The following is a 55,572-nucleotide window of genomic DNA, read 5'->3' as shown; positions in this document are numbered from 1 at the left end:
GCGCAGCAACTGGCAAGCGCATCTGATGCTGGTGGAAAAGCTCAAATCCGCTCTGCGGGCAGCAGGTTTTCCGGTCGTGCTGTCGCGAGCCTTTGACCGGCGCACGCCGTCGCATCAATGCGGGACGGTGCGCATCGGCAACGATCCGGCGACAGCGCCGCTTGATCCCTGGTGCCGTGCCTATGATCACCTTAATCTCCACGTGGTCGATGCATCGTTCCTGCCGACATCGGCGGCGGTCAATCCGGCGCTGACCATTGCCGCGCAGGCGTTGCGCGTGGCGGACCACTTGAACCGGGAGGTTCTGGCATGAACCGTCAAAGACCTGTGGCGCTGGTAACCGGCGGACGTCGCGGCATCGGGCTTGGCATTGCCCGCGCCCTGGCGGCAAAGGGTTTTGATCTGGTGATCACCGATATTGAGGACGACGAGGCCGTCATTCACGAATTGCGCGGCATGGGCGGCAGGGTGGCTTTCTTCAAAAGCGATCTGGCTGCCGTCGAGACGCATGAGGCGACCATTGCCGCTGTGCTGAAGGAGTTTGGCAGCATCGACTGTCTCGTCAACAATGCGGGCATGGGGTCGGTCGAGCGCGGCGATTTTCTTGGGCTGAAGCCTGAAAATTTCGACACCATCATGGGGGTCAATTTGCGCGGCACAGTGTTTTTCACGCAGGCGATAGTGAAAGCCATGCTGGCGGTAACCGATGTGCGTTTTCCACGCAGCATCGTGACGATCAGTTCGGTTTCATCGGTGATGAGTTCGCCGGAAAGGCTCGATTATTGCATCAGCAAGGCGGGGCTGACCGCCTTCGTGCAAGGGCTGGCGCTGCGTCTGGCCGAGGCGCCGATTGGTGTGTTCGAAGTGCGTCCCGGCATCATTCGTACCGATATGACGGCCAAAGTCTCCGAGCGTTACGACGCGCTGATCGAAGGCGGTCTGGTGCCGATGAAGCGCTGGGGCGAAGTGGGCGATGTTGGCGCCATCGTGGCCGGGCTTGCGGACGGAAATTTCATCTTCGCCACCGGATCGGTGATCAATGCCGATGGCGGCCTTTCGATAGCGAAGCTTTAAGGGAAGTGCGCGATGAACTACGATTATATCATCGTTGGCGGCGGGCCTGCCGGTTGTGTTCTCGCCAATCGCCTCAGCGAAGATGCGTCTGTAAAAGTGCTACTGCTAGAGGCGGGCGGAAGCGACTGGAATCCGCTGTTCCATATGCCTGCGGGCTTTGCCAAAATGACCAAGGGCGTGGCGAGCTGGGGTTTTGAAACCGTTCCGCAAAAGCATATGAAAAACCGCGTGCTGCGCTATACGCAGGCCAAGGTGATCGGCGGCGGTTCCAGCATCAATGCGCAGATTTATACGCGCGGTAATGCCGCTGATTACGATCTTTGGGCCAATGAAGATGGCTGCACCGGCTGGGATTATCGCAGTGTGCTGCCCTATTTCAAACGCGCCGAGGACAATCAGCGTTTTAACGACGATTATCATTCCTATGGCGGCCCACTGGGCGTTTCCATGCCGTCCGCACCGCTGCCGATCTGCGACGCTTATATCCGCGCCGGGCAGGAACTGGGGATACCCTACAACCCGGATTTCAACGGGCGCGAACAGGCGGGCGTCGGCTTCTATCAGCTGACGCAGCGCAACCGCCGGCGGTCGTCCGCCTCGCTTGCTTATCTCGCATCGATCAAGGGACGGCGAAACCTGACGGTCAGGATCAATGCGCCAGTCCGTAACATCGTGCTGGAAAAGACGCGCGCCACAGGCGTGGCCCTGATGAGTGGCGAGGTGTTGCGCGCATCGCGGGAGGTCATCATTTCATCGGGCGCTATCGGCTCTCCAAAACTTCTGCTGCAATCGGGCATCGGTCCCGCCGATCATCTGAAACAGGTTGGCGTTGCGGTGAAACACGATCTGCCCGGCGTTGGCGAAAATATGCAGGATCATCTCGATCTGTTCGTCATCGCTGAATGCACTGGCGATCACACTTATGACGGCGTGGCAAAGCTGCACCGTACGCTTGGCGCGGGGCTGCAATATATCTTTCTGCGTTCCGGCCCTGTAGCGTCCAGCCTCTTTGAAACCGGCGGCTTCTGGTATGCTGATCCGGATGCCCGCTCACCGGATATTCAGTTTCATCTGGGGCTTGGTTCGGGCATTGAAGCTGGCGTCGAGAAGCTCAAGAATGCAGGTGTGACGCTCAATTCCGCTTATCTGCATCCGCGCTCGCGTGGAACCGTGCGGCTGGCTTCCAGCGACCCGGCTGCTGCACCGCTGATCGACCCGAATTACTGGAGCGATCCGCACGATCTGAAAATGTCGCTGGAAGGGCTGAAGATCGCACGTGAAATCATGCAACAGGCCGCATTGAAACCCTATGTCATGGCCGAGCGGCTTCCGGGACCGAAAGTGGTCACCGACGATGATCTGTACGACTATGCCTGCGCCAATGCCAAGACCGATCACCATCCGGTCGGCACGTGCAGGATGGGCACCGACGCTTCAGCCGTGGTTGATCTGGAACTGCGGGTGCACGGTCTGGAGGGGTTGCGGGTGTGCGACAGCTCGATCATGCCGCACGTGCCGTCCTGCAACACCAATGCGCCAACGATCATGGTCGGCGAAAAGGGATCGGACATTATTCGTGGACGCGATCCGCTGCCGCCGACCGTCTTCTCCTGGGAGAAGAATGACCGGCGACGAATGGCTTGATTAAACGGCGGTGCTAGAGCGGTTCCGGTTAAAATGGAATCGGGGAACCGCTCTATCTATTTGTTTTTACGCATTATCCTACGCAAAACCGCTACGCACTTTTGCTGGAAATGCTCTACGGGCAATTCATGGAAGCCTGGATGCCACCAAACTCGTATACCGATACATCCGGCGCGGAAAAGCCGACATTGCCGGTTATTTCTTGTCCCGGCTTCAATATTCCGGTGTTGAGTTTTTCCTCAACGGTATCGACTTTGGATTTGTTGGTCGGGTCATCGGCGAGAAAAAAGCATACATTTTTCAGATCGACATCCGTTGTCCCAACATTTCTCAAAGAAATGAGGACCAGGTTTTTAAAGAAAATGACACCTCCCCGGTTTGCCGTGCTTCCCTTCGAAGACTTTTCCATGATCTGTAAATCTTTCGAAGGGGGGCTGCCTGTTTCAGAAGCAAAAGCGTGTGAAGCCATGAAAGCAAAAAGAAACTGAAGTAAATAATATTTTTTCATGAAATAACTCCATGGAAAATAATAAATACTTATAGTGTTGCTTTATGTCTTTTTATTGATCTGATTTGCTGTAATTATTGCTCACTATCACTTTGGTCTGCTTCAGTGTAGCGCAAATAACCCACAATACCCGATCCCTTGCGGTTCGGCGTGTCTGACGGGTGATTGACGCCGTCATTGACCGGAATGACTTTGAAATCGAAAGGTGAGACGCCTTCCAGACATGCCGCATTCACACCGAACTGGTGTGGATTGGAGCGGCGCTGGTGATGCGTATAAATTCCGCATTTGGAGCAGAAGTAGTGCTTCGCGGTGCCGGTATTGAAAGTGTAGAGCGTCAGCGCATCTTCACCTTGCAGAATTTCCAGTCCGCCCACTTCTGCTGTTACGGCAACCGCTCCACGCATCCGGCAATAGGAGCAGGTGCAACGTCGCGCACTGTGCAGGCCATTGGACAATTTTACGCGAAAACGCACCGTTCCGCAGTGACACGCGCCCTTGGCTTCCGTGATGTCCGGATTCATTTTTCCCTCCATTCTGCTTATGGGGACGATATTTTCTTTTCTGCCAGTTTACCACCGGCGAAAACCGATTAAGTTCGGTTTCGGAAATGCTTCAGGGAGGGAGCGGCATGAGCGAATTCGCAGTCATCACAGGCGGCAGCACGGGGATCGGCAGACATCTGGTTACGGCTTTTGCCGATGCGGGCTATGCGGTGGCTTTCAGCTTCAAGGATGACGACGACGCAGCCCAGTTTCTGGTCGAGGCGATTGAAGCGGGCGGCGGTCAGGCGCTTGGGCTTGCCTGTGATGTCGGCGTTGGAGCCGAGGTCGAAGCTTTCTTCGACGAGGCGTGCAGCTGGTTTGGCGATGCGCCGGACGTGCTCGTCAACAATGCCGGTATCCAGACATGGAAATCATTGCTGGAACTCGCCGAAGACGAGTGGGACGATGTCATCCGCACCAATCTGAAAGGGTGCTTCCTCAACACGCAGGCTGCGGCCAAGCGGATGGTGGATGCCGACAAGAGCGGCGCGATCATCAATATCGGTTCGGGCTGCAACAAGCTGGCTTTCCCGAAACTTGTTTCCTACACGGCCTCCAAGGGCGGCATTGAGCAGTTCACCAAGGTTTCGGCGGTGGAACTCGGGCCGCATGGCATTCGCGTGAATTGTGTCGCTCCCGGCGCGATCCTCAATGAGCGCACGGCGCTGGAACAGCCCGATTATGCGGGCACATGGGCCAAGGTGACGCCATTGCGCCGGGTCGGCAGCGCTGAGGATCTGTCCGGTCCGGTGCTGTTCTTTGCTTCCGAGGCGGCGCGTTTCGTGACGGGCCAGACATTATGGGTCGATGGTGGCGTCTTTTCGCAGGCCAACTGGCCTTATGATAGGTGATTTTTAAGTGGTGATCCCGACTGGATTCGAACCAGTGGCCTACAGATTAGGAATCTGTCGCTCTATCCTACTGAGCTACGGGACCGACCGTTAAACCATCCGCTGTTGCCAGTGATGCCAGCATGTTCGGATATTTTCGACACATACTGGGTTTCATGGCGGTAGCCAACCCCGCAAAAAGCGGGGTAGACGGATTTTCTCAAGTTTGGAGTGACGTCAGGCGGCAAGCGCCGTCTCGGCGACGGACACGAAATAGCTGACGCCATAGGGAATAGCGTCGTCGTTGAAATCGTAGGCCGGGTGATGCAGGCCCGGCGTATCGCCATTGCCGATGAAGATATAGGCGCCGGGGCGTGCTTCCAGCATGTAGGAAAAATCTTCCGCAGCCATCATCGGCTCGACATTGGCGTTGACCTTGCCTTCACCTGCAACGCCGGTGGCGATGCGCTCGGCAAATTCCGTCTGCGCATCGTGGTTGAAGGTGACCGGATAATTGTTCTTATAGCGCACGGTAATTTCTGCGCCCGTGGCGGCGGCGATCCCGGCAGCCACTTCGCGGATACGGCGTTCGGCGAAAGCGCGGGTTTCCTTTTGCAGCGTGCGCACAGTGCCCGACAATGTCGCCTTTTCCGGGATCACATTGTAGGCCTCGCCCGCGATGAATTTCGTGACCGAAATGACGAGTGAATCCAGCGGATCGGTATTGCGTGAGACGATGCCCTGCAAGGCGATCATCAGCTGCGAACCGGCGAGGATCGGATCAATCGTGCGGTGCGGCTGTGCCGCATGGCCGCCGCGACCGCTGACGAAGAGATCGAATTCGTCGGTTGCGGCCATGATCGGTCCCTTGCACATGGCAAACTGACCCACGGGCAAACCCGGCATATTATGCACGCCATAGACTTCCGAAATGCCGTAGCGATCCATGACGCCGTCCTGGACCATGGCGAGGCCGCCCGCGCCGCCTTCTTCGGCAGGCTGGAACAGCAACGCGACCGATCCGCGGAAATTGCGGGTCTCGCTCAGATATTGTGCAGCGCCCAGCAGCATGGAAGTGTGCCCGTCATGGCCGCAGGAATGCGCCTTGCCGGGAATTTTCGATGCCCATTCGACGCCGCTGGTTTCATTGATTGGCAAAGCGTCCATGTCGGCGCGCAGGCCGATGGCCGGGCCGTCGCCGTGGCGGCCCTTGATGATGCCGACCACGCCGGAGCGTCCGACGCCGGTTTCCACATGGTCGCAGCCGAAAGCTTTCAATTTTTCCGCGACGAATTTTGCAGTGTCGTGCACGTCGTAGAGCAGTTCGGGATTCTGGTGAAGCTGGCGACGCCAACCGGCGATTTCCGCCTGTGTTTCTACGGCACGATTAAGCACTGGCATTTCGGAGAGGCTCCCGTATTGGGTCTATATAGGCATGGGTATCAGGTGTGATTTGAAGGGTACAGGATATGACGTTTCGGTGAAATCCGGCAATCCCTGTTTGCCTTTTCCTCGCCACATGGCATAGATAAGAGCAACGCAAATCCTCCTTATATGACCGAACGTGTCGTGTGTCGTCCTGATGGCGATTTGGAACCATTGAATTGAGCCGTGCAAACGGAGACCCGCAGAAGTTGCGGGCCATTATTGATTGGAACTGCGCAATGTTGTCGAAGTCGTTGAAAATCCTGGTTGCTGCCGCAGCAATGGCTGGCACGGCGATGGGAGCGGCAGTTGCCAATCCATCAATCGCCGTCGATGTGGCGACCGGCAAGGTTTATGCCCAAAAGGATGCGTTCCAGCGCTGGTATCCGGCTTCGCTCACCAAGATGATGACCGCCTATGTGGCGTTTCGCGCGCTCCAGTCCGGTCGCATGACGCTTGAATCTCCGGTGCCGATGACGGTTCGTGCCGCCAAGGAGCCGCCGAGCAAGATGGGCTACAAGCCGGGCTCGGTCATGACGCTCGATACCGCGCTGAAGATCATGCTCGTCAAATCCGCCAATGACGTCGCCGTCGCCGTGGGCGAGGCAGTCGGTGGCAGTGAAGCTGGCTTCGTACAGCTCATGAATGCGGAAGCGCAGCGTCTCGGCATGGTCGGATCGCATTTCGCCAATCCTAATGGTCTGCACGATCCGAACAATTATACGACGGCGCGCGATCTTGCGGTGCTCGCTGTGCAGCTGCGCCGTGAATTCCCGCAATATGCGCATTATTTTGCCACCGAGGCCATCGATCCAGGTGCGGGGAAGAAAATTCAGGCCAATTACAACATTCTGCTTGGCCGTTATGACGGTGCGGACGGCATGAAGACCGGTTTCGTCTGTGCGTCGGGCTTCAATCTGGCCGGGTCCGCCACGCGCAACGGTCGCACGGTGCTTGCCATCGTACTCGGCGCGGATCGTCAGGAAGCGCGCGCCGTGCAGGCTGCGCAGCTGATGACCGATGCATTTCGCGCCAGTGCGTCCGGCGGCGCAACGCTTGCGACACTGCGACCAATCGCAGGCGGCAATCTCAATGAGGCTGTCGATATGCGTAAGGCGATTTGCAGCAAGGAAGCCATGGCCGATCGTTGGGATGGACGCGATGTCGAGGGCAAGCTGAAGATCAACTCGCCCTATATTCACGCCATGGATCACGATCCGGTTGCGGTGCAGGTCGGACTTGTTTCCGAACCCGGCCCGGTCACAAAGCCGAGCCAGTTGCATATTTCGCAGGTGCCTGTGCCGATGCCGCGTCCGCAGCGTGCGGTGGGTATAAAGACGACCGCGATCAACTGATCCACCATAATATTGGGTTGATAGGGTCAACTCTGTCAGTCGTGTTCCTGAAGTGTCGCGCCCTCAAAGTGTGAAGTGTTTGCCATGCCAAATCCTATTCCCGTCTCCGTGTTGACCGGCTTTCTGGGCTCCGGCAAGACAACGCTGCTCAACCGGCTTCTGAAAGACCCGGCCCTGAGCGACACCGCCGTCATCATCAACGAATTCGGTGAGGTGGGTATCGATCATCTGCTGGTCGAGCAGGCGAGCGAAGGCGTTATCGAGCTTTCCGACGGTTGCCTCTGCTGCACGGTGCGCGGCGAGCTGGTCGATACGCTGGCTGATCTGATCGACCGCTTGCAGACCGGGCGCATCAAGGCGCTGAAGCGGGTCATCATCGAAACCACCGGTCTTGCCGACCCGGCGCCGGTGCTGCATTCGATCATGGGGCATCCGGTGCTGATGCAGGCCTTCCGTCTTGATGGCGTGCTGACGACCGTTGACGCCGTGAACGGCATGGCGACACTCGACAACCACGAGGAAGCGGTCAAGCAGGCGGCGATGGCCGACCGCATCATCCTGACCAAATCGGATCTGCCGGAAGCACAGGCGGGTTTGCCAGCGTTGAAAACACGGTTGCGGGCGCTCAATCCGGGTGCGGAAATTCTGACGGCAGGCGATCAGCGTACCGGCTTTGCGGCCTTGTTCGAATGCGGATTATATAATCCCGAGACCAAAACGGCGGATGTGCAGCGCTGGCTCAAGGCGGAAGCCTATGAGCATGATGACCATCATCATCACGACCATACGCATCATCATGATCACGGGCACGATCATGACCATGTTTGCGGCCCGAATTGCGACCACGATCATCATCATGCGCATCACCACCATCATGACGATGCCATCCGCTCGTTTTCGCTGCGGCATGATGCGCCCATTCCGCTCTCGAGTTTCGATATGTTCCTCGATCTCTTGCGCTCGACGCATGGCGAGAAGCTGCTGCGTGTCAAAGGCATCGTCCAGATCGCCGAAGACCCGGAACGTCCGGTGGTGATTCATGGCGTCCAAAAAATCTTCCATCCGCCAGCGCGCCTGCCGCAATGGCCGCAAGGTGAGAAGCAGACGCTTCTGGTGATGATCGTCAAGGATCTGCCGGAAAGCTATGTGCGGGAGCTGTTCGACGCATTTCTGGGTCGTCCAAGCCTCGACCGGCCTGATCGCGCAGCGCTGATGGAAAACCCGCTGGCAATCCCGGGCTTTTCACCGAAGCACTGAATCTTATTTTTTCCGGATCAGGAAACGCTGCACGGTTTCGCTGCGCTCATGTTCAATGAGCGCATGGCCTTCCTGCGCGCAGAAATGCGGCAGGTCGATACCGGAAAGCGGGTCGGTCGCCTCCACCCAGAGATATGCGCCGCTTGGCATTTTCTCCAGACGATGACGGGTCTTCAAAACCGGGAGGGGGCATTTCAGCCCCCTCAGGTCATAAACGGGAATGTGCGCCTCGGTAGTGGTCAGTTGCCGATGATCTTCCACCATGGCTTTTTCGCTTCCGGTGCAGCCACAGGTGCGGGCTGATCGATATTCTGTGCAACCGTGCTGCCGGTCGTCACTGGCGAAACGTCGGCAGGCATTGCGGGGCTCTGGGCGGGGTTTTGCTGCGGTGTCGGCACAGAGGCGGTGACCGGAGCGGCTACCGGAGCTGCAACGGGAGCCGTTGCGGCAATTGCGCTCGCTGGCTGCGCAAGTGCAGGCGTAGCAGGACGAATATCCGGTGCGCCAGCCTTTTCAGCCGATGATGGCGTGAGCGACGGCGGTTCTCGCGTTACCTTTTCGCCGCGGGCGCGGGCAGCGCTCCAGGCCGAAACGAGCTTGGCTTCGGTCAGGCCCTGAATCGATGGAGCAGGCGCTTTCTGCGAAGCGCTGAAGGCGCTCTGGAAGGTCTTTTCATAAGATGCGTAGGCCGTCGACATCGCGTCGGTGTTGGCCGATGGCGGGCAGGCATCCGTTGCCGAGAGTGGCTTTCCGTCTGGCGAAGCGACGTTGAACACGTAGCGCTTCTCGCAAACATCAACCTTCGGTGGAACCTTGGTCACTTCGAAGGCGTCATAGCCCTGCTTCAGCATTTTCCAGAAGCCGTAATTCGGGTCGCTCTTGTAGCGCGCCATGTTGGCATTGGTCATGCGGAACGGGAAGGCCTGAATCTGGAAGTCGCGCTGGCCGCCCTTGAAGGCGTCGCGTCCGAAGGCGTAGATTTCAGAAACGCTTTCGTCGGTCATCGAATAGCAGCCCGACGAAGAGCATGCGCCGTGCACCATCAGGTTCTGGCCCGTGCGCCCGTTGGCGCGGTCATAGGCGTTGGGAAAACCGATGTTGAAGGCGAGATAATAATTGGATTTCGGGTTCATCTGCGTCGGGTGGACGGTGTAGAAACCTTCCGGAGCCTGACGGTCACCCTCGATATATTTCGGTCCGAGCTTGCCCGACCATTTGCAGATTTCATAAGAGGCAATCTGGTCGTATTTGCCGTTATTCTTCTGCTTCCAAACTTCGAGAACGCCTTCTTCCTTGAAGATTCTGACCAGAATCGGCGAGGTGCGGGTCATGCCCTTCGCCTTCATCTTGGTGACGATCTTCTCGGGAAGCGGCTTTTCAGCGCGCAAGCTCAGGTCGGATACGGACGAGCCCTGACACCCCGCGAGAAGCGCGGTTGCCATGACGGTTCCAAGTATTGCGGTTCTGATCTTCATATCGCATCGAGTCTGTTAGAACGGTGCAAGAGACGATTTCCTGCAAGGGTGATTTTGACAACCAAACCTTACGGTATCGTTTACAAATCCTTGCCTGGATATCTAAAAATTAACGCGACGGCAATATGGCGGAAATGACGTGAAGATGCAAATCCGGGATGCGAAGAACATCCCGGATGAGAAATGCCAAAACTGGCAGGGCTTTATTAGAGATTACGGCCGATCTGGAGGAATTTCTGACGGCGTTCCTGCTTCAGCGTTTCGCCGTCGACATCCTTCATCGACCGTAACGATGCCGTGATCATGTCGCCCGCCGCATCGATGACAGCTTCCTTGCCGCGATGCGCGCCGCCCAGCGGCTCAGGAATGATACCGTCGATGACCTTGAGATCGAACAGATCCTGCGCGGTGATGCGCATGTTGGACGCGGCATCCTTGGCGCGGGTGGAATCGTGCCACAGGATCGAGGCCGCGCCTTCCGGCGAGATGACCGAATAGATCGAATGTTCGAGCATATAGACGCGGTTGGCGACGGCAATCGCGATAGCACCGCCCGAACCGCCTTCGCCGATGATGATCGAGACCACCGGCACGCGCAGACGCAGGCATTCGGCGGTGGAACGCGCAATGGCTTCCGCCTGGCCGCGTTCCTCGGCGCTGACACCCGGATAGGCGCCTGCCGTATCAACCAGCGTGATCAGCGGCAGCTGAAAACGGTCGGCCATTTCCATGATGCGGACGGCCTTGCGATAGCCTTCCGGGCGGGCCGAGCCAAAATTGTGCTTGAGGCGCGTCTTGGTGTCCGAGCCCTTTTCCTGACCGAGAATGGCGACCGGCTGTCCGTTGAAACGGGCAAAGCCAGCCTGCAGCGCTTCGTCATTGGCGAACTGGCGATCACCGGCCAGAGGCGTGAATTCCGTAAACAGCCGGTCGATATATTCCAGGCAATGCGGACGATCCGGGTGGCGGGCGATCTGCGCCTTCTGCCACGGGGTCAGCTTGCGGTAGATATCTTTCAGCGCATCGGCCGAACGCTTCTCGAGGCGGCGAATCTCGTCGCTCATCTCAACGCTGCCTTGTTCCTGCGCGAGCTTCTTCAGCTCAAGAATCTGGCCTTCGAGATCGGCGACGGGTTTTTCAAAATCGAGATAGTTGTACATCGGGCCTGACTGTTCGTGCGTTTCCAACGAGATCGCCGCAATAGCGTGCCTGAAGAAGGCTGTTTTACGGCGCCTTACATATTCACTGCGGGCTCAACTTGCAAATTTTGCTTTTCTCATAACCGGAGCAGGCTCAATCGGCAAGCGGATGATGTTCACTGACGAGCTTATGCAGTCTTTCCTCAAGCACATGCGTATAAATCTGCGTGGTCGAAATATCGGCATGGCCGAGCAATTGCTGAACCGTGCGCAAGTCAGCGCCGTTCTGCAAAAGATGGCTGGCAAAGGCGTGGCGCAGAACATGGGGTGAAATGGCGGCGGCGGAAAGATTGGCGCGGGCGGCCAACCCCTTCAATTCGCGGGCAAAAACCTGTCGCGCCAGATGCCCGCTTTCGGAGAAGGCTGGAAACAGCCACGGGTTCTCTTCGCAGGCGGGCAGGGAATCGCGCAAGGCCAAAAAGGTCTGCAACGCATCCCGCGCCTTGGTCGACAGCGGCACCATACGATCTTTCGAGCCCTTACCCCGCACCAACAAAAAACGGTGATCGGTGCGCGCAACGCGGACCGGCAGGCCCACCAGCTCCGAAACACGCAAGCCCGTGGCATAAAGCGTTTCAATCAGCGCATGAAGCCGCAGTGCCTTGATGCGCTCGCCTTGTTCTTGCGCTTCGCCTGCTTCCAGCGCCGCCCGGTCGAGAAGGCGGGTGACCTGATCGACGCTCATGATTTTTGGCAGCGGCTTTTGCTTCTTCGGCGCATCGATGACGCTGGTGGGGTCGTCCTGCCGAAAGCCTTCCGCATAGAGAAAGCGGAAGAACTGGCGCAGCGCGGACAGCCGCCGCGCCTGCGATGTCGCGGCAAAGCCTTCTGTCGCCATGCCGTCAAGCACCGAGCGAATGTGATCGGCCTCAGCTTCCGCTAGATTGATGCCGCGCTCAGCCAGTGCTTCGGCGGTCATGGTGAGGTCGCGCGCATAGGATTCGAGCGTATTGCCTGCCGCGCCCCGTTCAGCGCTCATCATTTCAAGGAAATTTTCAATCGCCAGCGATGCGCGCATCATTATTCCTGTGAAGGCGTGGTTGTTTCAATAGCTGGCGTCTCGCTTGCGGCGGTTCCAGCATTTGAAGGTGGTGGCGCAATCGGCACTGGGTTTAGTTTGGAGGCTGGAATCTCCACCCGCATTTCCTGGGTCTGCGGCTCGACGAAATTCGCAAGCGCATACATCGCAGCATAGACAATGGCTGCGATCAGGACGACGAAAGCGATGAGGCGCGTCAGCGTAGGCATCTGTCGTTTATGATGCGGCATTGCGGTGAAAGCAAGAATGTCGGTGGCGTCGCTGCAAAAAGCCGCCATTCCTCCTTTCAGATTCCATGAAAGCAATTGACGCCGCCCGGTTTTTCATGTGGAACCATCCCAAATGGATGAGGTTGATGAGCAGTATAGAAAAACAAGCCAATTCACATGAAAAGGCCGGGCTGCATGAGAAGGCGGGGCTCCACGGGCGAGCCGACGCCATCCGTGGTCTGCTCGGTACGAAGGTTCTGGTGCTGGTCGGCCTGATGGGCGCTGGCAAGTCCACCATTGGCCGCAAAATGGCTTCGATGCTCGGCCTGCCTTTCCGCGATGCCGATACGGAGATCGAAGCTGTCTCGCGCATGACGATCCCCGAACTGTTCGAAGCCTATGGCGAGGTTGAATTCCGCGACCTTGAACGCCGGGTGATCCTGCGTCTTCTCGATGACGGCCCGATGGTGCTTGCCACGGGCGGCGGCGCTTACATGAATGCCGAAACGCGCACGGCCATAGGCGCTGCGGGTGTTTCCATCTGGCTCAATGCCGATATCGATGTGTTGATGGACAGGGTTTCCCGCCGCCAGAACCGGCCGCTTCTTCGCAACAGCGATCCGCGTGCCGTCATGCAGAAACTGATGAATGAGCGCTATCCGGTTTATGCGCTTGCCGATCTGCACATGATGACGCGCGAAGAGAAGAAAGAAATCATCGCCGACGAGCTGATCGAGGTTCTCGCCCAGCATCTGGAAAAACGGCATCTGGAAAAATCGACTGGAGAATAGAATGAATGCGCCTTCGTCCGCACATGACAGTGTTACCGTGCCGGTTTCGCTGGGAGAGCGCTCTTACGATATCCTGATCGGCAAGGGCCTCGTTGACCGTGCGGGCGCGGAAGTTGCCAAGCGCCTGAAGGGCGCGCGCGTTGCCATCGTCACCGATGAAAATGTCGCCAGAGCGCATCTTGAACGGCTGCGGACAAGCTTTGGCAATGCCGGTATCGAAGCCACGCCCGTTATTGTGGCACCGGGCGAAAAATCCAAATCCTTTGCGACGCTTGAAACCGTCACCAATGCCATTTTGGCGGCCCGGCTGGAGCGCGGCGATGCGCTGGTGGCTTTCGGCGGCGGCGTGGTGGGCGATCTGTCCGGCTTCGTGGCCGGGATTGTGCGGCGCGGCATGAATTTCGTGCAGATGCCGACCTCGCTTCTCGCGCAGGTGGATTCGTCAGTTGGCGGCAAGACGGGCATCAACACTGCCTATGGCAAGAATCTCGTCGGTGTTTTCTACCAGCCGCAGCTGGTGCTGGCCGACACGGATGTTCTGGACACGCTGAGCCCGCGTGAATTCCGCGCCGGTTATGCGGAAGTTGCCAAATATGGCCTCATCGACCGCCCGGAGTTCTTCGCCTGGCTGGAGAAAAACTGGCAGGAAGTCTTTGCCGGTGGTGCGGCGCGAGCGCAAGCGATTGCCGAATCCTGCCGTTCCAAGGCCGCCGTTGTGGCGCGCGACGAGCGTGAAACCGGTGATCGTGCGCTGCTTAATCTCGGCCATACATTCGGACACGCGCTGGAGACGGCGACGGGTTATGATTCGAGCCGTCTGGTGCATGGCGAGGGTGTCGCCATCGGCATGGCGCTGGCGCATCGTTTTTCGGTCAAGATGAATCTGGCCGGTGTGGAAGCAGCGGAACGGGTCGAGGCGCATCTGAAGGCCGTTGGCTTGCCGACGTCGCTTGGCGAGGTGCCGGGCGGCCTTCCGCCTGCGGAAAAGCTGATGGACTATATCGCGCAGGACAAGAAAGTGGCGCGCGGCGCGCTCACCTTCATCCTCACCCACGGGATCGGCCAGTCTTTCATCGCCAAGGATGTGCCGCCCGCCGCCGTGCTTGAGTTTTTGAAGGAACGTCTCGCGGACGCATAATTTTCATAGCGCAACCGGTCGGCGCGGACGGAAAAGGAGATCGACGGAATGGTTTTCGAACTCTGGATCATGTGCGGGATCATCCTGCTTTGTGTCATTCTATCCGCCTTTTTCTCCGGTTCCGAAACGGCGCTGACGGCTGCGTCCCGCGCGCGGATGCATTCGCTGGAAAACCAGGGCGACGAGCGTGCCGAGGTCGTGCAGCAATTGATCAGCCGGCGCGACCGGCTGATCGGCGCGCTGCTGATTGGCAATAATCTCGCAAATATCCTCGCATCCTCGATTGCCACCAGCATTTTCCTGACCTTCTTCGGTGACGCCGGTGTGGCCTATGCCACTATCGCCATGACGATCATTCTGGTGATCTTCGCGGAAGTGCTGCCAAAATCCTGGGCCATTTCCGCGCCCGACCGCTTTTCGCTGGCGGTGGCGCGCAGCGTATCCTTTGTGGTGACGGTCATCGGCCCGGTTTCATCGGTGGTGAACTGGATCGTGCGCGTCATCCTGCGGCTGTTCGGCATCAATCTGGCGGCAGGGCGTTCGATGCTCTCAGCGTCCGAGGAGATACGCGGCGCCGTCGCTGTGCTGCATCGTGACGGTTCGGTGATCAAGGAAGATCGCGACCAGTTGGGCGGTCTTCTCGATCTCAAGGAGCTGGAAGTCAGTGACATCATGGTGCATCGCACCGCGATGGGAACGATCAATGCCGACGCGCCCGCCGAGCAGATCGTCGGCGATATTCTGGCAAGCCCGCACACGCGCATGCCGGTCTGGCGCAACGATATCGACAATATTGTCGGCATCATTCACACCAAGGATCTGGTACGGGCGCTTTACGACGTCGATAATGATTTTACCCGCATCGACATCATGAAAGTGGCGAGCAAGCCGTGGTTCGTGCCGGATACCACGACCTTGCAGGATCAGCTGAATGCGTTTTTGCGCCGCAAGGCGCATATCGCGATCGTCGTGGACGAATATGGCGATGTGCAGGGTCTGGTGACGCTGGAAGATATTCTGGAGGAAATTGTCGGCGATATTGCCGATGAGCACGATATCGACATGCAGGGCGTGCGGCTGCAACCGGACGGTTCGGTCATTGTCGACGGATCACTGCCGATTCGCGATCTGAACCGCGCGCTCGACTGGTCGCTGCCCGACGAGGAAGCGACGACGATTGCGGGGCTGGTCATTCATGAAACCCAGTCAATCCCGGAAGTGAAACAGGCTTTCACCTTTCATGGCAAGCGGTTCTCCGTGTTGAAAAAGGAGAAGAACCGCCTGACTCGTCTGCGTATCGTGACGCTGGATGCCGATGGAAAGCCGGTCGTGGCCGTTGGCGTTCTGCCGCAGCGTACCTAAATAGGGGATCACCGGCGCGTCGGTTCGCCGGGGGCAGAAGGTTCAAGCGCCAGCGCATGAACACCGTTGTTCAGCTCGTCCTTGAGGACTTCGTTGATGGCGCGATGGCGCTGAACGCGACTCAGGCCCGTGAAGGCATCGGAGACGATCCGGACGCGAAAATGCGTCTCGCCGGAGCCGTCAAAAGCGGCATGGTGATCGCTGTCGTGATGATGATGGCCAGCGTGAAGGTGGCTTTCATTAATGATTTCAAGTCGTTCTGGCGCAAAAGCTGCCGTCAGCTTCGCTTCCATCACGTCTTGTTTGCTATTGTGAATGGACATTTGGGCTCGTTCTCCCCATATACACGCTGTGCTTCATATAGACTCAAGCCCCGACGGCCCAAGGTGGGGCAAATCCGCACAGGAACCAGATCCGCTTCAAAATTTCGCCCAGTTGAAATGGCCAAAAGCCCAACCGGACGAAATGTCAATTCTTGTTTAGCAACCCCTTAATCCGCATAATTGATTCGATGACCACGAACTCCAAACTTTTCGACAGTATCCGCATCCGCCCGAAAAAGACGCAGCAGGCCAAGTCCAGCGGCCCTTGCTGCCAGTGGGACGGTTGTGACAAGCCCGGCACGCATCGCGCGCCGGTCGGACGCATGCGCGAAGGGGAATATTTCCACTTCTGCATAGACCACGTGCGGGAATATAATAAGAATTTCAACTATTTCTCCGGTCTTGCCGATGGAGATATCGCCAAATTCCAGAAGGATGCGGTCACTGGCCATCGTCCAACCTGGTCCACGACGGCGAATTCGACGGCCAAGGCGCGCACTTCCCCCGACATGGCCAAGATGCGTTCCGGCTCGGCTTCCTATCACAATCGCATTCGCGATCCATTCAATTTCGTGAAAGAAGCAAAAGGGCAGGAGCCGGGGGCAACAGCTAAGCGCAAGCCGCGCACGCTGGAAATCAAAGCGCTCGCTACACTCGGACTTGAACCGAATTCGACTAGCGATAAAATCAAGGCGCGCTATAAAGAGCTGGTAAAACAGCACCATCCCGATGCGAATGGTGGTGACCGCGGTTCTGAAGAGAGATTCCGCGATGTCATTCAGGCTTATCAATTGCTCAAGCAGGCAGGTTTTTGCTAGAGCATGAAGGATTGGCCAGTCTTGAACTGGCCGGTTTTTGATTGATCAAGTCGAGCTGTGGCTCAAGCCGCATTTATGCGATGCCAGATGTTTTCATCTGGCTGCAAAATGCTTTGACGGACATTCTCCTGCCGTGCTGGAAGGCGCGGATTCAAGCATGGATGCCCGCAACGAACGACGGAAGGGGCATACCACCGGCTTGCCGGTCATCATGCCCCGGATGATACTTGGATGTCGCGGCCGGACAGTCCTGCCGCCCTGGAGGCATGATGAACAAGGTTGAGCGGGATATAGCCAATTTGCCGGATACGACGGTTTCGGTGCGCGATGTGTTCGGTATAGATTCCGACATGAAAGTACCGGCCTATGCGGCGGGCGACTCCTATGTGCCGGAGCGTGATCCGGATTATCTTTTCGACCGTCAGACGACGCTCGCGATCCTGGCCGGTTTTGCCTATAACCGCCGCGTGATGGTCTCCGGCTATCACGGCACGGGTAAATCGACCCATATCGAGCAGGTTGCGGCGCGCCTGAATTGGCCTTGTGTCCGCGTCAATCTCGACAGCCATGTCAGCCGTATCGATCTCGTCGGCAAGGACGCCATCGTCGTCAAGGACGGCGTGCAGGTCACCGAATTCAAGGATGGCATCCTGCCCTGGGCCTACCAGCACAATGTCGCGCTGGTCTTTGACGAATATGATGCCGGTCGCCCGGACGTGATGTTCGTAATCCAGCGCGTGCTGGAAACCTCCGGTCGCCTGACCTTGCTCGACCAGAGCCGCGTTATTCATCCGCACCCTGCTTTCCGCCTGTTCGCGACCGCCAACACGGTCGGTCTTGGCGACACGACCGGCCTTTATCATGGCACGCAGCAGATCAATCAGGCGCAGATGGACCGCTGGTCCATCGTGACGACGCTGAACTATCTGCCGCATGACAATGAAGTGGCAATCGTTCTGGCCAAGGCCAAGCATTTCCAGAATGCGGAAGGCCGCGAGATCGTCAACAAGATGGTTCGCGTCGCCGACATGACCCGTCAGGCTTTCATCAATGGTGATCTTTCAACCGTGATGAGCCCGCGTACCGTCATTACCTGGGCAGAAAACGCGGCGATCTTCGGCAATGATATCGGCTTTGCCTTCCGCCTGACCTTCCTCAACAAGTGCGATGAACTGGAACGCGCGACGGTGGCTGAGTTCTATCAGCGCGCCTTCGGTGCGGAACTGCCGGAATCGGCGGCCAATATCGTTCTGGCCTGATGCTGTCTCCCGAAGCGGAAACCGTTTCGGGGCAGACAAGCGTGAGCAAAATTGACGATGCCTGTCGCCGCCATGGCGGCAGGGCCTTGATTTGATGGGAAGCAGGATAGGCATATGTCAGGCCAGATGTCAGGAATGGGCGACAATTCGCGCGAGCGCAAGCCGGGGCCAGTGGACTCCGAGCCGTTCAAGCGCGCGATCACCGCTTGCATGCGCGCTATTTCCGGCGAGAACGAGCTGGAAGTGGCGTTCAGCAATGATCGCCCCGCTCTGACGGCCAACCGCGCCCGACTGCCCGATCTTCCGAAGCGCCCGACCGCGCACGACATTGCCGTGACCCGTGGCCTTGGCGACTCGATGGCGCTGCGTCAGGCGCGCCACAATCCCCGCATTCATGCGCAGCTCGCGCCGGAAGGCAAACAGGCCCGCGCCATTTATGATGCTGTCGAGCAGGCCCGTGTCGAGGCCATCGGCGCGCGTGCCATGGCAGGCGTTGCCGATAATCTGGCGACCATGCTGGCCGACAAATATGCCAAGGCGAATTTCTCCGCGGTTACGGACAAGGAAGACGCCCCGCTTGAAGAAGCGGTGTCGCTCTTATTGCGCGAAAAGCTGACCGGACGGGCCGCACCTGCGGAAGCGGGCGAAGTACTGGAGCTGTGGCGGGACTGGATCGAGCAGAAGGCTGGCGGCGATCTGGCGCGTCTTGGTGAAAATCTCGACGATCAGCAGGCTTTTGCGCGCACGGTGCGCGATATGCTCGCTTCCATGGACATGGCTGAAGAGCTGTCGCAGGAAGAGCCGAGCGACGATCAGGAACAGAACGAAGAACAGACGCCGGATTCTGACGAGAACGAAGAAGGCGGCGATGAAAGCCAGGAAGGTTCCGATTCCGCTGAAAGCGAAGAGTCGGATAGTTCCAGCGAAGAAGGCGAGCAGGGCGAGATGGATGCCGCCGATGCATCCGCCGACGATATGGACGACAGCGAGGATATCGACGCGGAAACGCCGGGCGATACGCGCCGTCCCAATCAGCCTTTCGCCAATTTCGCCGAGCAGATCGACTACAAGGTTTTCACGCGCGAATTCGACGAAGAGGTCGAGGCGACCGATCTGTGCGATGAGGCCGAGCTGGACCGTCTGCGCGGGTTTCTCGACAAGCAGCTGGCCAATCTGCAGGGCGTGGTGGGCCGTCTCGCCAATCGCCTCCAGCGCCGCCTGATGGCGCAGCAGAGCCGCTCCTGGGATTTCGATCTGGAAGAGGGCTATCTCGACTCGGCGCGCCTCGTGCGTATCGTGGTCGATCCGACCCAGCCGCTTTCCTACAAGATGGAGCGGGATACGGATTTCCGCGACACGGTGGTGACGCTGGTGCTGGACAATTCCGGCTCCATGCGCGGTCGCCCGATCACGGTTGCGGCCACCTGCGCCGATATTCTGGCCCGCACGCTGGAACGTTGCGGCGTCAAGGTTGAGATTCTTGGTTTCACCACCAAGGCTTGGAAGGGCGGTCAGTCGCGCGAGGCCTGGCTGTCGCGTGGCAAGCCTGCCAATCCGGGTCGCCTCAACGATCTGCGCCACATCGTCTATAAGAGCGCTGACGCGCCATGGCGTCGCGCACGGCGCAATCTGGGCCTGATGATGCGCGAAGGGCTCCTCAAGGAAAATATCGACGGTGAAGCGCTGATATGGGCGCATCAGCGCCTGTTGGGTCGCCCCGAGCAGCGCAAGATCCTGATGATGATCTCGGATGGTGCGCCGGTGGATGATTCCACGCTGTCGGTCAATCCAGGCAATTATCTGGAACGGCATCTGCGCGCGGTGATCGAAGAGATCGAAACGCGTTCGCCGGTCGAGCTGATCGCCATCGGTATCGGCCACGACGTGACACGCTATTATCGTCGCGCTGTAACGATTGTCGATGCGGAAGAGCTGGCAGGCGCAATGACCGAGCAGCTTGCATCCCTGTTCGAAGAGCAGGGCGCGGCATCCGCCGGAAAAGGCAAACGCCGGGCTGGCGGAAGAAGATAAAAAAGGGGCTTTAAAGCCCCTTTTTTTCTCGCCTTATTCTGCGGTCGCGCGACCGGCTGCATACAGAGCCGGGGCGAATATGGCGAGGATTGCGCCATAGGGAATCAGCATCAGCGTTCCCATGATGACCTTCACGAAGAAATCACCGAAGGCGAGCGACGCCCAGAGCGGGACGCCCAGGCCGAGGAACGAGGCTGGTTCCGTCAGTGACGAATCAGGCATGCCGGTCAGCCTGTCGATCCATGCAAAGCCCGCCGCAAAAGCGATCGAGAAGAACAGGATCGTGTCCAGCACCGAGCCGAACATGGCGGCTGCGAAGGGTGCTTTCCACCAGGTCTTGCGGCGCAGGCGGTCGAAAACGGTAATGTCCATCAGCTGGGCCAGCAGAAAGGCGGTCCCTGATGCGATGGCGATGCGGGGCGTGGCCAGCCAGATCGACATGACGACGCCGAGCACAAAACCGGCATAGACCACTTTGCGCGCCGCGGCGGGGCCGAAGCGGCGATTCGTCAGATCATTGACCAGAAATGCGACCGGATAGGTAAAGGCGCCATAGGTTAGCACTTCGCCGAGGCCGAAATGCTGGAAAGGATACTGGACCAGAATATTCGACGCGGCAACCGCCACGCACATAGCCAGTACAGCCGGCAAAAGCCGGGATAATGCAGGATTCTCAATAGGCATTTTTTTATCCTGGGTGATGGAACCAGCAAAAAAGGCCGACAAACTGTCAGCCTTTTTTGTCAAATCTTCAAGACTGCGTCTTCTGTCCGAAGCATAATCCTTTTTAGAAAAGCCCACAAACCATGCGGGTTTTCAGGATTATTGCTTAGGCAGCAACAGCTTCAGCCTGCTTCTTAGCGATCTGGCGCTTCAGAAGACGAGCGCGCTGCGACAGTTCCTTGTCGTCAGACTTGACGAGGAAAGCGTCGAGGCCGCCGCGATGTTCAACCGAACGCAGGGCGTTGGCAGAAACGCGCAGACGATAGCTCTGGCCGAGTGCTTCAGAGATCAGCGTAACATTGCAGAGGTTCGGCAGAAAGCGGCGACGCGTCTTGTTGTTCGCGTGGCTGACATTGTTGCCGTACTGGACCGACTTGCCGGTCAATTCACAAGCGCGGGACATTTTGGTCTCACCTTCAATTTTGTTTCCGGCCCTTTTCGTTTTCTTCGAAAAGCGAAAAGGTCCCTCGTTCCGTTTCCTCGCAATCCTTGAGCAAACTGCTTCGCATTTTTGCTGGAATTGCTCAGGCCCCGACCAGAATGTCCGAATTCAAGCATTCAAAGCAATTTAATGCTGCTGGCGCGCGGTTTCGGACAGGCGGCCTATTGGGAAAGTCGCGTTTCTATAGTGACAGGAGCGCTTGCAGTCAAGTGAGATTCCGCCGCGATGCCGTCACAGCGCGGTTTTACGGCATTCGCATCGCCTTCACGAAACGCTGCGATCATAACTTCGCCGGTTTTGCTTGGCTTACACAGATACTGTATCGAAGAATCTCTCGCAACTTTTTGACAGCTCAATGTGGTTGAAAACCATAGGTCCTCTTTCCGGGCCGGGACGCAGAAAGGAACGCCGAATATGATCGAGCCGCCATTCTTATCGAAACCCGTAGCGAACCGGCTGAAAGAGCTTGTTCTCTTGTCATGTGCAGGTTTCGCGCTGACCACGGGAGTAGCACAGGCGAACGATCTCTACAGAACCGAATATGCGATTTCGATTTTCGGCCTTTCCATTGCACGCGCCGCAACCGAAACGACGGTCAGTGGCTCCAGATATGATCTGAACGGCAATTTCAAAACGTCCGGCCTTGCGCGCGTTTTCGATGATACCAAAGGTACGGTGACCGTGACTGGCAATGCGGTCAACGGGCGGGTTGTTCCGAGCGGTTTCGATCTCAATTACAAGCACGGGCGGAAGAACAAGCGCACGACGATACGTTTTGCCAATGGCAATGTGGTGGCTTCGGAAAACCAGCCGCCGGTGAAGAAGCGCGATCCATGGGTGGAGACTACGCCGCAGGATCTGCTCAATGTCAGTGATCCGCTGAGCGCCCTGATGATCCCCGCCACCGATCCGCGTTCAGTCTGCAATCGCACACTGAGCGTGTTTGACGGGCAGACGCGCGCCGACATCAAGCTTTCCTTCAACGGCACCGAATCGTTCACCGCCGATGGCTTTACCGGCGAGTCGGTGATCTGCTCGGCCAAGTTCATTCCGATTTCCGGCTATCAGAAAGGCAAGAAGTCGATCGACTATCTGAGCAATAAAAGCCGGATCAGCGTGTCCTTCGCTTCGCTGGGCGATTCGGGCATTTATGCGCCGGTCGTCGCGCGGATAGGCACCCAGATCGGCACGCTGAAAATTACCGCCACGCGCTTCGAGAAGGTGAATTAAAACAACACCGCGCAATCAGTGCGCGGGGTGCAGGCATTCGTCGTGATTGCCCAGAATTTCGATCACCCGGCATTGGTCGATACGGCCATGGGCGGTGCATTCCAGCATGCGTTGCAGTTCCGTCTTCAGAGAGAGAAGCTTGGTGATGCGGTGTTCGATCTCAACAAGCCGGGCGCGGGCGATGGCATCGGCCATGGCGCATGACTGATCGGGATTATCCTGCAATTCGAGCAATGTGCGGATGGAATCCACCTCGAAACCCAGATCGCGCGCGTGGCGGATGAACAAAAGCCGCTGAACATCGCTCTTGTCATACAGGCGGCGATTTCCCTCCGTGCGCGGCGGCACCGGCAGCAAACCAATCTGCTCATAATAGCGGATGGTCGGCACTTTGACGCCGCTGGCTTTGGAGGCCTCACCAATGGGAAGATTGTTTGTCATTTTTCTCTTGCTCCTCTAGTCACTAGAGGATGTAGACCCTGTTCAGGACAATTCAAGAGTGCTCTGAAAGGGCAGGTCATGAATAAGGCAATAAACCAGATTCGCTTTCGTGTGGACGGCATGGATTGCGCGTCCTGCGCGACCAAGATTGATACCGCTGTCCGCCGCGTGTCGGGCGTGGAGGATGTCTCCGTTTCGGTCACCGCAGGCACGATGACCGTGCTACATGACGGCAGCAGCAAACCCGAAAATATAGAAAAGAAAGTGCGCAGCCTCGGCTATCGCACAGAACGGCTGGCCGCCGAAAAGCGCGCCGATGCGCCCAAGCCTAACGCGCATGCGCACGACCATGATCACGGAAGTTGCGCTGGTCACGACCATGATCATGACCACGGCGATGACCATTCGGGGCACACTCACGATCACGACCATGATCATTCTGGGCATGACCACGATCATGAGGATGAACCGGCAGCCATACCGGCATCGGCCAACAGCTTCCGTTTCCAGGTGTCGGGCATGGATTGTGCATCCTGCGCCGCGAAGATCGACACGGCGGTGCGCCGCGTTGCAGGCGTCAGCGATGTGTCGGTTTCCGTGACCAACGGAACTATGACTGTCAATCATGATGGCTCTGCAAACAGTGACGAGATTGCCGGAAAGGTGACGGGGCTTGGTTATAAAACCGCCCTCGCCACACCGCCATCCGCAGCGACGCCCGAGGCCAGCGCACCGTCTAAGCCCCTGTCATGGTGGCGGACGGACAAAGGCCGCACGATGCTCATCAGCGGTGGCGGACTGGTGGTGGCCTATGTGATCGGTCATCTTTATCCGCCGATCTCGCTCTGGGCCTTTACAGCGGCGATGCTGATCGGTCTCGTGCCGATTGCGAGACGCGCTTATATGGCTGCGATCAATGGCACGCCGTTCTCCATCGAAATGCTGATGACGATTGCCGCGATTGGCGCGGTGTTCATCGGCGCGACAGAGGAAGCGGCGGCAGTCGTGTTCCTGTTCCTCGTCGGCGAATTGCTGGAAGGTGTTGCGGCGGGCAAGGCCCGCGCCAGCATCCAGTCACTGACCGCCCTTGTGCCGAAGACGGCCTTTCTGGAGCGCAATGGCGCGACCACGGAAGTTGCTGCCGACAGTCTTGCCGTGGGCGATGTCATTTCCGTGCGCCCGGGCGACCGTATGCCAGCAGATGGTGAAATCCTGTCCGGTGAAAGCGCTATCGATGAAGCGCCAGTCACCGGCGAAAGCACGCCGGTCGGCAAGACCGCAGGCGACACTGTCTTTGCCGGAACGATCAATGGCGATGGTCTGCTGCGTGTGAAGGTGACGGCTGCCGCACAGGACAACACCATCGCGCGCGTCGTGCGGCTGGTGGAGGAAGCGCAGGAGGCCAAGGCTCCGACCGAGCGTTTCATCAATCGCTTCTCGACCTGGTACACGCCCGGCGTGGTGGTCGTTGCCGCACTCGTGGCCATTCTCCCGCCGCTGGTCGCGGGGGGCGCATGGGACGAGTGGATCTATAAGGGCCTTGCGATCCTGCTGATCGGCTGCCCTTGCGCGCTGGTCATTTCCACACCGGCTGCAATCGCTGCGGCCCTGTCGTCGGGCGCCCGGCGCGGCCTTCTCATGAAGGGCGGCGCCGTGCTTGAAACCATCGGCAAGATCACGACCGCCTGTTTCGACAAGACCGGCACGCTGACCGAAGGCAAACCGAAGGTTACGGACGTGCTTGCCGGTGCTCTGCCGGAGGATGAGGTGCTGCGCCTTGCTGCATCGCTCGATGCAGGTTCAAGCCATCCGCTGGCGCTGGCCATCGTGTCGGCGGCGGAAGAGCGCGGGCTGAAGCTTTCTGCGGTCGCGAAAGGCAAAGCTCATGGTGGCAAGGGCGTGTCCGGTACTGCGGACGGCACCGAACTGTTCCTCGGGTCTCGCAAGGCGGCAAACGATGTGTCGGCTATCCCCGAGGCACTGGCTACCCGGATCGCTGCCTGCAACGATGCAGGCAAGACGGTTTCGGTGCTGGTCGCCGGTGGCAGGATTGCCGGTGCAATCGCCATGCGTGACGAACCGCGCGCAGACGCTGTTGCCGGGCTCAAGGCACTGAAAGATGCCGGTATCCGCACGGTGATGCTGACGGGCGATAACCGCCGCACGGCAGAAGCTATTGGGCGCGACCTCGGTATTGAAGTGCGCGCCGAACTGCTGCCCGAGGACAAGCAGCGCATTGTCGGCGAATTGCGGGGTGAGGGGCAGATCGTCGCCAAGGTTGGCGACGGTATCAACGATGCGCCAGCCCTTGCTGCCGCGGATGTCGGCATCGCCATGGGTGGCGGCACGGACGTGGCGCTTGAAACCGCTGATGCAGCGGTGCTGCATGGCCGGGTCGGTGATGTTGTGGCGATGGTCGATCTGTCGAAGCGAACCATGCGCAATATTCATCAGAATATCGCCATTTCGCTTGGGCTGAAGGCTGTCTTCCTCGTGACGACCGTGCTGGGCATTACCGGGCTGTGGCCCGCCATTCTGGCCGATACCGGCGCGACCGTGCTGGTGACGATGAATGCGCTGCGGCTGTTGAGGCAAAAAGCCTGACGGCCTCTCCGGCCCCCTCATCCTGAGGAGGTGCGCAGCACCGTCTCGAAGGGCGAGGGGGAATAGCTCGGTGCCTGATCCTTCGAGACGCCGTCTTCGACGGCTCCTCAGGATGAGGGGCGGAGGTGCTGGGTGAGAATGATGAGACGCTGGGGGAGGGACGAGACTATTCCCCGATCAGTTCGCGGATGCGGTCGCCATATTGCTTGCCGAAGGCGACGTGTTCGGGATTGATCCCCTTCACCTCGTCGACGAGCTGGTCTTCTTCTTCCGCATCGACGGCGGCAAGGGCGCTCATCATGGCGAAATAGGCGAGCAGATAATCGCGCGGCGCGATGTTCTGCGCCTTCATCAGTTCCACGACCTGCGGGCGCGATTCGATGCTTTTCACCATGGAATCCATCGAAGGCCGGGCGTCCTGACCTTCTTCCGCGGTTGGGGAAAGCTGCATTCTCTCAAGCTCGGCATGGACCTTTTCCATGCGCGTCAGAAGATCTTCGCTCAGCTTGAAATTGTTGATTTCGGCTGGCGTTTCCGGCGGCGTGGCGATCGACAGGATGTCTTCCGCATAAGCCATTCCGGCAGAAGCAGGCAGGACAACAAGCGACAGGCCAATAAGAGCGGCGCGGTTCAGGCTTTTGAAGCGGGAAAGGGTCATCGTCGTCTTATCCTAAAAGCATAATCCCGAAAAGTTGCAGACTTTTCGGACAAGATTATGCGTGAAACAATTATATAGAGCAGTCGCCATAGGCGACGGCTCTAAAACAGGTCTTTACGCTTGCGGATCTCTGCAAACACGGCTTCGTCGGGCGCATCCTGCATGTCAAGGCGGGCACGAATGCGGCTGTCATGCCAGCGCAGGAACGGATTGGTGGCCATTTCGAGGCTGATGCTCGACGGCAAGGTCATCTTGTCGGCAGTGCGCAGCCGACCGATCTCCAGCGCCCGTTCTTTCAGCGCGGAATTATCCGGGTCGATGCTCAGCGCAAAGCGCGCATTGCTTTCGGTATATTCGTGGCCGCAATAGATGGCGGTATCGCCGGGCAAAGCAACGAGCTTTTGCAGTGAGCGGAACATTGTCGCTGGCGTTCCCTCGAAAAGCCGCCCGCAGCCAAGCGCAAACAGTGTATCTCCGGTGAAGACCACTTTGGCGTCGGGGATGTAATAGGAAATCTCGCCAGCCGTATGGCCGGGCGTGGATATGACCCTGACCTTGAAAAGCCCGAAGGTGAATTCTTCGCCGTCGTGGACCGTGCGGTCGATGCCGGGGATTTTGCTCTCTTCATCCTTGGGGCCGATGATGCTGAGGCCAAACTTCTTTTTCAGTGCGGCATTGCCTTCGACATGGTCGAGGTGATGATGCGTCGTGAAAATGAAATCAAGCGTCCAGCCGCGCCGTTCAAGCGCTGCTTCGATGGCATAGGCGTCGGGCGCATCGATGGCCGCCGTCAGCGCGCTGACAGGATCGTGGATCAACACGCCATAATTGTCGCTGCGGCAGATGAACTGTTCGATCTCAAGCTTGTGTGCGATTTCGACCATGCCGCGATTCCCTCAATTCCCGCTGTTCATATGACTATGATGCGGGCTTATTGTCCTCTGTCAATGAATGCTTCTGGATAAGCGGCATTTGTAAAAGTGTGAAGATGATGGTGATGGGCATGATGCCCCAGACCTTGAACGAAACCCACGCATCGGTGGAAAAATTGCGCCACACGACTTCATTGGCTACCGCCAGAAAGATGAAGAACAGGCCCCAGCGGAAGGTGAGCTTTTTCCAGCCCTCGGCATCGAGCCGGAAGGCCGAATCGAACACATAGCCCAGAAGCGACTTGCCGAAGAACAACCCGCCCAGAAGGATCGCGCCGAACAGCGTGTTCACGATAGTTGGCTTCATCTTGATGAAGGTGTCGTTGTGCAGCCAGAGCGTCAGCGCGCCAAACACCAAAACCACAATACCGGAAATGAGCGGCATGATGGGCAGGGTGCGCGTCATGGCCCATGAAATGGTGAGCGCGATCACCGTCGCGACCATGAACAGGGCGGTGGCCAGAAAGATCGGCTCGCCGATGGAAGCGAGCACGGGAAAACGTTCGATCAGCGTTTCGCCGCGCGCATTGGCGAAGAAGAATACCAGAAGCGGCCCCAACTCCAGCACCAGTTTGAGCAGTGGTGGCACTTCCTTGCGCTCGGCTTCGCTCTTCTGCGACGGATCGCGTTCGAAGACGGGGTGCTCCATCAGGCAACTCCTGCAATGGCGCGGGCAAATTCATTGGCCGCAAATGGTTCGAGGTCATCGACGCCTTCGCCGACACCGATGAAATAGACCGGCAGCTTGTGCTTGGCCGAAATGGCGACAAGAATGCCGCCCCGCGCCGTGCCGTCAAGCTTGGTCATGACCAGCCCGTTCACACCGGCGATATTTTTGAAGATTTCCACCTGATTGAGCGCGTTCTGGCCTGTCGTGGCGTCGAGCGTCTGCAACACCGTATGCGGCGCTTCCGGGTCGTGCTTGCCGAGCACGCGCACGATCTTGGCCAGTTCGTCCATCAGTTCGGCCTTGTTCTGCAAGCGCCCGGCTGTATCGATGATCAGCACGTCGCTGCCCGCGTCCCGGGCTTTTTCCCAGGCGTCATAGGCGAGGCCCGCCGCATCAGCGCCCAACTTGGACGAGACGACCGGTGCGCCGGTGCGCTCGCCCCAGATATGCAGCTGTTCGATGGCTGCGGCGCGGAACGTATCACCGGCCGCCAGCATGACCTTCAGGCCACCTGCCGTCAGCTTTGCCGCGAGCTTGCCGATGGTCGTGGTCTTGCCGGTGCCGTTGACGCCGACCACCAGAATGACATGCGGCTTATGCGAAAGGTCGAGTTCCAGCGGCTTGGCGACGGGACCCAGCACTTTCTCGATTTCCGTGCTCATGATCGAGCGCACTTCATCGCTCGAAACATCCTTGCCATAGCGCCCGGAGGCCAGCGCATCGGTGACGCGCATCGCGGTCTCAAGGCCGAGATCGGCCTGGATCAGCACGTCTTCCAAATCCTGAAGCGTGTCCTCATCCAGCTTGCGCTTGGTGAAAATGCCGCCGATGGATTCGCTGAGCGATGAGGACGAACGCGACAGGCCGCGCCGCAAGCGCTCGAACCACGACAGTTTCGGCTCGGCGATAGGGGCGGCAGGCGCTTCTTCCGCCTGTTCCTCGACGGCCTTGGAAACCTTGACCTTCTTCGGCTTGGCGGGCGCTGGCGCTGGCGCTGGTTCAGGCGCAGATGCAATTTCCCCCACCGGCTCCGCTTCGACGGGAGCAGGTGTTTCGACAGGCTCCGGCTCTTCGGGCTTTTCCGGTTCAGGAGCCCGTTCTGGCTCGGCTTCGGGTTCCGGTTCGGCCTCTGGCTCAATAAACGGCGGTTCGATCACCGCCGGTTCCATGACCGGCGGCTGCTCGATTGGAATTTCGATTTCCGCGACCGGATGTTCCGGTTCGCGCTGTTCTTCGGCAGTTTCCTCGACCGCAGCAGGCTCTTGCGGCTTTTCAGGCTGCGCTTCGACAGGTTCGGCAACCGGCGCTTCCAGCTCGGCATGAACCGTCGGTTCTTCGGCTATCGGTGCTTCCGGCGCTTCAGGTTCTGGCGCGGGTGTGACTTCGGTTACGGTCTCGGGCGCCGGTTGATCGACCGGCCTTTCCTCGACCTCCTTCTTGCCGAAGGAGAACATTCTCTTGATGAAACCGATAGCCATGGATTCCGATGCCTTAGTTTATGCAGCTGATGGTCAGGCGGCGCGGGTGAGAAGTTTCTCACCGTCGTGGCCCGTCACCACACGTTCGATGATTTCACCCGGTGCGCCATTATCAATGGCTGCGAGCGTAAAGCCTTCCGTGCGGGCGATGCCTTCCTTCTCGATCAGCAGACGCTGGGTCGTGCCGGTGAGCGAGGCAAGATGTTTCTCATAAGCCCTGTCGCCCTCGGCGCGCAGCCGGGCGGCGCGTTCCTTGACGATTTCGCGCCGCACCTGCGGCATACGCGCGGCAGGCGTGCCTTCGCGTGCGCTATAGGGGAAGACGTGCAGATGGGTCAGCCCGCATTCCTCGACGATTTTCATCGAGTTCTGGAACATGTCCTCGGTTTCGGTCGGAAAGCCGGTGATGATGTCGGCACCGAACACGATATCTGGCCGCAGTGAACGCACGGTTTCGCAGAAGCGGATGGAATCGTCGCGCAGATGGCGGCGTTTCATCCGCTTCAGGATCATGTCGTCACCCGCCTGCAAGGACAGGTGCAGATGTGGCATTAGCCGCTTTTCATTGGCAATGGCGTCCATCAGATCGTCATCCGCCTCGATGGAATCGATCGATGAGAGGCGAAGGCGCTGAAGGTCCGGCACCTGATTGAGAACCGTCTTGACCAGTTTGCCAAGACGCAGGCTTCCCGGCAAGTCCGGCCCATAGGAGGTCATGTCCACGCCGGTCAGCACCACTTCGGCATAACCATTGCCGACAAGGCGCTTCACCTGTTCCACCACAGCACCCATCGGCACCGAGCGGGAATTGCCGCGGCCATAGGGGATGATGCAGAAGGTGCAGCGATGGTCGCAGCCATTCTGGACCTGCACGAAAGCGCGCGCCCGGCCTTCTATGGCATCGACCATGTGGCTTGCGGTTTCGCGTACTTCCATAATGTCGTTGACGCGCACCTTCTCGAACTGGTTCACACCGAAATCGGGCAGCATCCGATAAGAGTTGGATTTCAGCTTTTCCTCATTGCCAAGCACGAGGTCCACTTCATCCATGGAGGCGAAATTGTCGGCTTCGGTCTGCGCCGCGCAGCCGGTCACGATAATGCGGGCTTCCGGATTTTCGCGCCGCGCCTTGCGGATGGCCTGACGGGCCTGACGCACGGCTTCCGATGTCACGGCGCAGGTGTTGAAGATGATCGCGCCATCCTTCAACTGTCCAAGACCGGCAGCGTCGGCTTCGCGCTTCATCACCTCGGATTCATAGGTGTTGAGACGGCATCCGAATGTTACGACTTCCACACTCATCAGGCCGCACCCTTATCCCCAGTCTTGTCGGTTGCCGGGCCGCCTTCAAAATCGCGGCTCCAGTCGCCGCTTGCCGGGTCGAATGTGCCGGAAAATTCCCATTCCGCCGGACCGGTCATCATGACGTGATCGTCGTCGCGCCATTCGATCTTGAGCGGGCCGCCCGGAACATTGACCGTGACGTTGCGGCCAGTGCGGCGCGTGCGTGCGCCGGAAACGGCGGCGGCGCAGGCGGCGGAACCGCAGGCGCGGGTCAGCCCCGCGCCACGTTCCCAGGTGCGCAGGTCCATTGTTTCCGGCGACGTGACGCGGGCAATCGAGATATTGGCGCGTTCCGGGAAAATCGGATGGTTTTCCAGAAGCGGGCCGAACTTTTCCAATTCAAAGGACCATACGTCGCGGTCCACCCAGAAGATCGCATGCGGATTGCCCATGGAGGCGACCGAAGGCGAATGCAGCACGGGCGCATCGATGGGCCCGACCTGAAGCTCGATCATGCGCGTGTCGTGGAATGCTTCGGCAAGCGGGATTTGCTGCCATTCGAAATGCGGCTTGCCCATATCGACGGTGATCAGCCCGTCATCATGTTCCGTTGCGGTCAGAATTCCGGCGCGGGTTTCAAAGGTGAAGGCGCGCTTGCCGGTCTCGGCTGCCAGCGCCTGCACCACGCAGCGCGTGCCGTTGCCGCAAGCTTGCGCTTCCGTGCCGTCGCAATTGATAATGGAGATATAATTGTCGGTGCCCGGCGTGCGTGGATCATGAATGGCCATGATCTGGTCGAAGGCCGTTTCACGCGCACTGGCAAGATGAATGGCGGCGTCGGGCGTGATGCGGTCTGCGCGACCGCGCATATCGGCAACGATGATCTGATTGCCGAGCCCGTTCATCTTGGCGAAGGCTGCCCTGGTGGCCATGGTTTTTGTAGTTCCGTTCTGCCTGCGGTTGCATTGAAGCAGCCGACACGGTTCATTGAATGAGTTATCTGGCGTCTATATGGCGGAAAACCCGGCAAATTGCCAGTGCCAGCAATGAAGCTAACCTTGCTGGGGGCTTATAGGGCTGATTGTGCCGTTCCGTTTCGATCTGCGCAGATACTAAACTGTGGCCTTCCTGTCCCAGTCACCAAATATATGAGCAATTTCAAACCCGGAATGGTCTCTCCTGCTCAAATTGCCGGGCGGCAGTGTTGATTTTTTAACCATATAGCCATTTTATCGCGGCAATATTGTCGTGATGTTTGGTTTCGCAGACGCGTGGTTCGCGCCTCTTTCCCCGAGACCTCGACCGAAATGGAGAACCTGATGGGAATTTCGAAAGCAAGTTTGCTGAGCCTGGCGGCGGCTGGCATCGTACTGGCCGGCTGCCAGAGCTCCCGGATGAACAATGATCTCGGCCCGGTTTCGCCGCCCCCTCCGCCAGCGCCCTTGCAGGCCGCGCCGCAGGGAGCCGTTCAGAAGGGCAATCTCAATTCACCGGATGCTTCGCAATTCCCGACCGCGCCCACGTCCAATCCCGGCATGCAGCCGGGCAACACGCAGGTTGCAAGCCTGCCGCCCGCATCCGCGCCTGATCTGACGCCGGGCACGGTCGCAGGCGTCTGGAACGCTTCGCTTGGCGGCCAGAGCTGTAAGGTTGCTACGCCTCAGACCAAATATGGTCAGGGTTTCCGCGCAGGCCCGCTGCGCTGCCCGGGCGAACTGGCAAACCTCGCTTCCTGGGCCGTCAACGGCAAGCAGCTTGTGCTTTACGATGGATCGGGCGGCACGGTCGCTTCGCTCTATTCGTCGGGTCCGGGCCGTTTCGACGGCCAGACCACCGGCGGTCAGGCTCTGTCGCTTTCTCGCTGATATAAAGCCGAAACAATCGATCACGGCGGGGCGTCTCCGGACTGCTCCGCCGATGTTTAATTAGAGGTTCACGGAACCTGTCATGTCCTTTGATGGTAATCTGAAAGCGTTTCCCTCCGTCCGCGAGCATTATGATGCGATGGTAGCATCCGGCGATGTGGAGGCCGATCCCGCCCAGTTGCAACTCACCGACCGCTACGACCGGCTGATCGAGGAAATCTGCACCAAGCGGCTTTCCCGCAAATCCAGCGCGCTGGGCTGGCTGTTCGGCAAGCGCAAGCAGGCGCAGGAGATCGTCAAGGGGCTTTATGTCCATGGCGAGGTCGGGCGCGGCAAGACCATGCTGATGGATATGTTCTTCCAGCTTCTGCCCGTCGAACGCAAACGCCGTGCGCATTTCAACGATTTCATGGCCGATGTGCATGACCGTATCAATGCGCATCGTCAGGCTTTGAAGCGCGGAGAAACCAAGCAGGACGATCCGATCCCGCCGGTCGCCGATGCGCTGAGCGCACAGGCCTGGGTGCTGTGCTTCGACGAATTCACCGTCACAGACATTGCCGATGCGATGATCCTGTCGCGCCTCTTCAGCGCGCTTTTCGCGCGCGGGGTCGTGCTGATCGCTACGTCGAATGTCGCGCCGGACAATCTCTATCGCGACGGCCTCAACCGTCAGCTGTTCCTGCCTTTCGTCGATATTCTCAAGAAGCATGTCGATGTGATCAATCTCGATTCGCGCACCGACTACCGGCTGGAAAAGCTCGATTTGCAGCCGGTTTATCTCGCTCCGCTCGGCGGCGAGACGGCAAAGCGGATGGATGCCGCCTGGGCCGCGCAGAAGGACGGCATGGAAGAAAGGCCGGACGCGATCCGCATTAAGGGGCGTGACGTCGAGGTGCCGCGTGCCGTTCCGGGTGCTGCGCGTTTCAGTTTCGAGGAACTGTGCAGCCGTCCGCTCGGCGCTACGGACTATCTGGCCATTGTCGGTCGCTATTCGACCTTGTTCATCGACAATGTGCCGATGCTCGACCTGTCGCGACGCAATGAAGCCAAGCGTTTCATACTGCTGGTGGACGTTCTTTACGATCACCACGCCCGCGTGTTCATCACGGCGGAAGCGCAGCCGGAGAAGCTCTACGTCGCAAAAAGCGGCACCGAAGCGTTCGAATTCGACCGCACCGCGTCGCGTCTTTTTGAAATGCAGAGCGCCGAATATCTGTCGCAGATACCGGAGAATGCCGGGTGAGACCTGTGCGTTTCGCGCATCGGTTTGGTGGAAAGTACGGCTCGCCGATTCTGCGGGCTCTCTCTGGCGAGCAATCTCCTGATCCTATCATCTGATTGCCACAGACTGGACTTATATCCTCAATCGGCTATCGTGCCCGCGCAAATTCAGCGCATTTGCCCCGGAACGCGCAGGCGATTTTGGAGGTGAGGGCGTGCAGGTTCAGATAGTTGGAGCAACCTTGGTGCACCCGGAAGGATGTATCTGCTCCAGCATTGTTGCACCGTGCATATGGATGCGGGCTGCGGCAATGACCGATCGGATTGGCGGCTTGCCTATCGCACCATCGGCATGGTGGTGGCGGGCGAGAAGGAGGGCAATTGCCATTATTTCGCCCAATTATCTTACGTTTACGTAAGAACATATAATTCTAACCGATTGAAAACATTGGTCGCAAAATAATGAGTTGTGTTTTTTTGCAAAGAGTCATATCGAACCCTCGCAGCGCTTAAGCGTTTCCGGGAGGACACCGGATGGCTTCATGCGTTTCTGGATCAAACTTGAGGAAAGAAACAATCATGGCACGCAACAAGATTGCCCTCATCGGCTCCGGTATGATTGGCGGCACGCTCGCTCATCTCGCCGGTCTGAAGGAACTGGGCGACGTCGTCCTTTTCGACATTGCGGAAGGTACTCCGCAGGGCAAGGGACTGGATATCGCCGAATCTTCTCCGGTTGACGGTTTTGATGCGAAGTTTACCGGCGCCAACGATTACGCAGCCATCGAAGGCGCGGACGTTGTCATCGTTACCGCCGGTGTGCCGCGCAAGCCTGGCATGAGCCGCGACGATCTTCTGGGCATCAACCTGAAGGTGATGGAACAGGTCGGCGCAGGCATCAAGAAATATGCGCCTGAAGCCTTCGTCATCTGCATCACCAACCCGCTCGACGCGATGGTCTGGGCTCTGCAGAAGTTCTCGGGCCTTCCGGCTCACAAGGTCGTCGGCATGGCTGGCGTTCTCGACAGCGCCCGCTTCCGTTATTTCCTCTCGGAAGAATTCAACGTTTCGGTTGAAGATGTCACCGCATTCGTACTCGGCGGCCACGGCGACAGCATGGTTCCGCTGGCGCGCTACTCGACCGTTGCAGGCATCCCGTTGCCGGATCTGGTCAAGATGGGCTGGACCAGCCAGGAAAAGCTCGACAAGATCATCCAGCGCACCCGTGATGGCGGTGCGGAAATCGTCGGCCTGCTCAAGACCGGTTCGGCTTTCTACGCTCCGGCTTCTTCGGCCATTCAGATGGCTGAATCCTATCTCAAGGACAAGAAGCGCGTTCTGCCTGTCGCTGCCCAGCTGAGCGGTCAGTATGGCGTGAAGGACATGTATGTCGGCGTGCCGACCGTGATCGGCGCCAATGGCGTTGAACGCATCATCGAAATCGATCTCGACGGTCAGGAAAAGGCCGAGTTCGAAAAGTCGGTGGCTTCGGTTGCCGGTCTTTGCGAGGCTTGCATCGCTATCGCTCCGTCGCTCAAGTAATATCCAGACAAGGCCGGATGCCCTGTTTTTGATGGGGCTCCGGCCTTTTCCGGCTGTCAATATTGGTCGAAGATTTGGGCCGTACCGGTTCGCCAGACGAACCGGGAATCCGTAGAGGACAACCAGATGAATATTCACGAATATCAGGCCAAGCGCCTGCTTCACACCTACGGCGCGCCGATCGCCAATGGTGTGGCTGTCTATTCCGTCGAACAGGCGGAAGAATGGGCAAAGACGCTTCCTGGCCCGCTTTACGTCGTCAAGAGCCAGATCCACGCTGGCGGTCGCGGCAAGGGCAAGTTCAAGGAACTCGGCCCGGACGCCAAGGGCGGCGTGCGCCTCGCCAAGTCGGTTGAGGAAGTGGTTGCCAATGCGAAGGAAATGCTGGGCAACACGCTCGTCACCAAGCAGACCGGCCCTGCTGGCAAGCAGGTCAACCGCCTTTACATCGAAGACGGCGCCGACATTGATCGCGAGCTTTATCTCTCGATCCTGATCGACCGCACCGTCGGCCGTCCGGCTTTCGTCGTTTCGACCGAAGGCGGCATGGACATCGAAGCCGTTGCCGAAGAAACCCCTGAAAAGATCGTGACTGTCGCCATCGATCCGGCCAAGGGCGTAACGGATGAAGACGCCAACAAGCTCGCCGACGCGTTGAAGCTTGAAGGTCAGGCTCGCGAAGACGGCCTCAAGCTGTTCCCGATCCTCTACAAAGCCTTCACCGAAAAGGACATGAGCCTTCTCGAAATCAACCCGCTGATCGTCATGACCGATGGCCGCGTGCGCGTTCTCGACGCCAAGGTATCGTTCGACGGCAATGCGCTGTTCCGTCATCCTGACATTCAGGAACTGCGCGATTTATCGGAAGAAGACGAAAAAGAAATCGAAGCTTCCAAATACGATCTCGCTTACGTCGCTCTCGATGGCAATATCGGCTGCATGGTCAACGGTGCAGGCCTTGCCATGGCAACGATGGACATCATCAAGCTCTACGGTGCAGAACCTGCCAACTTCCTCGACGTTGGTGGCGGCGCTTCCAAGGAGAAGGTGACGGCTGCGTTCAAGATCATCACCGCTGATCCGGCTGTCCAGGGCATTCTGGTCAACATCTTCGGTGGCATCATGAAGTGCGACGTGATCGCCGAAGGCGTGATCGCTGCGGTCAAGGAAGTCGGCCTGAAGGTTCCGCTGGTTGTCCGTCTTGAAGGCACCAATGTGGAACTCGGCAAGAAGATCATCAACGAGAGCGGCCTGAACGTTATTTCGGCTGACGATCTCGACGATGCGGCGCAGAAGATCGTCGCTGCTGTGAAGGGGAATTAAGGCATGTCCATTCTCGTCAACAAGGACACCAAGGTTCTCGTACAGGGCCTGACCGGCAAGACCGGTACTTTCCACACCGAACAGGCGCTTGCCTATTACGGCACGCAGATGGTCGGCGGTATCCATCCGAAGAAGGGTGGCGAAACCTGGGAAGGCTCGAAGGGCGAAAAGCTCCCGATCTTCGCAACCGTTGCCGAAGCCAAGGAACGCACGGGCGCCGACGCTTCCGTGATCTATGTTCCGCCAGCAGGTGCTGCCGATGCGATCATCGAAGCCATCGAAGCTGAGATTCCGTTCATCGTCTGCATCACCGAAGGCATTCCGGTCATGGACATGGTTCGCGTCAAGGAGCGTCTGGAACGCTCGAAGTCGCGCCTGCTCGGACCGAACTGCCCGGGCATCCTGACCCCTGAAGAATGCAAGATCGGCATCATGCCGGGTAATATCTTCAAGAAGGGTTCGGTGGGTGTTGTATCGCGCTCCGGCACGCTTACCTATGAAGCTGTGTTCCAGACCTCGAACGAGGGCCTCGGCCAGACCACCGCTGTCGGTATCGGCGGCGATCCGGTCAAGGGCACCGAGTTCATCGACGTCTTGGAAATGTTCCTGGCCGACGACGAAACCAAGTCGATCGTCATGATCGGTGAAATCGGCGGTTCGGCTGAAGAAGACGCGGCTCAGTTCCTCAAGGACGAAGCCAAGCGCGGTCGCAAGAAGCCGATGGTCGGCTTCATCGCTGGCCGCACCGCGCCTGCAGGACGCACCATGGGCCATGCCGGCGCCGTGATCTCCGGCGGCAAGGGCGGAGCGGAAGACAAGATTGCAGCCATGGAATCGGCTGGCATCCGCGTCTCCCCGTCGCCTGCGCAGCTCGGCAAGACGCTGGTTGAAGTCCTCAAGGGCTGAGACCGACTGAGTTTGAATATCCCGGCGGCGGCGAAAGCCGCTGCCGGGTTTGGCATAACAAAAACATACTGAAGCCGGATACCGGGCTTTAAGGGAATGGCAGGCATTCGCGGTCATTCTTCGGTGTCGAACAAATAGACCGGGTGGTTTTGACAATTGCGTCGGAACAGATCGCTCGGGTCGCGTAGAAACGAGTTTTGCCGGGGTCTGTTGTGGTTCCTCCCCGGCGGCGTGAGGGATGAAGGTTTCGGTATCTTCCGGCCCGCGCAGATGAGCTACTGACAAGGAGACGGAGCAAAGCTCCGGATTAGGTTATGGCAAGGCAAGAACAGGCCAACGACGTTTTCGCCCTTACCTCGTTCCTCTATGGCGGCAACGCCGACTATATCGAGGAGCTGTACGCCAAGTATGAGGATGATCCGAATTCGGTTGATCCGCAGTGGCGCGATTTCTTCGCGAAGCTGGGCGATAGTGCCGAAGATGTGAAGAAGAATGCGCAAGGCGCAAGCTGGACCAGAAAAAACTGGCCGATTGCCGCCAATGGCGAACTCGTCTCCGCTCTCGACGGTAATTGGGCCGAAGTCGAAAAGCACGTCACCGACAAGCTGAAGGGCAAGGCTGCCAAAGGCGACAGCAAGGCCGCCGCAGCGCTTTCCGCTGAAGAGATTGCACAGGCTGCACGCGACAGCGTTCGCGCCATCATGATGATCCGCGCCTATCGCATGCGCGGCCATCTGCATGCCAATCTCGATCCGCTCGGTCTCGCTGAAAAGCCGAACGACTATAACGAGCTGGAGCCGGAAGCTTACGGCTTCACGCCTGCAGACTACAATCGCAAGATTTTCATCGATAATGTGCTCGGCCTCGAATATGCGACCGTGCCGGAAATGCTCGACATTCTGAAGCGCACCTATTGCGGCACGATCGGCGTCGAGTTCATGCATATTTCCGATCCGGCTGAAAAGGCATGGATTCAGGAACGCATCGAAGGTCCGGATAAAAAGGTCGCTTTCACGCCGGAAGGCAAGAAGGCTATCCTGTCGAAGCTCATCGAAGCGGAAGGTTTCGAGCAGTTCATCGACGTCAAGTACAAGGGCACCAAGCGTTTCGGCCTCGATGGCGGTGAATCGCTGATCCCGGCGCTGGAACAGATCGTCAAGCGCGGCGGCCAGATGGGCCTTAAGGAAGTCGTGCTCGGCATGGCGCACCGTGGCCGCCTGAACGTGCTGTCCCAGGTCATGGGCAAGCCGCACCGCGCCATCTTCCACGAGTTCAAGGGCGGCTCCTACGCGCCGGACGATGTGGAAGGTTCGGGCGACGTGAAGTACCATCTTGGCGCTTCGTCGGACCGCGAGTTTGACGGCAACAAGGTTCACCTGTCGCTGACCGCCAACCCGTCGCATCTTGAAATCGTCAACCCGGTTGTCATGGGCAAGGCCCGCGCCAAGCAGGATCTGCTTGTCGGCCGCACCCGCGACGACATGGTGCCGTTGACCGAACGCGCCAAGGTTCTGCCGCTGCTGCTGCACGGCGATGCCGCTTTCGCAGGTCAGGGTGTGGTTGCCGAGTGCCTCGGCCTGTCGGGCCTCAAGGGTCACCGCGTCGGCGGCACGCTGCATTTCATCATCAACAACCAGATCGGTTTCACCACCAATCCGGCCTTCTCGCGTTCTTCGCCTTATCCGTCGGATGTGGCGAAGATGGTCGAAGCGCCGGTCTTCCACGTCAATGGCGACGATCCGGAAGCTGTGGTGTTCGCGGCCAAGGTTGCGATGGAATTCCGCATGACCTTCCACAAGCCGGTGGTCGTGGACATGTTCTGCTACCGTCGCTTCGGCCACAATGAAGGCGACGAACCGTCCTTCACCCAGCCGTTGATGTACAAGGAAATCCGCGCGCACAAGACGACGGTTCAGCTCTATAGCGATAAGCTGATTGCCGAAGGTCTGCTGACCCAGGCCGACGTCGACAAGATGCGCGCCGACTGGCGCGAAAAGCTCGAAATCGAGTTCGAAGCCGGACAGAGCTACAAGCCGAACAAGGCCGACTGGCTGGACGGCGCCTGGGCTGGTCTGCGCACGGCGGACAATGCCGATGAGCAGCGCCGCGGTAAGACCGGCGTTCCGATCAAGACACTCAAGGAAATCGGCAAGAAGCTGGTTGAAGTGCCGCAGGACTTCCATGTCCACCGCACCATCCAGCGCTTCCTCGATAACCGCGCCAAGATGATGGAAACCGGCGAAGGCATCGATTGGGCAACCGCTGAATCGCTGGCATTCGGCACGCTGGTTGCGGAAGGCCATCCGATCCGCCTGTCCGGTCAGGACGTGGAACGCGGCACCTTCTCGCAGCGTCACACGGTTCTCTACGATCAGGAAAACCAGAACCGCTATATCCCGCTGAACAATATCCAGAAGGGGCAGGCGATCTACGAAGCCATCAACTCGATGCTTTCGGAAGAAGCGGTACTCGGCTACGAATACGGTTATTCGCTGTCCGATCCGCGTGCGCTGGTTCTCTGGGAAGCCCAGTTCGGCGATTTCGCCAATGGTGCGCAGGTCGTGTTCGACCAGTTCATCTCGTCGGGCGAGCGCAAGTGGCTGCGTATGTCCGGTCTCGTCTGCCTTCTGCCACATGGCTATGAAGGTCAGGGTCCGGAACATTCGTCGGCCCGTCTGGAACGCTATCTCCAGCTTTGCGCTGAAGACAATATGCAGGTTGCCAACGTTACGACGCCGGCTAACTACTACCATATTCTGCGCCGCCAGATGAAGCGCGACTTCCGCAAGCCGCTCATCATGATGACGCCGAAGTCGCTGCTGCGCCACAAGCGCGCCGTGTCCAGCCTTAGCGAACTGTCGGGCGATTCCTCGTTCCACCGTCTGCTGTGGGACGACGCGCAGTACAACAAGGGCGAAGAAGGCATCAAGCTTCAGAAAGACGCCAAGATCCGCCGTGTCGTGCTCTGCTCGGGCAAGGTCTATTACGATCTCTACGAAGAGCGTGAAAAGCGCGGCATCGACGATGTCTACCTGCTGCGCGTGGAACAGCTTTACCCGTTCCCGGCCAAGGCGCTCATCAACGAGCTGTCGCGTTTCCGTCATGCGGAAATCGTCTGGTGTCAGGAAGAGCCGAAGAACATGGGTGCGTGGTCGTTCATCGATCCGTATCTGGAATGGGTGCTGGCGCATATCGATGCCAAGCATCAGCGCGTCCGCTACACGGGCCGCCCGGCTGCCGCTTCTCCGGCAACCGGCCTGATGTCGAAGCATCTTGCGCAGCTTGAAGCTTTCCTTGAGGATGCGCTCGGTAACTGATCCGGGTTATAGTTCTGGAGCGGTTTTTCGAAACTGCTCCAGCCTGAATTGAACATAAAATCCAAAGTTTGAAGATCAACGGAAGAAGAAACCATGGCCACCGAAATTCGCGTTCCCACGCTTGGGGAGTCCGTTACTGAGGCAACCATCGGAAAATGGTTCAAGAAGGTTGGCGATGCCGTCGCCATCGACGAACCGCTGGTGGAACTGGAAACCGACAAGGTGACAGTGGAAGTTCCGGCTGCTGCTGCTGGCGTGCTGGCTGAAATCGTGGCCAAGGAAGGCGACACGGTTGAAGTGAACGCTCTGCTCGGCCAGATTTCGGGTGAGGGCGCTGCTGCCGCTCCGGCTCCGAAGAAGGAAGAAGCCAAGCCTGCCGCCGCCGCTGCTCCGGCTGCCGCTGCACCGGTTGCTTCCGCATCGTCCGGTCCGGCCATGCAGCCAGCTCCTGCCGCTTCGAAGCTTCTGGCTGAAAGCGGTCTTTCCGCCGATCAGGTCGATGGTTCGGGCAAGCGCGGTCAGGTCCTCAAGGGCGACGTTCTCGACGCTATTGCAAAGGGCGTGTCGGCTGCTCCGGCTGCTGCCCCAGTTGCTGCACGTCCGGCTTCGTCGGCTGACGACGCATCGCGTGAAGAACGCGTGAAGATGACCCGTCTGCGTCAGACCATCGCCAAGCGTCTGAAGGATGCGCAGAACACTGCCGCCATGCTGACGACCTATAACGAAGTCGACATGTCCGCAGTCATGGAACTGCGCACCAAGTACAAAGACGTCTTCGAAAAGAAGCACGGCGTGAAGCTTGGCTTCATGGGCTTCTTCACGAAGGCCGTCACCCATGCGCTGAAGGAAATCCCGGCTGTAAACGCCGAGATCGACGGCACCGACATCATCTACAAGAACTTTGCGCATGTCGGCATGGCTGTCGGCACCGACAAGGGTCTTGTGGTTCCGGTCATCCGCGACGCCGATCAGCTTTCGATCGCGGGCGTGGAAAAGGAACTGGGCCGTCTGGCCAAGGCCGCGCGCGATGGCACGCTTTCGATGGCTGACATGCAGGGCGGCACCTTCACCATCACCAATGGTGGCGTTTATGGCTCGCTGATGTCTTCGCCGATCCTCAATTCGCCGCAGTCGGGCATTCTCGGCATGCACAAGATCCAGGATCGTCCGGTTGTCGTCGGCGGTCAGATCGTCATCCGTCCGATGATGTATCTGGCTCTCAGCTACGATCATCGCATCGTGGACGGCAAGGAAGCCGTGACCTTCCTCGTTCGCGTCAAGGAAAGCCTGGAAGATCCGGAACGTCTGGTTCTCGATCTCTAAGCTGGAATTCAAAAAAAGCCGCCCGAACATGATCGGGCGGCTTTTCGGTCGGGTTTGCGAGAAACGGGATTTGCACGATGGAGTCGGGTCTTTTCTCCTCTTCGCCTTATCTGCCGCCCTACCTGCCACTTGTCGGCTGGAGCGTGGTTTTGCTGGTGGCGCATGTGCTGCTTCAGGCCATGACGGCGACGCGAGAACTCGGCACAGACTGGAATGCCGGTCCCCGCGATGAAGGACTGAAGCCTTCCGGCGCGATTGCCGGTCGTGCGGAACGGGCATCCGCCAATTTCCGCGAAACCTATCCGGCTTTTATCGCGCTGGCGCTGGCTTTGACGCTGAAAAGCGATGCAGCGCAATGGGGCGTTTACGGGGCCTGGCTCTGGTTTGCCTGCCGTATTGTCTATATTCCGCTCTATCTGGCGGGCATTCCCTATATCCGGTCGCTGATCTGGGTCGGCTCGATGGTCGGACTGGGTGTCATGTTTCTGGCTTTGATTTTTTGATGGTTGCCTGCGCGGGTCTTCGCGCATAGTGCAGCAAAGGAAAAGCGATGCATCCCTATCTCTTCGAACTGGCCTCTCTGATGGCGATCTTCTTCTTTGCGATTGTTTCGCCGGGGGCTGATCTTGCCATGGTCATGCGTCAGTCACTGATGCATGGCCGCCGTGAGGCGATCATCACCAGTTTCGGCATCGGTAGCGCGCTGATGATGCATGTGACCTATACGGTTCTGGGTCTCGGCCTCATCATTTCTCAGTCGATCTATCTGTTCAACATCGTCAAATGGTGCGGTGTGGCCTATCTCGTCTATATCGGTATCAAGGCGCTGCGCGCTGGCGCGACGAAGATCGATGTCGAAAACGATGCGAAGGAGCCACGCAAGCAGCAGAGCTTTGCCAAGGCCTTCGGTCTCGGCTTTGCCGCCAACGCGCTCAATCCGAAAGCCGTGTTCTTCTTCCTGTCGATCTTCTCAACGGTCGTGCACGCGCATACGCCGACCGAAGTGAAGCTCGGTTACGGTGTTGTGATGGCAACCGCGCTGATCAGCTGGTTTATTGGCGTCAGCATTTTCATGACCACGCCGAAGATGCGCGCGGCCTTCTCGCGCGCTTCGAAATGGATTGATCGTACCAGCGGTGTTGTCTTCATCGCGCTGGGGCTTAAACTTGCGACCGAAAAGGCTATGTAAGAAGCAATTGATTTGCTGCCGGAAAAACTCAAGGAGAACCGACAGATGCATGTTGCAGTTAAGCTTCTCAGAATAACGGCCGCTTCGGTCGTTGCCGCATCGGTGTTCTCGACTGCGGTGCAGGCGGCCTGCACACAGAATCGCGGCATCTATCAGGATCGTGACGGCGCCTATACGCTGACGTTCCAGCCCTTGCAGTCGAACGATCTCAAGATGACGCCAGCGCCGACAAATGAATTCACCATCACGGCCAATGACAAGCCGGAATTCAAGCTGAGCGGCATGGTGATCTGGCCGGAAGAAGGTGTGGCGCGGCCTTATGCGCTCATCACCTATAATTGCAAGGGCGACGGCTCCAATGCGGAAGACCTCGATGATTGCAGCATCTGGCAGAGCGTCATCTATGCGCTGATGGAAAGCGCGGAAGCTGATGTTCTGCCGAAGGCGGACGAACCAGCTGCGCAGGCCGTGCTGTTCCCCGATCTGGTGACGGCGCTCGACGGCTATGATTTTGGAGCGGCCAAACCGGAAAAGCCGCTTCAGTGGGAAGTGTTCCGCTTTCAGGGATGCACCCCGGATGAAAACTGACCGGCTGTTCTCACGAATGCCGGTCTCAAACTAAAAACGTTCAGGAAAGACTGAAAAGGGTAATTCAATGTCTTATGATGTGGTTGTCATCGGTACGGGCCCCGGCGGTTATGTCGCCGCAATCAAGGCCGCGCAGCTCGGTCTCTCGGTTGCCGTGGTGGAAAAGCGCAAGACCTTCGGCGGCACCTGCCTCAATGTCGGCTGCATTCCGTCCAAGGCGCTTTTGCATGCGTCGGAAGTGTTTGCCGAAGCTGGCCATTCCTTCGACACGCTGGGCGTGGAAGTCGGCAAGCCGAAGCTCAATCTGGAAAAGATGTTGGCCCACAAGGACGCGACCGTGAAGTCGAACACGTCGGGCGTGGAATTCCTGTTCAAGAAGAACAAGATCACCCCTTACATCGGCACCGGCAAGATCGTCGCCAAGGGCAAGGTTTCCGTGACCGCCGAAGACGGCAAGGTTGAGGAAATCGAAGCCAAGAACATCATCATCGCCACGGGTTCCGACGTCGCCGGTATTCCGGGCGTCAAGGTCGATATCGACGAGAAGACCATCGTGTCCTCGACCGGCGCTCTGTCCTTCGACAAGGTTCCGGGTCATCTGGTCGTTGTCGGCGGCGGTGTGATCGGTCTGGAGCTGGGTTCGGTCTGGGCGCGTCTCGGTGCGAAGGTGACGGTTGTCGAATATCTCGACAAGGTGCTGGGTGCGATGGACGGCGAAGTTTCCAAGCAGTTCCAGCGTCTGCTCGAAAAGCAGGGCATTGCCTTCAAGCTCAGCGCGAAAGTCACGGGCGTCGAAAAGTCCGGTAAAGGTGCAAAGGTCACTTTCGAGCCGGTCAAGGGTGGCGATGCGGAAGTGCTCGAAGCCGATGCCGTTCTGATCTCTACGGGCCGCCGTCCTTACACGGATGGTCTCGGCCTTCAGGAAGCAGGCGTCACTGTCGATGAACGCGGTCGCGTTGCGATTGACGACCATTGGCGCACCAATGTCGAAGGCATCTATGCTATCGGCGACGTGGTACAGGGCCCGATGCTGGCGCACAAGGCCGAGGATGAAGGCATTGCCGTTGCCGAAATCATCGCCGGTCAGGCCGGTCATGTGAATTTCGACGTCATTCCAAGCGTCGTCTACACCCAGCCGGAAGTGGCTTCCGTGGGCAAGACCGAAGAAGAACTGAAAGCTGCCGGCGTTGAATACAAGGTCGGCAAGTTCCCGTTCACCGCCAATGGTCGTGCACGCGCCATGCTGCACACCGATGGTTTCGTGAAAATCCTCGCCGACAAGGCAACGGATCGCGTTCTGGGCGCACATATCCTCGGTTACAATGCCGGTGAAATGATCCACGAACTGGCCGTACTGATGGAATTCGGCGGTTCTTCGGAAGATCTGGCCCGCACCTGCCATGCGCATCCGACCATGTCGGAAGCCGTGCGCGAATCCGCTCTGGCGACCTTCGCCAAGCCGATCCATATGTAATCTCTTCGAGAGAGCATGCAGAAAGGCCCGCGTAAGCGGGCCTTTTTTTTGGAAATCAGTTCTGGGCTGGCGGATTGGCAGGGGTTGCCGGGGCCGGTGTGGCCGGTTCGCTCTGCGTCGCGGGCGGTGGTGCCGCCATGTCGGTTCTCGTGCCGTTATTGTAGAAGAAATAGCCGAGAATGATGATTGCAACGAGCAGAACAGCACCCAGAAGATAGCCGCTGCCGCCCCGTTGTGGCGGTGGCATGCCGGAAGGGTCCGACAGTCTCGGATCAGTATTCACCGGGTTTGTTCTGGGGTCGTTTCGCGGATCGAGGGGATCAACCATTGCGCGCTCCTCCAGTTTTCGCATGGGGCTTGCGCGGTATCCAGCCGTCACAAACCTTGTGTGGAGAGTGAACGCAGTCAAAAGCCGATTGTTCCGCAGCCACGCCGGAGCTAGAGCGCCGTCAGGCGATAGCCCTTGGCCCGCAGCAGTTCCACCACGCCTTCCTGACCCGGCAGATGCAGCGCGCCGATTGCAATGAAGACATTGCCTTTTTCCAGAAGCGGAACGGCGCGATCCGCCATGGTGTGGTTGCGGTCGGTGATCAGATATTTCTGGAACAGGTCGTAATCCTGATCGGACAATGCATCCGGCACGATCTGTCGCAGCGCGGGCATGATCATGCCCAGTTCACCGTTCAGATAAAGCGCGGTCGTCGTCTCCATCGCGTCTTCGGACTTGTCGCCGTAATCGACCGTGGCGATCAGATTGCGAATGTGAAAATCGAGCGGAAGCTTTTCAGTCGCTTCGAACTGTTCGGCAGCCGTTTCCAGCCCCGCTATTTCGCGCCCTTCCGCATTTGCATTGACGGCCAAAAATTCGTCAAGCGACTTTTCACCTTCGCTTTTGCGTTCGCGCTCGCATTCGGGCAGGGATAACAGCGTGGTCAGAACCCACGGCTTCATCTTGGCGACCGCATCGAGAATAATGCCGCGCTCGGCCAGTTTCTTTTCAATATCGTCGCGCCTGTCGGCAGGCAGATGCGATTTAAGCGTGCTGCCATCGGTGAAAAGCAGCAGTTCCGGGCGCTCCAGCTTCAGGCGCAGAAAGTTCTTCTGATCGAGAACATCGGTGGTTTCGATCACGACGGTGCCGGTCGAACGATAGGCGTCTTCGACAGGCTTCGGCAGGTCCAGCACGCGCGGATCGCTGAGATGAATCGTGCCGAACAGATAGGACGGCGCTACGCCGTCCTTTTCGATCTTCCAGAGGCGGCCCTGATGGTTGGGCGTTGCTTCGGCTTCCGCCTGCAATTTTTTCCAGAGGGCGGGATCGCTTTTCTCCACGCCATCGACGAGATTTTCGCCGCGAACGGAGCAGGCGGTGGCCTTTTCGTCAGCGCGGGCGGTGACGGACCCGGCGAAGACGGCGCATAGAAGAACAAGAAGCAGCTTTTTCATAAAGTGAATATAGGCGATCTTCCGCGATGTGAAAGGTGCCCGGGTCAGGCTCTCGGATGCGCCTTGTCATAGACTTCCAGCAAACGCTCCGTATCCACGCCGGTATAAATCTGCGTGGTGGACAGGCTGGCATGGCCCAGCAATTCCTGAATGGTACGCAAGTCGCCGCCGCGACCCAGCAGATGCGTCGCGAAGGAATGGCGCAGTGCATGTGGCGTGGCGCTGTCGGGAAGGCCCAGCCCAGCGCGCAGCTTCTGCATTTCGCGCTGGATGATCGCGGCATGAAGCTCGCCGCCCTTCGCGCCGCGAAATAGCGGCTTGTCGGCAGAGAGATCATAGGGGCAAAGCGCGCGATATTGCGCGACGGCGCGGTGTATGATCGGCAGCAGAGGAACAAGGCGGGACTTATTGCCCTTGCCGGTTATGGTGATCGAAAGCGCGGAACTGTCGGCTAGCGCGTCGCCTTTCAGGCCAAGCGCTTCGGAAATGCGCAAGCCGCAGCCATAGAGAAGGGTCAGCACGGCGGCGTTACGGGCGGCGATCCACGGCTCCTCGGCCATCTGGCCATCGGCTGCGACCACACGGCGGGCGTCGTCTGCGGTCAGCGGTTTTGGCAGCGATTTCGGCTGGCGGGGCGCGCGTATGGCACCGGCGCCAGCGGCATTGGCCAGTCCGCGTTTTTCCAGATGCCGCAGCAGCGAGCGCACACCAGCCAGACCGCGCCCAAGGGTTCGTGCGCCTGCGCCGTCATTGCGGCGGCTGGCGAGGAACGAGCGCAGATCGGCAACGCGCAAGGCGCTCACATCCTTCAGCGAGGGCGCTTCGCCCAGATGGCCGGTGAGAAAATTCAGAAACTGCCGCGAGTCGCGCTCATAGGCTTCGATGGTATTCTCGGAAAGACGGCGCGTATCTTTCAATGTCTTCAGCCATTCCTCACGCGCAGCCGCGAGGTCTGCACGGGCGGGAATCAGGAATTCGCCATTCATTGCCATCTTGAAATCTACCGGTTGAAGTTTCGGCAGACAGTTTGTCAGGCAGAGGTTACCGGCTGGTTGCCTTTGATGCTTCCATCGGCGACTTTGCTGAAACCGTGCATTTTTCTTGGCGTTTCGGTCTGAATTCGCTAAGCGATAGGCTAATCAGCAGCGCATATCGGTCCGACTGTCGGGACGATGCGCCCGAATCCAGATCAGGGGCAACCATGCCACGTCCAGAAAATCCGATCCAGCTTGCCATCGTCGGTGCCGCCCATGGCATTCGCGGCGAAGTCCGGATCAAGACATTCACCGAAGACCCGCTGTCCATCGGCGATTATGGCCTGCTCTATGATGAGCAGGGCAAGGGCTACGAAATTCTTGAAGCGCGGGCCGCCAAGACGGTGGTGATCGTGCGCCTCAAGGGCGTCAATGACCGCAATGCCGCCGAGGCGCTCAACGGCACGGCGCTCTACATCGACCGTTCGCAATTGCCGGACGACGATCTGGACGATGACGAGTTCTTCCAGACCGACCTGATCGGCCTCGCGGCCATCGATGCCGACGGCAAAAGCTATGGCATTGTCAGCGCGGTGTTCGATTTCGGCGGCGGCGACATCATTGAGTTGAGCGAGAAGGGCAAGCGCCCGATGCTCATTCCGTTTACCGAAGCGGCTGTGCCGGAGATTGATTTCGAAAAAGGCACCATTCTGGTGGAGCCTTTCGCGGCGGGCCTGATCGCCGATGAAGACGACAATCCGCTGAAGGGCGGCAATCAGCCCAAGAAGCGACCGAAGAAGTCATGACGGGCGAACTTTTCCATGCTTCGGTCCTGACGCTTTATCCGGAAATGTTTCCGGGGCCGCTTGGCGTTTCCCTGGCGGGCAAGGCGCTGGCCGAGGCGAAATGGCAGCTTGATACGGTGCAGATTCGCGACTTTGCCGAAGGCAGGCATCGCATGGTCGATGACACGCCGTCCGGTGGCGGCGCGGGCATGGTGATGAAGCCTGATGTGATTGCGCGGGCGCTCGATTCCGTTGCCGATGATCGCCCAATGCTGCTGATGACGCCGCGCGGTGCGCCGCTGACGCAAAAGCGCGTGCGCGAGCTTGCAGCCGGTCCGGGCGCGATCATTTTGTGCGGTCGCTTTGAGGGCGTGGATGAACGTGTGATCGAAGCGCGCCATCTCGAGGAAGTGTCGATCGGCGACTATATACTTTCGGGCGGCGAGACGGCGGCCATCGTGTTGCTGGATGCTGTGGTGCGCCTGTTGCCCGGCGTGATGGGCAATCAGCAATCGGGCGAAACGGAGAGTTTCGAGACCGGGTTGCTCGAACATCCGCATTATACGCGCCCACAGGTTTGGGAGGAGCGTTCCATTCCCGATGTGCTGACATCCGGCAATCATGGCGCCATCGACAAATGGCGGCATGCTGAGGCCGAGCGGATTACCCGGGAGCGTCGTCCCGATCTCTGGGATGTCTATCAGGAGACGAAGCGCAAAAGCTGATCGAGCGCTTGAAAAGTATCGTCCCGCAGAAAAATGCCCGGTTTTCACCGGGCATTTCTGTTTCAGGCATGTTGCTTTGCGGATGCGCGAAGGGCAGCTTCCGGCTTGCGAAGCAGGTAATAGACCCCGCCGCCAATGCCGACCCCGAAGAACCAGCCATAGGTTCCCCACCAGTTCGGCAGAAGATTGGTGGCTATCGGCAGGACCGACGAGAACAGCGCGCCAATGGCAAAGGCGATGAAAGCCTTGACGTGCCAGCCGTTCTGGAAGCGGAACTCGCCATTTTCCTGATAGAGATCGGCGACATTCAGCTGTCCGCGACGCAGCAGATAATAATCGACCATCATGATCCCAAAGATCGGCCCCATGGTGGAGCCGAGGAAATTGACGAAATGCGCAGCGCCGGTTTCCCATGGTGCGAACGGATAGAGGATCAGCGCGATCAGCGCCGCGATAAAACCGCCGCGCTTGAAGGAAACCTTCTGCGGAAATGTGTTCGAGAAATCAAAGGCGGCGGAAACGAAGTTTGCCACCACATTAATGCCGAGCGTTGCGACGGTGAATGTCAGCGCGGCCAGCAATGCCAGGAACCAACTGTCGAACTTGGCTGAAATCTGGTCGGGATGCAGCAGCACTTCGCCATAGACCGTGAAGGCGGCTGTGGTCGTGACACCGGCCACGAGGCAGAAGGCCAGAAGATTGACCGGCAGGCCCCAGAGATTGCCGCGCCGCAGTGCCGCCTCATCCTTGGCATAGCGCGAGAAGTCGCAGAAATTGAGATAAAGCGCTGCGAAATAGGTGATCCAGGTGGCGGCAACCGCCGCCAGCGCCGGGATGGAACCCGGTTCGCCGGATACGCCTGCATCTCTTGTCTTCTCCAGCAGAACATCGCGCGGGATTTCGCTGCCGAAGGAGAATGTGCCTGCCTTGATGACCAGATAGATGGCGAGAATGAGCATCATGATCCAGACTGCCGGGCCGGCCCAATCCTGAAAACGGCGCACCGTTTCCATCCCGCGCTGGATGATCAAGAGCTGCGCCGCCCAGACGAGCACGTAGCAGATGACTTCAAGGGTCGAATGACCGAGCAAATGGCTGTTCTGGTGAAAAGCCAGCATGCTGTCATTGCGGATCAGCAGCGCAACAAGGGCGCCGGAAGCTGCCGCCGTCTGCGCGCCATACCAGAAGCAGGCGACGACGCCGCGCACGAGGGCTGGGAAATTCGCGCCGAATGTGCCGAAGGAGGCGCGGGCCAGCACCGGAAAAGGCACGCCGGTCCGTACGCCCGCATTGCCGACGAGGCTCATCAGGAAGAAGATGACCAGAGAGCCGAGACCGATGGCAATGATAAAGTTCAGAAAACTGCCGCAAAGCAGGAAAAGACTTGCGGCAAGATAGTAGCCCCACAGACTATGGACGTCCGATGTCCAGACGTTGAAAATACTGAAGGCGCCCCATTTGCGCTCAACAGCCGGCGCCAGATCCTCATTATACAATGAGGGTGACGGTTGTTTGCTTGTCATATTGTCCCCATTTTAGCTTTATGCTTTATTCGATTGCTTGCATGCGCAGCCGTCATTTTTTGCAATATTTCTGACATAGACCATTGCGGCTGGCTATTAAAAATTCTGACAGGGCGTGACAAAACCCTCGCGATGCTGTATTGGCGCGTCTGTTCGGAAAAATCCGACATTGCGATGGCTCGTTCGGGCATAGCCCGGGACGTCCGTAAACCAATAAATGGTGTACCGCTCCTGCCTGATATCGAGGGCATAGCCGCAAGGCCAAGGATTGCTTGGCGGCAAGTGCAGAGCGCTCTGACTGTTTGAGAAGAACATAGAAGGAGTCAGACGATGACCGATATTATTCGTCAGCTTGAAGCCGAACAGGCAGCAAAGATCGAAGAAAAGCGCAAGCTTCCAGATTTCCAGCCGGGCGACACGGTTCGCGTTCAGGTTCGCGTGACCGAAGGTACGCGTACCCGCGTACAGGCCTATGAAGGCGTCTGCATCGCTCGTTCGGGCGCAGGCCTCAACGAAAACTTCACCGTCCGCAAGATTTCGTATGGCGAAGGCGTAGAGCGCGTATTCCCGGTTTACTCGCCGATCGTTGAAGGCGTTGAGCTGGTTCGCCGCGGTAAGGTCCGTCGCGCCAAGCTTTACTACCTGCGTGGCCTCACCGGTAAGGCTGCCCGTATTTCTGAAAAGAAAGACAACCGCACCAAGGCCGAGCGCGAAGCCGACAAGGCTGCCGCCGCTGCCGAAGCTGCCAAGACCGCTGCTGAATAAGTTTCAGCCAGAGATCTTTGAAAAAGGCGGCCTGTGGCCGCCTTTTTTATTTGCCAAACGCATTACGACGCATAATATCAGGCATAATTCTGCCCGCTTTGCGCAAGATTGTTACTGCGACACCCTGTTGCTGTTTCAGTTTCTTGACGAAACGCAACAGCAGGTGCATATGACAGGCCCAATTAAGAACCGTTCAAAGGAACTCTCGCAATGAGCGCGCCGCGTACACTTTATGACAAGATCTGGGACGACCATGTAGTGGATCAGCAGGAAGACGGGACCTGCCTCCTTTATATTGATCGCCATCTTGTGCACGAAGTGACGAGCCCGCAGGCTTTCGAAGGCCTGCGCATGGCTGGCCGTCAGGTGCGCCATCCCGAGAAGACGCTGGCTGTGGTCGATCACAACGTGCCGACCTCGAAAGATCGCGTCAACGGCATCAAGAACGAAGAAAGCCGCATTCAGGTTGAAGCTCTCGCCAAGAATGCCGCGGATTTCAACGTCGAATATTATTCCGAGCGTGATCGTCGCCAGGGCGTCGTGCACATCGTCGGACCGGAGCAGGGCTTTACCCTGCCGGGCATGACGATTGTTTGCGGCGACAGCCACACCTCGACCCACGGTGCTTTCGGTTCGCTGGCGCATGGTATCGGTACGTCGGAAGTCGAGCATGTGCTCGCGACCCAGACGCTGATCCAGAAGAAAGCCAAGAACATGCTGGTGCGTGTTGAGGGCGAACTGGCTCCGGGCGTGACCGCCAAGGACATTACGCTCGCCATCATCGGCGAAATCGGCACCGCAGGCGGCACCGGTTACGTGATCGAATATGCAGGCAGCGCCATTCGCTCGCTGTCGATGGAAGGTCGCATGACCGTCTGCAACATGTCGATTGAAGGCGGCGCACGCGCTGGTCTCATCGCACCGGACGAAACGACCTTCGCCTATGTGCGGGACAAGCCGCGCGCGCCGAAGGGCGAAGCGCTGGAACAGGCTATCGGCTACTGGAAGACGCTGCATTCGGATGAAGGCGCGCATTTCGACAAGATCGTCGAGCTGGATGCGGCCAAGATTTCGCCGGTCGTTTCCTGGGGCTCTTCGCCGGAAGACGTTGTTTTCGTCACCGACATCGTGCCGAATCCGGATGATATCAAGGATGAAACCAAGCGTGCATCCAAGTGGCGTGCACTGGACTATATGGGTCTGAAGCCGGGCACCAAGATGACCGACATCAAGATCGACCGCGTCTTCATCGGTTCCTGCACCAATGGCCGTATCGAGGATCTGCGCGACGCAGCCCGCATGGCCGCTGGCAAGAAGGTTGCCGATGGCGTCAATGCCATGATCGTGCCTGGCTCGGGTCTCGTGAAGGAACAGGCGGAAGCCGAAGGCCTCGACAAGATCTTCATCGAAGCCGGGTTCGACTGGCGCGAGCCGGGATGCTCGATGTGCCTCGCCATGAATGACGACCGTCTGAAGCCGGGTGAACGTTGCGCTTCGACCTCGAACCGCAACTTCGAAGGCCGTCAGGGCTTCAAGGGCCGCACCCATCTCGTGTCGCCTGCCATGGCCGCCGCAGCTGCCATTGCCGGTCACTTCGTGGACATTCGCGACTGGAACTAACGTGTCCAGACAACACTGAATAGAACAAGCCGCCGGAGCGATCCGGCGGCTTTTCTTTTATGCGCCGCCATGGGTAAGAAAAAAGCTTTGCTCTTATCCGCTTCTTCACGGTTTCCTCGCATATTCCATGTATAAGTAAGTGCTGCTAGATTAGCGCCTACTTTAGAGAAGCCGCTACGAACCAAAGCAGGCGGAATAGGCATTCATGGGCGGGGCCGATTTCATTCTCATCATCAACATGACCGTATCCGGTCTGTTTGCCTTCGCGTTTTTCGGCATTGCCGTTTATGCGAAAGGCAATGCCGCGGCGCGCGTCTTCGCGACGGGCTTCGTCTTTGCGATGCTCTATTTCCTCAGTGAGCTGGCGATGCCGTCCATGCCGAGCCCGCGCATCGGCTATATGCTCGCATTTGCAACCTATCTGATGACACTGGCTTGTCTCGTCATTGGTCTGGCGCGGATGTATTCTTCGCCCGTGCCGTGGAAGACGCTTGGCGCGCTGGCGTTTGTTTCGCTGGTGATGATCCATGCCATATACGGCATCGCGCGCAGCACCTTGCCCGGTATGTTCCTCTACCAGACGCCTTATTTTCTGACATTGGCGCTCGCCGTCTGGATCATCCTGCGCTCCAGCAGACGCGGGGCTGTCGATATGCTGATGGCCGTGCTTTTTGCCTTCAGTGCTGTGCATTTTCTCATGAAGCCGGTGCTTGCCAATGTGTCGGGCGGCGCGGGGGCTGAGCCGAACGATTATGTGAATACGGCCTATGCGCTTTTTGCCCAGTCGATCGGGGCCGGCCTGTCGGTCGCGGCGGGACTTCTATTGCTATTGAGCCTGATGCGGGAACTGCTTTCGGACATGACCATTCGTTCCGAAACGGACGAGCTTTCGGCGCTGCTCAATCGCCGCGGCTTTGCGTTGCGGGCAGAGGCGGCCATCGAAAAATCGAAGCGGTCTCGACAGGCCCTGTCGCTGGTGGTTTGCGATATCGACTATTTCAAATTGATAAATGACAATTACGGTCACGCGCTGGGCGACCGTGTCATTGCAGCCTTTGCTGCCGAATTGCGCAAGACTGCCGTTGCCCGAGGCGGATTTGCGGCGCGTATGGGCGGCGAGGAATTTGCGGTCCTGCTGCCCGGCAACACCATTCAGTCGGCGTCTCGCTGTGCCGACGGTATGCGTCTGGCCTGCGGCACGATCCAGATACCGAGCAATCATGGCGATATCGATTTCACAGCCAGCTTCGGCGTTGCCGAAATGGAATTCGACGACATGTTTTCCGACCTCTACAAGCGAGCTGACGGTGCTCTTTATGAGGCGAAGAAGGGCGGTCGCAATTGCGTCCGCGCAGCCTCGCCCATTATCTCTGATGAGAATGTCGTGGAGTTTCGTCCGTCAGGCTCAGCCCGCACACGCGGATAATCGGCCTCAACAGCCCGGATGATCCAGAACCGGGGTTTCGCCGCTGTCCAGCCCATACATGAAAGAGCGTCCGCGCAGGACGATGGCGCTTTCGCAACTGCTGTTCGGAGGGCTGACGATATAGGACACAGCCTTGTCCTGCGACGCGGTTATTGTTGTCGTGCCGTGCACCTTGCGCGGCATCTGCAATGTCGGGTCTTTATGCGCTGCACCGACCCGGATGATCTTAGCGCCGCCGTCAGCCTTCTGCATGACGAGGTTTCCAGACGCGTCGGCATAGCGCAAGGTGGTCTCGGCAGAGGCTGTCGCGACCAAGCCACCAAAAGCCAGTGTACATGACGCCAGCAACGCGATCCTGTTTCTGTTTGCCATGGTGCCGTTTCGCCTTCGCCGTCTGACGCAAAAAGAGTTTCCGCACCATCTTAACTCTTTCTTTACCTTTGTCATCCGTGCTGGCTACAATCGGATAAGTCTTTGGTCGCAACTGCTTCGCGGCGTTGTGAGCAAGGACGACTTGAACCGCCCCGAAGGCCAAGGAATGTTCAATGACCAAAGATCATGCCGTCGATATCGCGCTGCTCCATCTTCGTGATGCTCACGAATTCGCGCCGCTGCTTGCCAGCTATGCGCAGGCGCTGAAGCGTGGCGCACCGCGCCGCCCCGACGATTATTATGCCGAGCATCTTCTGCAGGACCGTGCCACTGAAATTCTAGGCGCGCGCGTGGACGGCAATCTTGTCGGCTTCGTGATTTTCTACGATCTGCCGGAGCCGGTATCGGGTCTGCGCGCAGGGCAGGTGGATCATATCTATG

55 protein-coding genes and 1 tRNA gene (2 of these 56 only partly in view) are annotated in these 55,572 nt (G+C 58.4%); 31 read left to right on the top strand and 25 right to left on the bottom strand.

Features of this window, described 5'->3' with window-relative positions; all coding sequences use genetic code 11:
- The 3 genes in view from ABWW11_RS00795 to ABWW11_RS00785 are tightly spaced (at most 12 nt apart) and all read left to right on the top strand, a layout consistent with a single transcriptional unit that may run on beyond the window.
- Positions 1-313, top strand: the 3' end of a protein-coding gene (locus tag ABWW11_RS00795) for a GMC oxidoreductase (protein WP_109370002.1). It extends 1,172 nt beyond the left edge of the window; only the last 313 of its 1,485 coding nucleotides appear in the window; the start codon falls outside the window, past its left edge; the stop codon is at positions 311-313.
- Positions 310-1,074, top strand: a complete 765-nt coding sequence (locus ABWW11_RS00790) for a 3-ketoacyl-ACP reductase (protein WP_109370001.1) — start codon at positions 310-312, stop codon at positions 1,072-1,074. The genes ABWW11_RS00795 and ABWW11_RS00790 overlap by 4 nt, the downstream gene beginning before the upstream one ends.
- Before the next feature lie 12 nt (positions 1,075-1,086).
- Positions 1,087-2,718, top strand: coding sequence for a GMC family oxidoreductase (locus ABWW11_RS00785; protein WP_109370000.1), 1,632 nt, complete (start codon positions 1,087-1,089; stop codon positions 2,716-2,718).
- 115 nt (positions 2,719-2,833) lie between these two features.
- On the opposite strand, the gene ABWW11_RS00780 is transcribed toward ABWW11_RS00785, so the two are convergent.
- Together ABWW11_RS00780 and ABWW11_RS00775 are read right to left on the bottom strand one after the other, a co-directional pair.
- A complete protein-coding gene (locus ABWW11_RS00780; protein WP_109369999.1) occupies positions 2,834-3,226 on the bottom strand; it encodes a DUF4354 family protein in 393 nt (130 codons plus the stop codon).
- Between the two features lie 74 nt (positions 3,227-3,300).
- On the bottom strand, positions 3,301-3,750 hold the full coding sequence (locus ABWW11_RS00775) for a GFA family protein (RefSeq protein WP_109369998.1): 450 nt from the start codon (positions 3,748-3,750) through the stop codon (positions 3,301-3,303).
- A 107-nt stretch (positions 3,751-3,857) separates the two neighbouring features.
- On the opposite strand from ABWW11_RS00775, the gene ABWW11_RS00770 reads away from it, so the two are divergent.
- A complete protein-coding gene (locus ABWW11_RS00770; protein ID WP_109369997.1) occupies positions 3,858-4,622 on the top strand; it encodes an SDR family NAD(P)-dependent oxidoreductase in 765 nt (254 codons plus the stop codon).
- A gap of 8 nt (positions 4,623-4,630) precedes the next feature.
- On the opposite strand, the gene ABWW11_RS00765 is transcribed toward ABWW11_RS00770, so the two are convergent.
- A tRNA-Arg gene (locus ABWW11_RS00765) sits at positions 4,631-4,707 on the bottom strand.
- A gap of 131 nt (positions 4,708-4,838) precedes the next feature.
- Positions 4,839-6,002, bottom strand: coding sequence for a M20 aminoacylase family protein (locus ABWW11_RS00760; protein ID WP_109369996.1), 1,164 nt, complete (start codon positions 6,000-6,002; stop codon positions 4,839-4,841).
- Between the two features lie 263 nt (positions 6,003-6,265).
- Between ABWW11_RS00760 and ABWW11_RS00755 the strand changes: the two genes are divergently transcribed.
- The gene (locus ABWW11_RS00755; RefSeq protein ID WP_109369995.1) at positions 6,266-7,381 is read left to right on the top strand and encodes a D-alanyl-D-alanine carboxypeptidase family protein; all 1,116 of its coding nucleotides are present in this window, start codon (positions 6,266-6,268) and stop codon (positions 7,379-7,381) included.
- Between the two features lie 84 nt (positions 7,382-7,465).
- The gene (locus ABWW11_RS00750; RefSeq protein ID WP_109369994.1) at positions 7,466-8,638 is read left to right on the top strand and encodes a CobW family GTP-binding protein; all 1,173 of its coding nucleotides are present in this window, start codon (positions 7,466-7,468) and stop codon (positions 8,636-8,638) included.
- A gap of 3 nt (positions 8,639-8,641) precedes the next feature.
- Here the strand turns inward: ABWW11_RS00750 and ABWW11_RS00745 are convergent, their stop codons facing one another.
- The 5 genes from ABWW11_RS00745 to ABWW11_RS00725 form a co-directional block, all read right to left on the bottom strand.
- Positions 8,642-8,899 (bottom strand): sulfurtransferase TusA family protein, encoded by a 258-nt coding sequence (locus tag ABWW11_RS00745; RefSeq protein ID WP_244597188.1) that lies wholly within the window; start codon positions 8,897-8,899, stop codon positions 8,642-8,644.
- Positions 8,878-10,113, bottom strand: coding sequence for a L,D-transpeptidase family protein (locus tag ABWW11_RS00740; protein WP_109369992.1), 1,236 nt, complete (start codon positions 10,111-10,113; stop codon positions 8,878-8,880). The genes ABWW11_RS00745 and ABWW11_RS00740 overlap by 22 nt, the downstream gene beginning before the upstream one ends.
- A 206-nt stretch (positions 10,114-10,319) precedes the next feature.
- Complete coding sequence (locus ABWW11_RS00735) at positions 10,320-11,273, bottom strand: acetyl-CoA carboxylase carboxyltransferase subunit alpha (RefSeq protein WP_109369991.1); 954 nt, start codon at positions 11,271-11,273, stop codon at positions 10,320-10,322.
- Positions 11,274-11,406: 133 nt separating this feature from the next.
- Positions 11,407-12,330, bottom strand: a complete 924-nt coding sequence (xerD, locus tag ABWW11_RS00730; RefSeq protein WP_109369990.1) for a site-specific tyrosine recombinase XerD — start codon at positions 12,328-12,330, stop codon at positions 11,407-11,409.
- 2 nt (positions 12,331-12,332) lie between these two features.
- On the bottom strand, positions 12,333-12,560 hold the full coding sequence (locus ABWW11_RS00725; protein WP_109370334.1) for a hypothetical protein: 228 nt from the start codon (positions 12,558-12,560) through the stop codon (positions 12,333-12,335).
- 146 nt (positions 12,561-12,706) lie between these two features.
- Here ABWW11_RS00725 and ABWW11_RS00720 point away from each other — a divergent pair, with 146 nt between their 5' ends.
- The 3 genes from ABWW11_RS00720 to ABWW11_RS00710 are packed head-to-tail and all read left to right on the top strand — an operon-like array spanning position 12,707 to position 15,851.
- Positions 12,707-13,351 carry a shikimate kinase gene (locus tag ABWW11_RS00720; RefSeq protein WP_109370333.1) on the top strand — a complete coding sequence of 215 codons (645 nt, stop codon included), beginning with the start codon at positions 12,707-12,709 and terminating at the stop codon, positions 13,349-13,351.
- A 1-nt stretch (position 13,352) separates the two neighbouring features.
- The gene (gene aroB, locus ABWW11_RS00715; protein ID WP_109369989.1) at positions 13,353-14,489 is read left to right on the top strand and encodes a 3-dehydroquinate synthase; all 1,137 of its coding nucleotides are present in this window, start codon (positions 13,353-13,355) and stop codon (positions 14,487-14,489) included.
- Positions 14,490-14,537: 48 nt separating this feature from the next.
- Positions 14,538-15,851 (top strand): HlyC/CorC family transporter, encoded by a 1,314-nt coding sequence (locus ABWW11_RS00710; protein ID WP_109369988.1) that lies wholly within the window; start codon positions 14,538-14,540, stop codon positions 15,849-15,851.
- Positions 15,852-15,859: 8 nt separating this feature from the next.
- Here the strand turns inward: ABWW11_RS00710 and ABWW11_RS00705 are convergent, their stop codons facing one another.
- A complete protein-coding gene (locus ABWW11_RS00705; protein WP_109369987.1) occupies positions 15,860-16,174 on the bottom strand; it encodes a BolA family protein in 315 nt (104 codons plus the stop codon).
- Positions 16,175-16,362: 188 nt separating this feature from the next.
- Here ABWW11_RS00705 and ABWW11_RS00700 point away from each other — a divergent pair, with 188 nt between their 5' ends.
- From ABWW11_RS00700 to cobT, 3 genes are all read left to right on the top strand, one after another.
- Complete coding sequence (locus ABWW11_RS00700) at positions 16,363-16,992, top strand: J domain-containing protein (protein ID WP_109369986.1); 630 nt, start codon at positions 16,363-16,365, stop codon at positions 16,990-16,992.
- 269 nt (positions 16,993-17,261) lie between these two features.
- Positions 17,262-18,251, top strand: a complete 990-nt coding sequence (gene cobS, locus ABWW11_RS00695) for a cobaltochelatase subunit CobS (RefSeq protein WP_109369985.1) — start codon at positions 17,262-17,264, stop codon at positions 18,249-18,251.
- A gap of 114 nt (positions 18,252-18,365) precedes the next feature.
- Positions 18,366-20,282 (top strand): cobaltochelatase subunit CobT, encoded by a 1,917-nt coding sequence (gene cobT / locus ABWW11_RS00690; protein ID WP_109369984.1) that lies wholly within the window; start codon positions 18,366-18,368, stop codon positions 20,280-20,282.
- A gap of 33 nt (positions 20,283-20,315) precedes the next feature.
- Here the strand turns inward: cobT and ABWW11_RS00685 are convergent, their stop codons facing one another.
- Positions 20,316-20,966 carry a queuosine precursor transporter gene (locus ABWW11_RS00685; RefSeq protein WP_109370332.1) on the bottom strand — a complete coding sequence of 217 codons (651 nt, stop codon included), beginning with the start codon at positions 20,964-20,966 and terminating at the stop codon, positions 20,316-20,318.
- 145 nt (positions 20,967-21,111) lie between these two features.
- On the bottom strand, positions 21,112-21,408 hold the full coding sequence (gene rpmB, locus ABWW11_RS00680) for a 50S ribosomal protein L28 (RefSeq protein ID WP_078337585.1): 297 nt from the start codon (positions 21,406-21,408) through the stop codon (positions 21,112-21,114).
- 453 nt (positions 21,409-21,861) lie between these two features.
- Here rpmB and ABWW11_RS00675 point away from each other — a divergent pair, with 453 nt between their 5' ends.
- Positions 21,862-22,677 (top strand): DUF3108 domain-containing protein, encoded by an 816-nt coding sequence (locus ABWW11_RS00675; protein WP_109369983.1) that lies wholly within the window; start codon positions 21,862-21,864, stop codon positions 22,675-22,677.
- Positions 22,678-22,692: 15 nt separating this feature from the next.
- On the opposite strand, the gene ABWW11_RS00670 is transcribed toward ABWW11_RS00675, so the two are convergent.
- Positions 22,693-23,118 (bottom strand): MerR family transcriptional regulator, encoded by a 426-nt coding sequence (locus tag ABWW11_RS00670; protein WP_109369982.1) that lies wholly within the window; start codon positions 23,116-23,118, stop codon positions 22,693-22,695.
- 78 nt (positions 23,119-23,196) lie between these two features.
- Here ABWW11_RS00670 and ABWW11_RS00665 point away from each other — a divergent pair, with 78 nt between their 5' ends.
- On the top strand, positions 23,197-25,722 hold the full coding sequence (locus ABWW11_RS00665; protein ID WP_124915133.1) for a heavy metal translocating P-type ATPase: 2,526 nt from the start codon (positions 23,197-23,199) through the stop codon (positions 25,720-25,722).
- A 166-nt stretch (positions 25,723-25,888) separates the two neighbouring features.
- Here the strand turns inward: ABWW11_RS00665 and ABWW11_RS00660 are convergent, their stop codons facing one another.
- The 6 genes from ABWW11_RS00660 to dapF form a co-directional block, all read right to left on the bottom strand.
- Complete coding sequence (locus ABWW11_RS00660) at positions 25,889-26,380, bottom strand: hypothetical protein (protein WP_109369980.1); 492 nt, start codon at positions 26,378-26,380, stop codon at positions 25,889-25,891.
- Positions 26,381-26,481: 101 nt separating this feature from the next.
- On the bottom strand, positions 26,482-27,264 hold the full coding sequence (gene gloB, locus ABWW11_RS00655; protein ID WP_109369979.1) for a hydroxyacylglutathione hydrolase: 783 nt from the start codon (positions 27,262-27,264) through the stop codon (positions 26,482-26,484).
- A 34-nt stretch (positions 27,265-27,298) separates the two neighbouring features.
- Positions 27,299-27,961, bottom strand: a complete 663-nt coding sequence (locus tag ABWW11_RS00650) for a septation protein A (RefSeq protein ID WP_109369978.1) — start codon at positions 27,959-27,961, stop codon at positions 27,299-27,301.
- Positions 27,961-29,460, bottom strand: coding sequence for a signal recognition particle-docking protein FtsY (gene ftsY, locus ABWW11_RS00645; protein WP_109369977.1), 1,500 nt, complete (start codon positions 29,458-29,460; stop codon positions 27,961-27,963). Before ftsY ends, ABWW11_RS00650 begins: the two co-directional genes overlap by 1 nt.
- Before the next feature lie 33 nt (positions 29,461-29,493).
- Positions 29,494-30,762, bottom strand: a complete 1,269-nt coding sequence (gene mtaB, locus ABWW11_RS00640) for a tRNA (N(6)-L-threonylcarbamoyladenosine(37)-C(2))-methylthiotransferase MtaB (protein ID WP_124915132.1) — start codon at positions 30,760-30,762, stop codon at positions 29,494-29,496.
- On the bottom strand, positions 30,762-31,676 hold the full coding sequence (dapF, locus tag ABWW11_RS00635) for a diaminopimelate epimerase (protein ID WP_109369975.1): 915 nt from the start codon (positions 31,674-31,676) through the stop codon (positions 30,762-30,764). Before dapF ends, mtaB begins: the two co-directional genes overlap by 1 nt.
- Before the next feature lie 387 nt (positions 31,677-32,063).
- Here dapF and ABWW11_RS00630 point away from each other — a divergent pair, with 387 nt between their 5' ends.
- Together ABWW11_RS00630 and zapE are read left to right on the top strand one after the other, a co-directional pair.
- Positions 32,064-32,609: a protease inhibitor Inh/omp19 family protein gene (locus tag ABWW11_RS00630; protein WP_109369974.1), complete on the top strand. Its 546-nt coding sequence runs from the start codon at positions 32,064-32,066 to the stop codon at positions 32,607-32,609.
- An 82-nt stretch (positions 32,610-32,691) separates the two neighbouring features.
- A complete protein-coding gene (gene zapE / locus ABWW11_RS00625; protein ID WP_109369973.1) occupies positions 32,692-33,855 on the top strand; it encodes a cell division protein ZapE in 1,164 nt (387 codons plus the stop codon).
- 201 nt (positions 33,856-34,056) lie between these two features.
- On the opposite strand, the gene ABWW11_RS00620 is transcribed toward zapE, so the two are convergent.
- The gene (locus ABWW11_RS00620) at positions 34,057-34,221 is read right to left on the bottom strand and encodes a hypothetical protein (RefSeq protein ID WP_167836047.1); all 165 of its coding nucleotides are present in this window, start codon (positions 34,219-34,221) and stop codon (positions 34,057-34,059) included.
- 191 nt (positions 34,222-34,412) lie between these two features.
- Between ABWW11_RS00620 and mdh the strand changes: the two genes are divergently transcribed.
- From mdh to lpdA, 9 genes are all read left to right on the top strand, one after another.
- The gene (mdh, locus tag ABWW11_RS00615; RefSeq protein ID WP_109369971.1) at positions 34,413-35,375 is read left to right on the top strand and encodes a malate dehydrogenase; all 963 of its coding nucleotides are present in this window, start codon (positions 34,413-34,415) and stop codon (positions 35,373-35,375) included.
- Positions 35,376-35,501: 126 nt separating this feature from the next.
- The gene (sucC, locus tag ABWW11_RS00610) at positions 35,502-36,698 is read left to right on the top strand and encodes an ADP-forming succinate--CoA ligase subunit beta (protein ID WP_109369970.1); all 1,197 of its coding nucleotides are present in this window, start codon (positions 35,502-35,504) and stop codon (positions 36,696-36,698) included.
- A gap of 3 nt (positions 36,699-36,701) precedes the next feature.
- Positions 36,702-37,604 (top strand): succinate--CoA ligase subunit alpha, encoded by a 903-nt coding sequence (gene sucD, locus ABWW11_RS00605; RefSeq protein WP_104755057.1) that lies wholly within the window; start codon positions 36,702-36,704, stop codon positions 37,602-37,604.
- 314 nt (positions 37,605-37,918) lie between these two features.
- On the top strand, positions 37,919-40,921 hold the full coding sequence (locus ABWW11_RS00600; protein WP_109369969.1) for a 2-oxoglutarate dehydrogenase E1 component: 3,003 nt from the start codon (positions 37,919-37,921) through the stop codon (positions 40,919-40,921).
- A gap of 93 nt (positions 40,922-41,014) precedes the next feature.
- Entirely contained in the window at positions 41,015-42,244 is a 1,230-nt protein-coding gene (gene odhB, locus ABWW11_RS00595) for a 2-oxoglutarate dehydrogenase complex dihydrolipoyllysine-residue succinyltransferase (protein WP_109369968.1), read from the top strand.
- A gap of 77 nt (positions 42,245-42,321) precedes the next feature.
- Positions 42,322-42,747 (top strand): MAPEG family protein, encoded by a 426-nt coding sequence (locus ABWW11_RS00590; protein WP_109369967.1) that lies wholly within the window; start codon positions 42,322-42,324, stop codon positions 42,745-42,747.
- Positions 42,748-42,794: 47 nt separating this feature from the next.
- Positions 42,795-43,433 (top strand): LysE family translocator, encoded by a 639-nt coding sequence (locus tag ABWW11_RS00585; RefSeq protein ID WP_109369966.1) that lies wholly within the window; start codon positions 42,795-42,797, stop codon positions 43,431-43,433.
- A gap of 45 nt (positions 43,434-43,478) precedes the next feature.
- The gene (locus tag ABWW11_RS00580) at positions 43,479-44,021 is read left to right on the top strand and encodes a hypothetical protein (protein ID WP_319080545.1); all 543 of its coding nucleotides are present in this window, start codon (positions 43,479-43,481) and stop codon (positions 44,019-44,021) included.
- A gap of 67 nt (positions 44,022-44,088) precedes the next feature.
- Positions 44,089-45,495, top strand: a complete 1,407-nt coding sequence (gene lpdA, locus ABWW11_RS00575) for a dihydrolipoyl dehydrogenase (protein WP_109369964.1) — start codon at positions 44,089-44,091, stop codon at positions 45,493-45,495.
- A 55-nt stretch (positions 45,496-45,550) separates the two neighbouring features.
- On the opposite strand, the gene ABWW11_RS00570 is transcribed toward lpdA, so the two are convergent.
- The 3 genes from ABWW11_RS00570 to ABWW11_RS00560 all read right to left on the bottom strand — a co-directional run bounded on the left by ABWW11_RS00570 (position 45,551) and on the right by ABWW11_RS00560 (position 47,933).
- Positions 45,551-45,823, bottom strand: coding sequence for a hypothetical protein (locus tag ABWW11_RS00570; protein WP_109369963.1), 273 nt, complete (start codon positions 45,821-45,823; stop codon positions 45,551-45,553).
- A 110-nt stretch (positions 45,824-45,933) separates the two neighbouring features.
- Positions 45,934-46,941 (bottom strand): TraB/GumN family protein, encoded by a 1,008-nt coding sequence (locus ABWW11_RS00565; RefSeq protein WP_319080544.1) that lies wholly within the window; start codon positions 46,939-46,941, stop codon positions 45,934-45,936.
- Positions 46,942-46,985: 44 nt separating this feature from the next.
- Positions 46,986-47,933, bottom strand: a complete 948-nt coding sequence (locus tag ABWW11_RS00560) for a tyrosine recombinase XerC (RefSeq protein WP_109369961.1) — start codon at positions 47,931-47,933, stop codon at positions 46,986-46,988.
- A gap of 209 nt (positions 47,934-48,142) precedes the next feature.
- Between ABWW11_RS00560 and rimM the strand changes: the two genes are divergently transcribed.
- Together rimM and trmD are read left to right on the top strand one after the other, a co-directional pair.
- Positions 48,143-48,721, top strand: a complete 579-nt coding sequence (gene rimM / locus ABWW11_RS00555) for a ribosome maturation factor RimM (protein ID WP_109370331.1) — start codon at positions 48,143-48,145, stop codon at positions 48,719-48,721.
- Positions 48,718-49,425 carry a tRNA (guanosine(37)-N1)-methyltransferase TrmD gene (gene trmD, locus ABWW11_RS00550; protein ID WP_109369960.1) on the top strand — a complete coding sequence of 236 codons (708 nt, stop codon included), beginning with the start codon at positions 48,718-48,720 and terminating at the stop codon, positions 49,423-49,425. Before rimM ends, trmD begins: the two co-directional genes overlap by 4 nt.
- Before the next feature lie 62 nt (positions 49,426-49,487).
- On the opposite strand, the gene ABWW11_RS00545 is transcribed toward trmD, so the two are convergent.
- The gene (locus ABWW11_RS00545; protein WP_109369959.1) at positions 49,488-50,948 is read right to left on the bottom strand and encodes an NCS1 family nucleobase:cation symporter-1; all 1,461 of its coding nucleotides are present in this window, start codon (positions 50,946-50,948) and stop codon (positions 49,488-49,490) included.
- A 330-nt stretch (positions 50,949-51,278) separates the two neighbouring features.
- On the opposite strand from ABWW11_RS00545, the gene rplS reads away from it, so the two are divergent.
- The 3 genes from rplS to ABWW11_RS00530 all read left to right on the top strand — a co-directional run bounded on the left by rplS (position 51,279) and on the right by ABWW11_RS00530 (position 54,759).
- Positions 51,279-51,713, top strand: coding sequence for a 50S ribosomal protein L19 (rplS, locus tag ABWW11_RS00540; RefSeq protein WP_109369958.1), 435 nt, complete (start codon positions 51,279-51,281; stop codon positions 51,711-51,713).
- A gap of 210 nt (positions 51,714-51,923) precedes the next feature.
- A complete protein-coding gene (gene leuC / locus ABWW11_RS00535; protein ID WP_109369957.1) occupies positions 51,924-53,333 on the top strand; it encodes a 3-isopropylmalate dehydratase large subunit in 1,410 nt (469 codons plus the stop codon).
- A gap of 205 nt (positions 53,334-53,538) precedes the next feature.
- Positions 53,539-54,759: a GGDEF domain-containing protein gene (locus tag ABWW11_RS00530; protein WP_109369956.1), complete on the top strand. Its 1,221-nt coding sequence runs from the start codon at positions 53,539-53,541 to the stop codon at positions 54,757-54,759.
- Between the two features lie 6 nt (positions 54,760-54,765).
- Here ABWW11_RS00530 and ABWW11_RS00525 read toward each other — a convergent pair whose 3' ends face one another.
- Positions 54,766-55,131 (bottom strand): hypothetical protein, encoded by a 366-nt coding sequence (locus tag ABWW11_RS00525; protein WP_124915129.1) that lies wholly within the window; start codon positions 55,129-55,131, stop codon positions 54,766-54,768.
- A gap of 173 nt (positions 55,132-55,304) precedes the next feature.
- Here ABWW11_RS00525 and ABWW11_RS00520 point away from each other — a divergent pair, with 173 nt between their 5' ends.
- Positions 55,305-55,572, top strand: the 5' portion of a protein-coding gene (locus tag ABWW11_RS00520) for a GNAT family N-acetyltransferase (protein WP_109369953.1). Its footprint extends 191 nt past the window's final position; only the first 268 of its 459 coding nucleotides appear in the window; the start codon lies at positions 55,305-55,307; its stop codon lies beyond the right edge, outside the window.

This window comes from Brucella sp. NBRC 113783 (assembly GCF_040372265.1).
Lineage (GTDB): Bacteria > Pseudomonadota > Alphaproteobacteria > Rhizobiales > Rhizobiaceae > Brucella > Brucella teleogrylli.
Note: the sequence above shows the minus strand (reverse complement) of the source record. Positions and strands in the feature narration are given on the sequence as shown.

Excerpts from the sequence above, each read along its gene's own strand:
- ABWW11_RS00740 (WP_109369992.1), bottom strand. The coding sequence starts at position 10,113 with ATGAAGATCAGAACCGCAATACTTGGAACCGTCATGGCAACCGCGCTT.
- ABWW11_RS00560 (WP_109369961.1), bottom strand. The coding sequence starts at position 47,933 with ATGGCAATGAATGGCGAATTCCTGATTCCCGCCCGTGCAGACCTCGCG.
- gloB (WP_109369979.1), bottom strand. The coding sequence starts at position 27,264 with ATGGTCGAAATCGCACACAAGCTTGAGATCGAACAGTTCATCTGCCGC.
- sucC (WP_109369970.1), top strand. The coding sequence starts at position 35,502 with ATGAATATTCACGAATATCAGGCCAAGCGCCTGCTTCACACCTACGGC.
- ABWW11_RS00665 (WP_124915133.1), top strand. The coding sequence starts at position 23,197 with ATGAATAAGGCAATAAACCAGATTCGCTTTCGTGTGGACGGCATGGAT.
- ABWW11_RS00585 (WP_109369966.1), top strand. The coding sequence starts at position 42,795 with ATGCATCCCTATCTCTTCGAACTGGCCTCTCTGATGGCGATCTTCTTC.
- ftsY (WP_109369977.1), bottom strand. The coding sequence starts at position 29,460 with ATGGCTATCGGTTTCATCAAGAGAATGTTCTCCTTCGGCAAGAAGGAG.
- cobS (WP_109369985.1), top strand. The coding sequence starts at position 17,262 with ATGAACAAGGTTGAGCGGGATATAGCCAATTTGCCGGATACGACGGTT.
- mtaB (WP_124915132.1), bottom strand. The coding sequence starts at position 30,762 with ATGAGTGTGGAAGTCGTAACATTCGGATGCCGTCTCAACACCTATGAA.
- trmD (WP_109369960.1), top strand. The coding sequence starts at position 48,718 with ATGACGGGCGAACTTTTCCATGCTTCGGTCCTGACGCTTTATCCGGAA.
- ABWW11_RS00660 (WP_109369980.1), bottom strand. The coding sequence starts at position 26,380 with ATGACCCTTTCCCGCTTCAAAAGCCTGAACCGCGCCGCTCTTATTGGC.
- rplS (WP_109369958.1), top strand. The coding sequence starts at position 51,279 with ATGACCGATATTATTCGTCAGCTTGAAGCCGAACAGGCAGCAAAGATC.
- ABWW11_RS00770 (WP_109369997.1), top strand. The coding sequence starts at position 3,858 with ATGAGCGAATTCGCAGTCATCACAGGCGGCAGCACGGGGATCGGCAGA.
- mdh (WP_109369971.1), top strand. The coding sequence starts at position 34,413 with ATGGCACGCAACAAGATTGCCCTCATCGGCTCCGGTATGATTGGCGGC.
- cobT (WP_109369984.1), top strand. The coding sequence starts at position 18,366 with ATGTCAGGCCAGATGTCAGGAATGGGCGACAATTCGCGCGAGCGCAAG.
- ABWW11_RS00780 (WP_109369999.1), bottom strand. The coding sequence starts at position 3,226 with ATGAAAAAATATTATTTACTTCAGTTTCTTTTTGCTTTCATGGCTTCA.
- ABWW11_RS00530 (WP_109369956.1), top strand. The coding sequence starts at position 53,539 with ATGGGCGGGGCCGATTTCATTCTCATCATCAACATGACCGTATCCGGT.
- ABWW11_RS00705 (WP_109369987.1), bottom strand. The coding sequence starts at position 16,174 with ATGTCCATTCACAATAGCAAACAAGACGTGATGGAAGCGAAGCTGACG.
- sucD (WP_104755057.1), top strand. The coding sequence starts at position 36,702 with ATGTCCATTCTCGTCAACAAGGACACCAAGGTTCTCGTACAGGGCCTG.
- ABWW11_RS00725 (WP_109370334.1), bottom strand. The coding sequence starts at position 12,560 with ATGCCTACGCTGACGCGCCTCATCGCTTTCGTCGTCCTGATCGCAGCC.
- ABWW11_RS00785 (WP_109370000.1), top strand. The coding sequence starts at position 1,087 with ATGAACTACGATTATATCATCGTTGGCGGCGGGCCTGCCGGTTGTGTT.
- ABWW11_RS00570 (WP_109369963.1), bottom strand. The coding sequence starts at position 45,823 with ATGGTTGATCCCCTCGATCCGCGAAACGACCCCAGAACAAACCCGGTG.
- lpdA (WP_109369964.1), top strand. The coding sequence starts at position 44,089 with ATGTCTTATGATGTGGTTGTCATCGGTACGGGCCCCGGCGGTTATGTC.
- rpmB (WP_078337585.1), bottom strand. The coding sequence starts at position 21,408 with ATGTCCCGCGCTTGTGAATTGACCGGCAAGTCGGTCCAGTACGGCAAC.
- ABWW11_RS00620 (WP_167836047.1), bottom strand. The coding sequence starts at position 34,221 with ATGGCAATTGCCCTCCTTCTCGCCCGCCACCACCATGCCGATGGTGCG.
- ABWW11_RS00685 (WP_109370332.1), bottom strand. The coding sequence starts at position 20,966 with ATGCCTATTGAGAATCCTGCATTATCCCGGCTTTTGCCGGCTGTACTG.
- ABWW11_RS00565 (WP_319080544.1), bottom strand. The coding sequence starts at position 46,941 with ATGAAAAAGCTGCTTCTTGTTCTTCTATGCGCCGTCTTCGCCGGGTCC.
- ABWW11_RS00760 (WP_109369996.1), bottom strand. The coding sequence starts at position 6,002 with ATGCCAGTGCTTAATCGTGCCGTAGAAACACAGGCGGAAATCGCCGGT.
- ABWW11_RS00700 (WP_109369986.1), top strand. The coding sequence starts at position 16,363 with ATGACCACGAACTCCAAACTTTTCGACAGTATCCGCATCCGCCCGAAA.
- zapE (WP_109369973.1), top strand. The coding sequence starts at position 32,692 with ATGTCCTTTGATGGTAATCTGAAAGCGTTTCCCTCCGTCCGCGAGCAT.
- ABWW11_RS00525 (WP_124915129.1), bottom strand. The coding sequence starts at position 55,131 with ATGGCAAACAGAAACAGGATCGCGTTGCTGGCGTCATGTACACTGGCT.
- leuC (WP_109369957.1), top strand. The coding sequence starts at position 51,924 with ATGAGCGCGCCGCGTACACTTTATGACAAGATCTGGGACGACCATGTA.
- ABWW11_RS00710 (WP_109369988.1), top strand. The coding sequence starts at position 14,538 with ATGGTTTTCGAACTCTGGATCATGTGCGGGATCATCCTGCTTTGTGTC.
- odhB (WP_109369968.1), top strand. The coding sequence starts at position 41,015 with ATGGCCACCGAAATTCGCGTTCCCACGCTTGGGGAGTCCGTTACTGAG.
- ABWW11_RS00790 (WP_109370001.1), top strand. The coding sequence starts at position 310 with ATGAACCGTCAAAGACCTGTGGCGCTGGTAACCGGCGGACGTCGCGGC.
- ABWW11_RS00580 (WP_319080545.1), top strand. The coding sequence starts at position 43,479 with ATGCATGTTGCAGTTAAGCTTCTCAGAATAACGGCCGCTTCGGTCGTT.
- ABWW11_RS00545 (WP_109369959.1), bottom strand. The coding sequence starts at position 50,948 with ATGACAAGCAAACAACCGTCACCCTCATTGTATAATGAGGATCTGGCG.
- rimM (WP_109370331.1), top strand. The coding sequence starts at position 48,143 with ATGCCACGTCCAGAAAATCCGATCCAGCTTGCCATCGTCGGTGCCGCC.
- ABWW11_RS00755 (WP_109369995.1), top strand. The coding sequence starts at position 6,266 with ATGTTGTCGAAGTCGTTGAAAATCCTGGTTGCTGCCGCAGCAATGGCT.
- ABWW11_RS00630 (WP_109369974.1), top strand. The coding sequence starts at position 32,064 with ATGGGAATTTCGAAAGCAAGTTTGCTGAGCCTGGCGGCGGCTGGCATC.
- dapF (WP_109369975.1), bottom strand. The coding sequence starts at position 31,676 with ATGGCCACCAGGGCAGCCTTCGCCAAGATGAACGGGCTCGGCAATCAG.
- ABWW11_RS00600 (WP_109369969.1), top strand. The coding sequence starts at position 37,919 with ATGGCAAGGCAAGAACAGGCCAACGACGTTTTCGCCCTTACCTCGTTC.
- ABWW11_RS00750 (WP_109369994.1), top strand. The coding sequence starts at position 7,466 with ATGCCAAATCCTATTCCCGTCTCCGTGTTGACCGGCTTTCTGGGCTCC.
- ABWW11_RS00670 (WP_109369982.1), bottom strand. The coding sequence starts at position 23,118 with ATGACAAACAATCTTCCCATTGGTGAGGCCTCCAAAGCCAGCGGCGTC.
- xerD (WP_109369990.1), bottom strand. The coding sequence starts at position 12,330 with ATGCGCGCATCGCTGGCGATTGAAAATTTCCTTGAAATGATGAGCGCT.
- ABWW11_RS00675 (WP_109369983.1), top strand. The coding sequence starts at position 21,862 with ATGATCGAGCCGCCATTCTTATCGAAACCCGTAGCGAACCGGCTGAAA.
- ABWW11_RS00650 (WP_109369978.1), bottom strand. The coding sequence starts at position 27,961 with ATGGAGCACCCCGTCTTCGAACGCGATCCGTCGCAGAAGAGCGAAGCC.
- ABWW11_RS00590 (WP_109369967.1), top strand. The coding sequence starts at position 42,322 with ATGGAGTCGGGTCTTTTCTCCTCTTCGCCTTATCTGCCGCCCTACCTG.
- aroB (WP_109369989.1), top strand. The coding sequence starts at position 13,353 with ATGAATGCGCCTTCGTCCGCACATGACAGTGTTACCGTGCCGGTTTCG.
- ABWW11_RS00720 (WP_109370333.1), top strand. The coding sequence starts at position 12,707 with ATGAGCAGTATAGAAAAACAAGCCAATTCACATGAAAAGGCCGGGCTG.
- ABWW11_RS00775 (WP_109369998.1), bottom strand. The coding sequence starts at position 3,750 with ATGAATCCGGACATCACGGAAGCCAAGGGCGCGTGTCACTGCGGAACG.
- ABWW11_RS00735 (WP_109369991.1), bottom strand. The coding sequence starts at position 11,273 with ATGTACAACTATCTCGATTTTGAAAAACCCGTCGCCGATCTCGAAGGC.